47 protein-coding genes, 1 tRNA gene and 3 pseudogenes (1 of these 51 running past the window's edge) are annotated in these 57,671 nt (G+C 63.1%); 34 read left to right on the top strand and 17 right to left on the bottom strand.

Features of this window, described 5'->3' with window-relative positions; all coding sequences use genetic code 11:
• Positions 1–347, top strand: partial view of a methyltransferase family protein gene (locus tag GL300_RS15495; RefSeq protein ID WP_155040563.1) — the 3' portion only. Its footprint begins 280 nt before the window's first position; only the last 347 of its 627 coding nucleotides appear in the window; the start codon falls outside the window, past its left edge; its stop codon occupies positions 345–347.
• Positions 348–529: 182 nt separating this feature from the next.
• On the opposite strand, the gene GL300_RS15490 is transcribed toward GL300_RS15495, so the two are convergent.
• Positions 530–606 (bottom strand) — tRNA-His (locus tag GL300_RS15490).
• Positions 607–719: 113 nt separating this feature from the next.
• Here GL300_RS15490 and GL300_RS15485 point away from each other — a divergent pair.
• A complete protein-coding gene (locus GL300_RS15485) occupies positions 720–941 on the top strand; it encodes a DUF6324 family protein (RefSeq protein ID WP_155040562.1) in 222 nt (73 codons plus the stop codon).
• On the opposite strand, the gene GL300_RS15480 is transcribed toward GL300_RS15485, so the two are convergent.
• Positions 931–1,398: an MmcB family DNA repair protein gene (locus tag GL300_RS15480; protein WP_155040561.1), complete on the bottom strand. Its 468-nt coding sequence runs from the start codon at positions 1,396–1,398 to the stop codon at positions 931–933. The two genes, GL300_RS15485 and GL300_RS15480, sit on opposite strands and share 11 nt — an antisense overlap.
• Positions 1,399–1,718: 320 nt before the next feature.
• Positions 1,719–2,639, bottom strand: a complete 921-nt coding sequence (locus GL300_RS15475; protein ID WP_155040560.1) for a DUF481 domain-containing protein — start codon at positions 2,637–2,639, stop codon at positions 1,719–1,721.
• Between the two features lie 568 nt (positions 2,640–3,207).
• Between GL300_RS15475 and GL300_RS15470 the strand changes: the two genes are divergently transcribed.
• From GL300_RS15470 to GL300_RS15430, 9 genes are all read left to right on the top strand, one after another.
• Positions 3,208–3,441, top strand: coding sequence for an acylphosphatase (locus tag GL300_RS15470; protein WP_155040559.1), 234 nt, complete (start codon positions 3,208–3,210; stop codon positions 3,439–3,441).
• A 154-nt stretch (positions 3,442–3,595) separates the two neighbouring features.
• Positions 3,596–4,222, top strand: a complete 627-nt coding sequence (locus GL300_RS15465) for a Rieske (2Fe-2S) protein (protein ID WP_155040558.1) — start codon at positions 3,596–3,598, stop codon at positions 4,220–4,222.
• Positions 4,219–5,064 carry an aromatic ring-hydroxylating oxygenase subunit alpha gene (locus tag GL300_RS15460; protein WP_155040557.1) on the top strand — a complete coding sequence of 282 codons (846 nt, stop codon included), beginning with the start codon at positions 4,219–4,221 and terminating at the stop codon, positions 5,062–5,064. The genes GL300_RS15465 and GL300_RS15460 overlap by 4 nt, the downstream gene beginning before the upstream one ends.
• A complete protein-coding gene (locus GL300_RS15455; protein ID WP_155040556.1) occupies positions 5,061–5,735 on the top strand; it encodes a glutathione S-transferase family protein in 675 nt (224 codons plus the stop codon). Before GL300_RS15460 ends, GL300_RS15455 begins: the two co-directional genes overlap by 4 nt.
• Before the next feature lies 1 nt (position 5,736).
• Entirely contained in the window at positions 5,737–7,101 is a 1,365-nt protein-coding gene (locus GL300_RS15450) for an amidohydrolase (protein ID WP_155040555.1), read from the top strand.
• 15 nt (positions 7,102–7,116) lie between these two features.
• Entirely contained in the window at positions 7,117–8,217 is a 1,101-nt protein-coding gene (locus GL300_RS15445) for a BMP family ABC transporter substrate-binding protein (protein WP_155040554.1), read from the top strand.
• Positions 8,218–8,221: 4 nt separating this feature from the next.
• On the top strand, positions 8,222–9,733 hold the full coding sequence (locus GL300_RS15440) for an ABC transporter ATP-binding protein (RefSeq protein WP_155040553.1): 1,512 nt from the start codon (positions 8,222–8,224) through the stop codon (positions 9,731–9,733).
• Positions 9,733–10,818, top strand: coding sequence for an ABC transporter permease (locus GL300_RS15435; protein ID WP_155040552.1), 1,086 nt, complete (start codon positions 9,733–9,735; stop codon positions 10,816–10,818). The genes GL300_RS15440 and GL300_RS15435 overlap by 1 nt, the downstream gene beginning before the upstream one ends.
• Complete coding sequence (locus tag GL300_RS15430; RefSeq protein WP_155040551.1) at positions 10,815–11,726, top strand: ABC transporter permease; 912 nt, start codon at positions 10,815–10,817, stop codon at positions 11,724–11,726. Before GL300_RS15435 ends, GL300_RS15430 begins: the two co-directional genes overlap by 4 nt.
• Positions 11,727–11,765: 39 nt before the next feature.
• On the opposite strand, the gene GL300_RS15425 is transcribed toward GL300_RS15430, so the two are convergent.
• Positions 11,766–12,251: a hypothetical protein gene (locus tag GL300_RS15425; RefSeq protein WP_246195202.1), complete on the bottom strand. Its 486-nt coding sequence runs from the start codon at positions 12,249–12,251 to the stop codon at positions 11,766–11,768.
• Between the two features lie 715 nt (positions 12,252–12,966).
• On the opposite strand from GL300_RS15425, the gene GL300_RS15420 reads away from it, so the two are divergent.
• The 6 genes from GL300_RS15420 to GL300_RS15395 are packed head-to-tail and all read left to right on the top strand — an operon-like array spanning position 12,967 to position 19,568.
• The gene (locus GL300_RS15420) at positions 12,967–13,740 is read left to right on the top strand and encodes a DeoR/GlpR family DNA-binding transcription regulator (RefSeq protein ID WP_155040550.1); all 774 of its coding nucleotides are present in this window, start codon (positions 12,967–12,969) and stop codon (positions 13,738–13,740) included.
• Positions 13,737–15,272: a sugar ABC transporter ATP-binding protein gene (locus GL300_RS15415; RefSeq protein ID WP_155040549.1), complete on the top strand. Its 1,536-nt coding sequence runs from the start codon at positions 13,737–13,739 to the stop codon at positions 15,270–15,272. Before GL300_RS15420 ends, GL300_RS15415 begins: the two co-directional genes overlap by 4 nt.
• Positions 15,269–16,252 carry an ABC transporter permease subunit gene (locus GL300_RS15410; protein WP_155040548.1) on the top strand — a complete coding sequence of 328 codons (984 nt, stop codon included), beginning with the start codon at positions 15,269–15,271 and terminating at the stop codon, positions 16,250–16,252. The genes GL300_RS15415 and GL300_RS15410 overlap by 4 nt, the downstream gene beginning before the upstream one ends.
• Positions 16,253–16,289: 37 nt before the next feature.
• Positions 16,290–17,228: an ABC transporter substrate-binding protein gene (locus GL300_RS15405; protein ID WP_155040547.1), complete on the top strand. Its 939-nt coding sequence runs from the start codon at positions 16,290–16,292 to the stop codon at positions 17,226–17,228.
• A 60-nt stretch (positions 17,229–17,288) separates the two neighbouring features.
• Complete coding sequence (gene araD, locus GL300_RS15400; protein WP_155040546.1) at positions 17,289–17,984, top strand: L-ribulose-5-phosphate 4-epimerase AraD; 696 nt, start codon at positions 17,289–17,291, stop codon at positions 17,982–17,984.
• A 3-nt stretch (positions 17,985–17,987) separates the two neighbouring features.
• Entirely contained in the window at positions 17,988–19,568 is a 1,581-nt protein-coding gene (locus GL300_RS15395; RefSeq protein WP_155040545.1) for a ribulokinase, read from the top strand.
• Between the two features lie 22 nt (positions 19,569–19,590).
• On the opposite strand, the gene GL300_RS15390 is transcribed toward GL300_RS15395, so the two are convergent.
• The 5 genes from GL300_RS15390 to glgB all read right to left on the bottom strand — a co-directional run bounded on the left by GL300_RS15390 (position 19,591) and on the right by glgB (position 29,130).
• Complete coding sequence (locus GL300_RS15390) at positions 19,591–21,990, bottom strand: glycogen/starch/alpha-glucan phosphorylase (protein WP_155040544.1); 2,400 nt, start codon at positions 21,988–21,990, stop codon at positions 19,591–19,593.
• A 151-nt stretch (positions 21,991–22,141) separates the two neighbouring features.
• Entirely contained in the window at positions 22,142–24,229 is a 2,088-nt protein-coding gene (gene glgX, locus GL300_RS15385; RefSeq protein ID WP_155040543.1) for a glycogen debranching protein GlgX, read from the bottom strand.
• Complete coding sequence (gene glgA / locus GL300_RS15380) at positions 24,226–25,656, bottom strand: glycogen synthase GlgA (protein WP_246195201.1); 1,431 nt, start codon at positions 25,654–25,656, stop codon at positions 24,226–24,228. The genes glgX and glgA overlap by 4 nt, the downstream gene beginning before the upstream one ends.
• Entirely contained in the window at positions 25,653–26,912 is a 1,260-nt protein-coding gene (gene glgC, locus GL300_RS15375) for a glucose-1-phosphate adenylyltransferase (RefSeq protein WP_155040541.1), read from the bottom strand. Before glgC ends, glgA begins: the two co-directional genes overlap by 4 nt.
• Positions 26,913–26,943: 31 nt before the next feature.
• Positions 26,944–29,130: a 1,4-alpha-glucan branching protein GlgB gene (gene glgB, locus GL300_RS15370; RefSeq protein WP_155040540.1), complete on the bottom strand. Its 2,187-nt coding sequence runs from the start codon at positions 29,128–29,130 to the stop codon at positions 26,944–26,946.
• Between the two features lie 124 nt (positions 29,131–29,254).
• Here glgB and GL300_RS15365 point away from each other — a divergent pair, with 124 nt between their 5' ends.
• The gene (locus tag GL300_RS15365) at positions 29,255–30,850 is read left to right on the top strand and encodes an alpha-glucosidase (RefSeq protein WP_155040649.1); all 1,596 of its coding nucleotides are present in this window, start codon (positions 29,255–29,257) and stop codon (positions 30,848–30,850) included.
• A 529-nt stretch (positions 30,851–31,379) separates the two neighbouring features.
• Here the strand turns inward: GL300_RS15365 and GL300_RS15360 are convergent.
• Entirely contained in the window at positions 31,380–32,057 is a 678-nt protein-coding gene (locus GL300_RS15360; protein WP_155040539.1) for a TetR/AcrR family transcriptional regulator, read from the bottom strand.
• 156 nt (positions 32,058–32,213) lie between these two features.
• Here GL300_RS15360 and GL300_RS15355 point away from each other — a divergent pair, with 156 nt between their 5' ends.
• From GL300_RS15355 to GL300_RS15345, 3 genes are read left to right on the top strand one after another with little or no spacing between them, the layout of a single operon-like run.
• Positions 32,214–34,334 (top strand): TonB-dependent siderophore receptor, encoded by a 2,121-nt coding sequence (locus GL300_RS15355; protein WP_155040538.1) that lies wholly within the window; start codon positions 32,214–32,216, stop codon positions 34,332–34,334.
• Positions 34,328–35,413, top strand: a complete 1,086-nt coding sequence (locus GL300_RS15350) for an ABC transporter substrate-binding protein (protein WP_155040537.1) — start codon at positions 34,328–34,330, stop codon at positions 35,411–35,413. The genes GL300_RS15355 and GL300_RS15350 overlap by 7 nt, the downstream gene beginning before the upstream one ends.
• Positions 35,413–36,507, top strand: coding sequence for a siderophore-interacting protein (locus GL300_RS15345; protein WP_170297685.1), 1,095 nt, complete (start codon positions 35,413–35,415; stop codon positions 36,505–36,507). Before GL300_RS15350 ends, GL300_RS15345 begins: the two co-directional genes overlap by 1 nt.
• 543 nt (positions 36,508–37,050) lie before the next feature.
• Here the strand turns inward: GL300_RS15345 and GL300_RS15340 are convergent.
• Complete coding sequence (locus tag GL300_RS15340) at positions 37,051–38,685, bottom strand: GMC family oxidoreductase (protein ID WP_155040535.1); 1,635 nt, start codon at positions 38,683–38,685, stop codon at positions 37,051–37,053.
• A 339-nt stretch (positions 38,686–39,024) separates the two neighbouring features.
• Positions 39,025–39,216, bottom strand: a complete 192-nt coding sequence (locus GL300_RS15335; RefSeq protein WP_155040534.1) for a hypothetical protein — start codon at positions 39,214–39,216, stop codon at positions 39,025–39,027.
• Positions 39,217–39,315: 99 nt separating this feature from the next.
• Here GL300_RS15335 and GL300_RS27450 point away from each other — a divergent pair.
• Positions 39,316–39,637: pseudogene (locus GL300_RS27450) on the top strand (transposase); the annotation flags it as partial.
• A gap of 556 nt (positions 39,638–40,193) precedes the next feature.
• A pseudogene (locus GL300_RS15325) lies at positions 40,194–40,804 on the top strand (IS6 family transposase).
• Between the two features lie 138 nt (positions 40,805–40,942).
• Here the strand turns inward: GL300_RS15325 and GL300_RS26710 are convergent.
• The 3 genes and pseudogenes from GL300_RS26710 to GL300_RS15315 form a co-directional block, all read right to left on the bottom strand.
• Positions 40,943–41,302, bottom strand: a complete 360-nt coding sequence (locus GL300_RS26710; protein ID WP_246195212.1) for a glutaredoxin — start codon at positions 41,300–41,302, stop codon at positions 40,943–40,945.
• A 126-nt stretch (positions 41,303–41,428) separates the two neighbouring features.
• Positions 41,429–42,451 (bottom strand): annotated as a pseudogene (locus tag GL300_RS15320) (PLP-dependent cysteine synthase family protein); the annotation flags it as partial.
• A gap of 33 nt (positions 42,452–42,484) precedes the next feature.
• On the bottom strand, positions 42,485–43,612 hold the full coding sequence (locus tag GL300_RS15315) for an EamA family transporter (protein ID WP_155040532.1): 1,128 nt from the start codon (positions 43,610–43,612) through the stop codon (positions 42,485–42,487).
• 139 nt (positions 43,613–43,751) lie between these two features.
• Here GL300_RS15315 and GL300_RS15310 point away from each other — a divergent pair, with 139 nt between their 5' ends.
• Both GL300_RS15310 and GL300_RS15305 read left to right on the top strand, forming a co-directional pair.
• On the top strand, positions 43,752–45,503 hold the full coding sequence (locus GL300_RS15310) for a winged helix-turn-helix domain-containing protein (RefSeq protein ID WP_155040531.1): 1,752 nt from the start codon (positions 43,752–43,754) through the stop codon (positions 45,501–45,503).
• A gap of 148 nt (positions 45,504–45,651) precedes the next feature.
• Positions 45,652–45,951 carry a nickel-binding protein gene (locus GL300_RS15305; RefSeq protein ID WP_155040530.1) on the top strand — a complete coding sequence of 100 codons (300 nt, stop codon included), beginning with the start codon at positions 45,652–45,654 and terminating at the stop codon, positions 45,949–45,951.
• A gap of 67 nt (positions 45,952–46,018) precedes the next feature.
• On the opposite strand, the gene GL300_RS15300 is transcribed toward GL300_RS15305, so the two are convergent.
• Positions 46,019–46,708 (bottom strand): TetR/AcrR family transcriptional regulator, encoded by a 690-nt coding sequence (locus tag GL300_RS15300; protein WP_155040529.1) that lies wholly within the window; start codon positions 46,706–46,708, stop codon positions 46,019–46,021.
• Positions 46,709–46,839: 131 nt separating this feature from the next.
• Here GL300_RS15300 and GL300_RS15295 point away from each other — a divergent pair, with 131 nt between their 5' ends.
• Complete coding sequence (locus GL300_RS15295) at positions 46,840–47,958, top strand: HlyD family secretion protein (protein WP_155040528.1); 1,119 nt, start codon at positions 46,840–46,842, stop codon at positions 47,956–47,958.
• An 8-nt stretch (positions 47,959–47,966) separates the two neighbouring features.
• Complete coding sequence (locus GL300_RS15290; RefSeq protein WP_155040527.1) at positions 47,967–49,502, top strand: DHA2 family efflux MFS transporter permease subunit; 1,536 nt, start codon at positions 47,967–47,969, stop codon at positions 49,500–49,502.
• Positions 49,503–49,554: 52 nt separating this feature from the next.
• Here GL300_RS15290 and GL300_RS15285 read toward each other — a convergent pair whose 3' ends face one another.
• On the bottom strand, positions 49,555–50,484 hold the full coding sequence (locus GL300_RS15285; RefSeq protein WP_155040526.1) for a LysR substrate-binding domain-containing protein: 930 nt from the start codon (positions 50,482–50,484) through the stop codon (positions 49,555–49,557).
• Positions 50,485–50,656: 172 nt separating this feature from the next.
• Here GL300_RS15285 and GL300_RS15280 point away from each other — a divergent pair, with 172 nt between their 5' ends.
• The 7 genes from GL300_RS15280 to GL300_RS15250 form a co-directional block, all read left to right on the top strand.
• Positions 50,657–51,637: a Bug family tripartite tricarboxylate transporter substrate binding protein gene (locus tag GL300_RS15280; protein WP_211595114.1), complete on the top strand. Its 981-nt coding sequence runs from the start codon at positions 50,657–50,659 to the stop codon at positions 51,635–51,637.
• A gap of 59 nt (positions 51,638–51,696) precedes the next feature.
• Positions 51,697–52,143 (top strand): tripartite tricarboxylate transporter TctB family protein, encoded by a 447-nt coding sequence (locus tag GL300_RS15275; RefSeq protein WP_155040525.1) that lies wholly within the window; start codon positions 51,697–51,699, stop codon positions 52,141–52,143.
• 19 nt (positions 52,144–52,162) lie between these two features.
• Positions 52,163–53,692 (top strand): tripartite tricarboxylate transporter permease, encoded by a 1,530-nt coding sequence (locus GL300_RS15270; RefSeq protein ID WP_155040524.1) that lies wholly within the window; start codon positions 52,163–52,165, stop codon positions 53,690–53,692.
• A 53-nt stretch (positions 53,693–53,745) separates the two neighbouring features.
• Complete coding sequence (locus GL300_RS15265) at positions 53,746–55,200, top strand: NAD(P)H-dependent oxidoreductase (protein ID WP_155040523.1); 1,455 nt, start codon at positions 53,746–53,748, stop codon at positions 55,198–55,200.
• Positions 55,200–55,865, top strand: coding sequence for an aspartate/glutamate racemase family protein (locus GL300_RS15260; RefSeq protein ID WP_155040522.1), 666 nt, complete (start codon positions 55,200–55,202; stop codon positions 55,863–55,865). Before GL300_RS15265 ends, GL300_RS15260 begins: the two co-directional genes overlap by 1 nt.
• Positions 55,866–55,867: 2 nt before the next feature.
• A complete protein-coding gene (gene otnK, locus GL300_RS15255; protein WP_155040521.1) occupies positions 55,868–57,166 on the top strand; it encodes a 3-oxo-tetronate kinase in 1,299 nt (432 codons plus the stop codon).
• A 279-nt stretch (positions 57,167–57,445) separates the two neighbouring features.
• The coding region (locus tag GL300_RS15250) for a hypothetical protein (protein ID WP_155040520.1) at positions 57,446–57,671 on the top strand (226 nt) is incomplete at its 3' end.

Raw genomic sequence — 57,671 nt, 5'->3', positions numbered from 1 at the left:
TGTTCTCGACCCTTGGCGTTGTCGGCTTCGGGTTGCTTCTGCAAAGCCTGACGCTGGCGATCGGCTTTGGTGGCGCGGCGCTGCTGGTGCTGTCGCAAACCGCGCGAGCCGAGGAGCGTTTTCTGCGGGGCAAATTCGGCGAAGCCTATGCCGAGTATCAGTCGCAGGTTCCGATGATCCTGCCACGCCTGTCGGGATTCCATACCCGCCGCGAGGTCACCTTCCGCACCGATACGCTGCGCCGGAACCTGTTCGATGCGCTGGTTTTCCTTACCGCGCTGCCGCTGGCCGAGGTCATCAACTGGCTGCACAGCAACGGACATATGCTGAAGATCGCGCTGTTCTGACACCGGGCGCGACGGGACATCAGGAACAAGCATGCGGCGGGCTGAAAGGTCCGCCGCATTTGCATTTGGCGCAACGTCCGGAAGGAGGAAGCGGCGCGATGCGTCAGAATCGCAAACGGCCCGCCAGACAGCAGGCCATGGCGTCGGTCGCCGCCAAACATCAACGATTTCAAGGAGAAGGATGGTACCGCTTCCCCGGCTCGAACGGGGGACCTCTAGATCCACAATCTAGCGCTCTAACCAACTGAGCTAAAGCGGCACTGGCGCTCTACTATAACCGGATTCCGGGGGATGCAAGCCCGACTTGCCGGAAATCTTCACCCGATGTAAGGATTTTTTCATCACCACCAACAGAAGCCGGAAGGGCCGATCATGGGCATCAACAGCGAAAGCGAAATTGCGGCGAACATCCAGATCGGGCCGACCGATCGTGGCATGGTCCGCATCTATATCGAGGCTGAGGGCGTCGACCTTCCTTTGGATTTCGATCCAGAGGAAGCCGAGGAAATCGCCGAAGAACTGCTGGCCGCAGCAGAGGCCGCCCGCGACATGGCGGGGCAGGGCGGCAAGCCGGGCAAGAAGCCTAAGCGCTGAACCCCATCGGGTCGGTCATCGCCAGCAGACGCGCGGTCGAGACCCGAGCAATATCCCGCAGGATACGGCTGCGCCGGGCTCCGGCCAGCCGAACCTCGGGGGCCATGCGCAACAGTTCGGCCCCCCAACTGTCGGCGCGGATCAGGCCGCAATCCTCGGGCAGCAGATCATCGGGGAAATCGGTGTCGACCGCCCAGAAAAAGCGGTCGCAGTAATCCAGATAGCCCTGCCATTTGCGATCCCCGATGAAATCCGCCCGGCAGCTTTTGCATTCGACCACCCAGATTTCACCCTTGGGCGAGATCGAGATCACATCGACCCGCAAGCCGCCCACAGGCACAAACTCCGGCAGCGCCGCGTGACCCAGCGCCGTCAGCATCCGCGCCACGCCGCGTTGCAGCCTTTGCCCTGGTCGGGAAGTGGGCAGATCGTCAGGGATGATGGCGGGATCGGTCATGGATCAAACATGAACCAAGCGCGAACATCCTGCAAGCTTCCGCCGCCCGGCTTGCGAAGGCGCGGCCATCAGCCTATCTAGGGGGCGGCGGGTTTCTGCTCTTCGCGTGTGTGGCCTTTTTTTCCACTGGCCTATAATTTCACCGAGGGGGCTGGCTCTGACGAGGCCCTGGTTTCGTTACCTGGTCCCCACCTGGACATCCAGGCTTTCGGGGAAACCTGCGCTGCCACGGTTGCAGCGGTTCCCGCCACCCTTCCCAGACAAAAAAGGACGGCCCGAAGGCCGCCCCAGATGGTGTAGAGAGAAGGGAATTTCGGGACTTAGAACCCGTAGACCAGCGACACGCCCAGCGTGTTGTCGGTGCGGATCGCACGATCCGACACATATTCGGTCTTGTACGAGATCCGGGTCGCGAAAGCGTCCGACATCTTGAAGTTCACACCCAGTTCGTTGGTTGCGGTGTCGTTCGCGTCCGAGGTCAGGTAGTCGGTGTCGTTGGTCAGGAACACCGTTTCGTTGAAGCGGTGGTAGAAGCGCGACGACACCAGGTAGCCGACGCCGGTATCCGAGTCGGTTTCCAGAGTTTCGGCGACCGGATCGATCACGTTGACCTGCTTGGTGTAGCGAATACCGACAGCCGCCTGAACACGCCATGCGGTGGTGTCGTTATTGATGATGCGGTAGCCCGGACCGAAGCCGAAATAGGCATCCCGTTTCATCCGACCATCGAGATCTTCGAAGGAGTCACCCTCGTCAAGGCTCACCGGATCATCGGCCAGCGCATCGGTCGTCAGGCGACCAAGGGCAAAACCATAGAAGCGGTCATTGATATTGTAGAGCCCCTCATAAATGGTCGAGGTTTTTTCGGTATCGGTGGTGCCGCTATTATCCTCGCCATATTCAAGCAGGATGCCGACCGATTGCGAGAACGCGCCCGCATTGCTGGACAAACGGCCCGACAGGCTGAAATCCTGGTTCTCGGAATTGCCGGAGCGGCCGACATAGCTTAGCGCGACCGAGCCGTAGACGCCTTCCTGCCGTTCGGGGGGGCCAAAACGCTGCGCGTCAGCGGAGCGGTCGAAATCATCGCGGACGGCTTCTTCAACGTCCTTCATGCCCTCGTGAACATCCGAAATGCCGGTTGCATTGGCGCCGGTGGCGATCTCCGACTGTGCAAAGGCGGGCGAGGTAAAGGCCATGGCCATGGCGGTTGCGCCAGCGAGATAAGCAAGTGCTTTCATCGTCTCAGTCCTTTTTCTGAACCGTGTTCGTGTCCGTGGTGCCTGTTTCATTAACCACGAGCATCTCTGCTGGGACAGAATTAGACCTGAGGGAGGGTCGCATAAAGGCTTGGGCGAAATTCCGCATATCTCTCGAAAACGTGAAAATTGCGCGTCATTTCTGCATCAGCGGAAAATGGCGCGCGCGATTTCGTGATGAAACCATTTAGTTTACTAATGTATTACATGAAATATTTTTTGATTCCGGTTAATTATGATTAACAGCGATGTTCACGCTTTGTGTGTTGATTGAAACAACCGCGCGGCGAGTTCCGCAGTGATGCGTGATTAGGCATCGGGGTGGCGTTGCATAAGCGCCATGATTGTTGCGCCAGGAACACAATTTTTCATGAAAGGCAGGGGGCGATCTGGAACCGGACGCGGCCAAGTTGTGTTGCCACGGTCGATCCGGGCATTTGTGCCACCCTTCCAGCGCCCTCCGGCATGGCCAGATCGGAACTGGAACGATCCGTCTTTTGCATGATAGGGGCGGGCAGGCGTCTGCGGGCGCATCGGTTTGCGAGGGGATATGTCGTCGGAACGATTTCTGATCGAGGGTGAGCTTTCGGCTCCGGGCTTTCAGCGCTGGCTGCAAGGTCACGCTCGGCGTATCGGCATCTCGGCGCAGATTGGCCGGGCCGATGCGGATGCGGTGCTGGTCACCGTGGACGGGCCGCCCGCGCTTCTGGACGCGATGGAGATGGCCTGCCTGCTGGGACCGATCGATGTCTGGGTCGAATCCGTCACGCGCGAGGCGGCGTAACCGGGACACGCTTCGCGGGTGGTCTGCCCAATTATTGCGCAACTCGTCGCGAGGCATCACAGAATTAATGACAAACTGCGACAGTTTGTCATGGCCTTTCTTGCGTCATTGTGATGAGAGGCGCCCTGTTCAACACGCAATAAGTTAGAGTGCCATGAACTGGACCCCTGCCGCGCTATCCCAGGACATTCCCTCAGGCAGCGCCGCGCCCGGACAGCTGGGCGACAAGGACATCGTGATCTGGCGCAGCGCCTCGGGGCGCATTGCCGCCTGGTCGGATCGCTGCCCCCATCGCGGCATGCGCCTGTCGCATGGTTTCGTTCGCGGCGAATTTCTTTCCTGCATCTACCACGGCTGGCGTTACGGCGACGGTGGCCAGTGCCACCGCATCCCGGCCCATCCCGAACTCACGCCGCCTGACGCGATCAAGGTTCCGGTTTTTGCCGTGACCGAAAGCGACGGCGTCGTCTGGGTTGCCCAGAAGGATGCCGAACCCGAGGCTCCGCCGCCCGGGTTGGCCGGCTTTTCACCCTTGCGCACCCTGCGCCTGTCGGCCCGGCCCGAGACCGTTGCCGCGGCCTTTGGTGGCACGGGGCTTGACCTGCGCGGCGAACTTGGTGGCTGCGCGGTTGTCGTCCTGATCCAGCCGTTGCCGGACGATCAGTGCAACCTGCATGCCCTTGCCGCCAACGGTGCCGATACAGCGACGCTGGACCGCGTGTCCGCCGCGCTTGAAGCATTGCGCCGTCAGGCTGAAACCGCCGAGGAGATCGCAGCATGAACGGTGAAGCCATGCGCGACCAATGGTATCCCGTGGGTATTGCGGCGCAGCTGACCCCGGCAGGCCGCGACAGCCTGTTGCTGGGCGAGGCCATCCGCATCGCCTGCGACAGCGACGGTGCGGCCTTGGTCACCGACGGGGCAGGGCGTGCCCTGCCGGTCATCACCCGCTTCGGCCATGTCTGGACCACGCTGGGCCAGCCCGAGCGAGACCTGTTCACCATCCCCGAGGCCGATCAACCCGGTCGCCGTCTGGTCGATGTCGGCACGGTTCTGGTGCGCTGCTCGCCGCTGCGCGCGGTCGAGAACTTCCTGGATATCGCGCATTTCCCCTTCGTCCATACCGACATCCTTGGCTCGGAACCCCATACCGAGGTCCAGCGCTACGAGGTCGAGATCCGCGACGATGTCGATGAGGTCTGGGCCACCAAGGTCAGCTTCTATCAGCCGCAGGCCGCGAAATCGGCGCAGGGCGGGATCAATGCCGAATACATGTACCGCGTGCCCGCGCCGACCTGTTCGGTGCTGTACAAGACCTGCCCGGCGCGGCCCGAGGAATGGGATGTCATCACGCTGTTCGTCCAGCCTTTGACCGAGACCACCTGTCAGGTCTGGCCATGGATGGCGCTGTTCGACGAAGACAGCTCGATGACCGACATGATCCATTTCCAGCAGATGATCTTTGTTCAGGACCGCTCGATCCTTGAGAACCAGATCCCTGCGCTGCTGCCGCTGGATCCGGGGATGGAGATTCCGACCCGCGCCGACATGACCTCGATCGCCTATCGGCGCTGGCTGAAACGGCACGGCTATACCTACGGCGCGCAACTGGTGGCGGCATGAGACTTTACGATTATATCCTGTCGCCCTCGTGCTACCGCGTCCGGCTGATGGCGGCTTTGGCCGGGATCAAGCTGGACCTGCGCGCGGTCGATTTCCATCCCGGTGCCGAGCATCGCGGGCCGGAACTGCTGGCGCTGAACCCGGCGGGGACGATCCCGATCCTGACCGACGGCGATCTGGTGCTGACCCAGTCCACCGCCATACTGACCTATATCGCGGCGAGCCACGCCCCGGAATGGCTGGGCGACGATAGCCCGGCCATGCGGGCACAGGTGGGGCAATGGCTGGCCTTTGCGCAGCGCCTGACCGACAGCGCGGGCGCGGCCCGTCTGCATGACATGCTGCAAATGCCGGGCGACATCGTGGCGCTGCGCCGCTCTGCGACCCGCACCCTGCGCGAGCTTGAGGCCGCGATTAGCGCGGTGCGCCGTCGCGGCGGCATCTTCCTTGTCGGGGACCGTCCGACCATCGCCGATATTGCCTGCTTCCCCTATGTGGCGCTGGCGCCGGACGGAGGTCTGCCGCTGGACGCCTATCCCTCGATCCGGCTGTGGATGCGGGCGATCCGCGGGCTGCCGGGCTTTGTCGAGATGCCGGGCATCCACCGTCTGCATGAGCTGCTGCCTGAACCCGGCCCCCAGCCCGATGTGATCCGCAAGGAACGCGCCTGACATGACTGGCACCCTGCTGAAAGATTGCGCCGCCGTCGTGACCGGGGATCAGGTTCTGCGGGATGTCGACATCCTGATCAGCGGCCCCGCCATTCACGCCATTGGCAAGGATCTTTCAGCAGCCGCGCCTTTGGGCACCGAGGTGATCGATGCGCGCGGCTGGTTCGTCTATCCGGGCCTCGTCAACACGCATCACCATTTCTTCCAGTGCTTCGTGCGCAATCGCGTCGATCTGGACTGGACGCGGTTGTCGCTGATCGAATGGCTGGACAAGATCTATCCGATCTTTGCGCGGCTGACCGAAGACTGCTTCCACCACGCCTCGGTCACGGCGCTGGCGGAACTGGCCAAGCATGGCTGCACCACGGCCTTTGACCACCAATATTGCTACCCGCGCAGCGCGGGCAAACGCATCATCGATCGCCAGTTCGAGGCCGCCGAAAAGATCGGCCTGCGCTTCCATGCCGGGCGGGGCGTCAACACGCTGCCGAAATCCATGGGCTCGACCATCCCCGATGAGATGCTTGAGACGACCGATGAATATCTGGCCGATTGCGAGCGCCTGATCGCGGGTTATCACGACGGCGGGCAATTCTCGATGCGGCAGGTGGCGCTGGCCCCCTGCCAGCCGGTGAACTGCCACAAGGAAACCTTCACCGAGTCCCTGTCGCTGGCCCGCCAGCACGGCTTGATCCTGCATACCCATGCGGGCGAGGGCGAAAGCGAGGTCATCCGCGCCCGTCATGGTCTGCGCACCGTCGATTACCTTGAACAGATGGGCTTCTGCGGGCCTGACACCTTCTATGCGCATGGCTGGGAGCTGACCGAGGGTGAGTTGGCCCAGCTGGCTGCCTCGGGGACCGGCATCTCGCATTGCCCCGAGCCGGTCTATCTGGTGGGCGCCGAGGTCACGCCGATCCCGGCGATGCAGGCGCTGGGTGTACGGATCGGGCTGGGCTGCGACGGTGCGGCCTCGAATGACAATTCCAACCTGATGCACTGCCTGCATTCGGCCTATATGCTGCAATGCCTTGTCGCATCGGGTCGCAGCCATCCGGTGCCGCTGCCCGCGGATTTCCTGCGCTACGGCACCTCGGGCGGTGCTTCGCTGCTGGGGCGCGCGGATATCGGCAAACTGGCACCGGGGATGGCGGCGGATCTGTTCGCCATCGACACCCGCCGCATGGATTACGTCGGCACCCGCCACGATCCCGAAAGCCTGATCGCCCGCGTCGGCATCGGCATGCCGACCGACCTGACCATGGTCAATGGCCGGATCGTCTGGGACGGCGAAGGCTTCCCCGGCCTCGACGAGATGCAAATGGCGGCCGAAGCAGAAGCCGCCCTTGCGACCATCCAATTCTGACAAGGAGATGAACCGATGACCTCCACCCTGAACCGCCGCAACTTCCTGCGGACCACTGCCGCGATGGGCCTTGCCGCTGGCTTCGCGCCCGCCATGGCACTGGCCGAAGACGGCACGCTGGGCATCACGCTGGTCCTGCCTTCGCCGCTGGGAGATGTGGGCTGGGGCCGGGCGCTGGCCAACGGGCTGGAGCCGGTCAAGGCCGCCTATGGCGACAAGGTCAAGGTCACCATCCTTGAAAACATCATGGAAGGCCCGGATGCCGACCGCATCATGACCAAATCGGTCGCGGATGGCAGCAAGTTCCTGATCGCGGGTTCCTTCGGCTATCAGAACGGCGCGCTGCAGATCGCGCGTCGCAATGCCGATGTGAGCGTCCTGCACGCCTCGGGCTTCATGGTCGCGCCGAACTTCACCCCCTTCGCCGCGCGCAACTACGAGGGCACCTACCTGCTGGGCATGGCTGCTGCCGCACTGTCGAAATCGGGCAAGCTGGGCACGGTCTCGGCCTTTGCCATCCCGGAACTGATCACCTCGATCAACGCCTTCACGCTGGGCGCGCAGGCGATCAACCCGGCCGCTGAAGTCGCCGTGGTCTGGGTGAACTCGTGGTTCGATCCGGCCAAGGAACAGGAATCCGCCAAGGCGCTGATCGCGCAGGGCTGCGACGTCATCTTCTCGAACGCGCAGGACACGCCCTCGGTCGTAGATATCTGTGAAAAATCGGGCGCTTACGTCTGCAACCTGAACTCGTCGATGAAAGCCTACGCCGCAACGAAGTATCTGGGTTGTGCGGCAACCGACTGGTCGCCCTTCTTCCTTGAGCAGGTCAAGGCGCATTTCGAGGGCAGCTTCAAGGGCCACAACGCCTTCCTCGGCATGGCCGAGCAGGTCGAGAAGGTCTTGGACTGGAGCGCGGACATCCCCGCCGACGTCATGGAAAAGATCAAGGCACGCGAAGCCGGGATCACCTCGGGCGAGGCTCCGGTCTTTGCCGGGCCGATCGCCAAGCAGGACGGCTCCGAAGGCGTCGCTGCCGGGGCGGCCATGAAGGATGAGGAAATCGTCGCCATGGATTGGCACGTCAAGGGCGTGACCACGCCGCTGCCGAACTGATCCCATGCCCGCGCCGCTTCTGTCCCTTCGTGGACTGACCAAGACCTATGGCACCGTCCGCGCCAATCGCGGCATCGACCTCGACGTGGCCGAGGGTTCGATCCATGCGATTTTGGGCGAGAACGGCGCGGGCAAATCGACGCTGATGAAGCTGATCTACGGCGTCGAAACCCCCGATGCCGGCGAAGTAATCTGGCGGGGGCATCATGTCGCGCTGTCTTCGCCCGCCGAGGCCCGCCGTCAGGGCATCGGCATGGTTTTCCAGCATTTCTCGCTGTTCGAGACGCTGACCGTTGTCGAAAACATTTCGCTGATCGTGCCGGGCAGCAAGGCCGAGCTGACCGCGCGCATTCGCACGCTGGGGCAGGAATACGGGCTGGAGGTCGAGCCGCGCGCCCATGTCCATGCTCTGTCCGTCGGCGAACGCCAGCGGGTCGAGATCATCCGCTGCCTGATGACCGATCCGAAGCTGCTGATCCTGGATGAGCCGACTTCGGTGCTGCCGCCGCAATCGGTTCAGCGCCTGTTCCAGACCCTGACGCGGCTGCGTGATCGCGGCGTCTCGATCCTGTTCATCTCGCACAAGCTTGAGGAAATCCGCTCAATCTGCGACCGGGCGACGATCCTGCGCGATGGGCAGGTGACCGGGAATATCGATCCGCGCGAACATGACGCGCATGATCTGGCGCGGATGATGATCGGCCGCGACATGCCCGAGACGCGCCCCGCGGTTGCGCGTGAGCCGGGCGAATTGCGGCTGGAACTGGCAGGGCTGGACCATCAGCCCGACGATCCCTTTGCCCAGTCCCTGTCGGGGATCAACCTGCAGCTTCGCGCGGGTGAAATTCTGGGCATCGCCGGCGTGTCCGGCAACGGTCAGGGCGAATTGTCCCGGCTGATCTCGGGTGAGACCACCGATCCCGCCGCCTCCGACCAGATCCGCATGATGGGCCAGCCGGTCGGGCATCTGAACGCCGCCGCGCGGCGCAAGCTGGGCTTTGCATTCGTCCCCGAGGAGCGTCTGGGGCGTGGCGCGGTGCCGGAAATGTCCCTGGCCGACAACACGCTGCTGACCGCGCATCGGCAGGGGCTGGTGCGGCGCGGCATGATCAATCGTCTGCGCGAGGCCGCCTTTACCGCGCGCTGCATCGCCGATTACGACGTGCGTACCCCCGGCCCGCAGGCCGAGGCCGGGGCGCTGTCGGGCGGCAACCTGCAAAAATTCATCGTCGGCCGCGAGATCATGCTGGCGCCCAGGCTGCTTTTCGTCTCGCAGCCGACATGGGGCGTCGATATCGGCGCGGCCAGTGCCATCCGCCGCCGCCTTGTCGATCTGCGCAATGACGGCGTGGCGGTGCTGATCATCTCTGAGGAAATCGAAGAATTGTTCGAAATCTGCGACCGCATCCAGGTCATCCGCGAGGGGCGGCTTTCTGCCGCGCTGCAGGTGTCCCAGACACGCGTGGAAGACATTGGCCGCTACATGATCGGCGCCGAAGAACGGGCAGGCGTCTGATGTCCGTTCTTTCTGCCTATCGACTAGTCCGGCGCAGCAGCGCCTCGCGCAAGGTCGCGGTGCTGGCGCCTTTGGGCGCGCTGGTGGCGACCATCGTCCTGAACCTGTGCCTGTATCTGGCCATGGGCAAGGATGCGGGCGCGGTCTTCCACGCCATGCTGGTCGAGCCGCTGGTGTCGTGGTCGTCCTTCTCCGAGGTGCTGCTGAAGATGACGCCGCTGCTGCTGATCGCGCAGGGGCTGGCCATCGGGTTTCGCGCCAATGTCGTCAATATCGGGGCCGAGGGGCAGTTCATCCTTGGCGCGATCTTTGCGGCCTCGATCCCGGTCTGGTTCCCGCAGGCAACCGGAGGCTGGATATGGCCACTGATGCTGCTTCTGGGCGGGATCGGCGGCGCGCTTTGGGCGGTGGTTCCGGCCTTTTGGCGGGTGCGGCTGAACGCGTCGGAAATCCTCGTGACCCTGATGATGAGCCTGATTGCGACCCAGCTTCTGGCCTATCTGCTGGTCGGGCCGTGGAAAGACCCGATGGGCTTCAACTTCCCGCAATCGGTGATGTTCCAGATGGACGCGACCCTGCCGCTGCTGATCCCCGGCACGCGGGTCAACGTCGCGCTGGTGCTGGCGCTGGTGGTGACGCTGGCGGCATGGGTTTATATGCAGCGCAGCTTTCAGGGCTATCAACTGGTCGTCGGCGGGCTGGCACCACAAGCCAGCGCCTATGCCGGTTTTGCAGAAAGCCGCGCCGTCTGGCTGTCCCTGTTGATCGGAGGCTTTGCCGCCGGGCTGGCCGGTGCCGCCGAGGTCGCGGGCCCACTGGGGCAGCTGCAACGCTCGGTCGCCTCGGGCTATGGCTATGCGGCGATCATCGTGGCCTATCTGGGCGGGTTGAACCCGATCGGCATCCTGTTTTCCTCGCTGCTGATCGCCATCCTTTATATCGGTGGTGACAACGCCATGGTCTCGGCGGAACTGCCGGTGGCAGCGGTGCGGGTGTTCCAAGGCTCGTTGCTGGTCTGCTATCTGGCCGCGATCACGCTGGTCCGCTACCGGCTGGTGCGGGTGAAATCCGAGGTGCGGGCATGAACGCACTGACCTTCGTTCTGGCTGGGATGCTGGCCGCCGCGATGCCCTTCCTGCTGGCCGCATTGGGCGAGCTGTTGGCCGAGCGTTCGGGCGTCATGAACCTTGGTATTGAGGGGATGATGGCGGTCGGCGCGGTCATCGCCTTTCTGTCGGTGCATCATTTCGGCACGCATACCCTGGGCTTTCTGCTGGCCGGTCTTGCGGGTGCGGCGTTGTCGCTGGTCTTTGCCTGGCTGGCCCTGACGCTGCGCGCCAATCAGGTCGCGGCGGGGCTGGCGATCGGCATTCTGGGGCAGGGGCTGTCCGCGCTGTTCGGCAAAAGCTACGAAAGCCGCACCGTCGCGGGCCTGCCCAAGCTCTCGATTCCCAGCCTGTCCGAAATTCCGGTGGTCGGCGGGCTTTTCTCGCAGGATGCGGTCGTATGGCTGGGGTTGCTTGCGACCCTGACGATCTGGGCCGCGCTGCGCTTCACCAAGCTGGGGCTGGTGATCCGTGCCGTGGGCGAAAACCCCTCGGCCGCGCGCTCGCTGGGCTATCCGGTGATCGCGATCCGCTATAGCTGCGTCATGTTCGGCGGGCTGATGGCGGGCTTTGCCGGGGCCTATGCGGCGACCGTCTATACCCCGCTTTGGGCAGACGGGATGATCGCCGGGCGGGGCTGGATCGCGCTGGCGCTGGTGGTCTTTGCAACCTGGATGACTGGACGGGTATTCTTTGGCGCGGTGCTGTTCGGGGCGGTGTCGCTGGCACAACTGGCGGCGCAGGCGGGCGGGGTGAACCTGAACTCGCAACTGCTGGCGAGCCTGCCCTATATCGTCACCATCCTCGTGCTGGGCGTGATCTCGTCGAACCGACGCCTGCTGAAGGTGAACGGTGTGGCCTCGCTGGGCAAGACCTATATTCCCTAAGCAAAGGGGCGCGGCTTTGGACCGCGCCCTTTCGCGTCTTCAAGCGGCGCCGACAAGGATAATGTCGCTGTCGCGGCGCTGATTTTCGGCAAGGGCCGCGTAATCCGCGTAATCCGTCACCGCGAGCAGGCGGCAGCTGCCACCGTCCCTTGCAGCCTTGAGGTTCTGCGCGCTGGTCTTTTCCAGATCGCCCAGATTTACCGGCAGGGCCGAGGCGATGAACAGCGACTTGACCTCGAACACCTTCGTGACAAATTCGCTGTAGCCCTCAAGCGTCCAGCTGGTCGCGGCATTGTGGCCGTCGCCGTTGACGATCAACTGCATCGACCATTCGCCTCGGGCGTTGGTCGTGGCCTCGACCTTCTGGGTCACGATGCGCATGCCGTCGTCGAACACATCCGAACCGCTGAGGGTCGCGATGATCTTGCCCTGAGCGATGGGCGAAAGGGTGGCGTCGACAAGGACGCCCGAGACTGTGGCTTTGTTCGGCAAGGTCATCTCCTCGGGATGGCTGATCGGCGCCATTATCCGTCTTGAGGCCAGGCGTTGCGGGGATGGGGCTTGCAACGTGCGGGAAGATTTCCTGTTGAGCACCGGCCTCAGCCTGCTTCGTTGAACTTGTTTTTTTTGAAACGCGGGCCTTATTTATTCAGCGCGATCGCAGGCGGATATCGACCGTCGCCTGCGCCAGTTGGCAGCGCTTTCCGTCGGTCTTCTGGGCAGCGGGTGAAGGAAAGTGCAGTCCAATGTCGAATGCCAGCGACACGGGTGGCGCTACCTTTCGCCGAATGTCCGACATCAACTCGTGACCAGGCGGAAGCCGAGCGTCCTGCCGATTGTAGGCACGCATTCTCGCTTCAGTCCTGCGAGCAATCCGCGCTTCAGTCTTGTGGAGGGGATGTCGCCCAGACCTTGGGGAAAATCTGCCAAGCCTCGGACGACCCGAGGACGATCTGGGTAGATCAGCGCATTGACCTCGCCGTCTGACCTCGAACCGACACTTTCTTCTTTATATGCGTACGGACAAGGACCAGCCCGCCGATCATTAAGCGGGTACCTCTGATTTCCTTGCATCACGGCCCAAGCGCTGAATGGGATTTGCCGGACTGGTAGCTAAGACGAAAGATGTGCATGCTTCGTCATGCTGCGATGCAGTATGATCAAGATGTGATGAAGTATTTACACCAACACGGTTCTGTCTTATCGTTTTGCTGATCTAACCGGCGCGAGCGAGGGGAATTTGACCGAATTTGAGCGGCATGAAAAGATTCTCTCGCTGCTTGATGAGCGACCTTTTGCATCGGTGCGCGATCTTCAGCATCTGATTGGCGTGTCGGGGGCGACGATCCGGCGCGATGTCGAAAAGCTCAACGAAGCGGGACGTGCGCGCAAGGTCTATGGCGGCGTGGCTGCGGTTGAGCGGGGCGGTCGTGCGGCCTCATTGCCCTTTGTCGAAAACCGCGACATCGCCGTGTCGGCCAAGCGCTCGATCGCGCGCGAGGCCGAGAGGCTGGTCAAGGACGGCAGTGCGATCATCATCCATGGCGGTTCGACCTGCTTTCATTTCGGCTGTCGCATCGCCAACCGCAATGTCCGGGTCTTTACCAACTCTCTGCCGCTGGCCGCCTATCTGGGAGAGTATGGAACCTGCCAACTGACGGTAGGCGGCGGCGATCTGCACCGCGAGCCGGGTATTCTTTACGATGTCTCGGCCACGGAGCATCGTTTCTATGCCTCGCAGTTCTTTGTGGGCGCGCTGGGAATCAGCGAACATGGCATTCTTGAACAACACCCGCTGCTGGTCCGTCTGGCCGACGAGATGAGCCGCACCGCATCCGAAGTCATCCTGCTGGCGGACAGCCGCAAGTTCAGCATCCATCCGCCGACCGTTTCGCTGCCGTTCTCGCGCATTTCGCGCGTGGTCACCGATGATGGCCTGTCCGATGTCCATGCCCGCATGCTGGAGCGCGCCGGGGTCGAGGTCATCATCGCCCAGATCGAGAGGGAACAATGAGCCAGTCTCCCATTCTGGAGATGCGCAACATCTCGAAGACCTTCGGTGCCGTGCGGGCATTGAAGGATGTCAGCCTGTCGGTCCTACCCGGAGAGTTGCATGCCCTGATGGGCGAGAACGGCGCCGGGAAATCCACACTGATGAAGATCCTCTCGGGGGCCTATACTGCCGATCCGGGCGGTACCGTGATCATCGAGGGGCATTCCCGGACCGAGGCCGCTGGCAGTGTCGCGGTGATCTATCAGGAATTGTCGCTGGCCCCGAACCTGACCGTGGCCGAGAACATGTTTCTTGGTCGCGAGATCGCCAATCGCGGAATCCTGAACCGCAGCGCCACGCTGGAGCGCGCCCAACCCATTCTGGATCGCCTGGGCGTTCATTTCGACGCGCGCAGCAAGGTCGGCGACCTGTCGCTGGGCGAACGTCAGATGGTCGAGATTGCGCGCGCCCTGACGACGGATGCGCGGCTGATCGTCATGGATGAGCCGACCACCTCGCTTTCCGCACGCGAAACCGAGCGCCTGTTCGAAGTGATCGCCCGGCTGAAATCGCATGGCATCGCCATCATCTATATCAGCCACCGCATGGAGGAGGTCTATGCGCTGGCCGACCGCTGTTCGGTCCTGCGGGACGGTGTGTATATCGGGACTTTGGACCGGTCGGAGCTGTCGGCGCAGAAGCTGGTTTCGATGATGGTCGGCCGCGATCTGGACAGCTTCTACAAGAAGGGCCACATCGCCTCGCCCGATCATACGGGCACGCCGCTGCTGTCGGTGCGCGACATGTCGGATGGCGGGTTGGTCAAGGGCTGCTCCTTTGACCTGTATCGCGGCGAGGTGCTGGGCATTGCCGGGCTTGTCGGCTCGGGTCGTACCGAACTGGCGCGGCTGATCTATGGCGCGGACCCGCGCACCAGCGGGACGGTTGCGATTGACGGTCGCGACATCGACACCTCCAGCCCGCGTGCGGCGCTTGATGCCGGGGTCGCCTATCTGACCGAGGACCGCAAGAAGCTGGGTCTTTTCCTCGACATGTCCATCTCGGACAATGTCAATGTCGGCGTGATCGAAAGGGACGCGAAATCCGGCGGCAGGCTGGATTTCCGCGCCGCGGCGCGCCGCGCCAATGACGCGATCAAGGCGCTGGCCGTCAAGGCACCGACGGCCCGAATGCCGGTGGGTGGACTGTCCGGGGGCAACCAGCAAAAGGTGCTGATCGCGCGGCTGCTGGAAACCGGCCCCAAGGTGGTGATCCTGGACGAACCCACTCGTGGCGTGGACGTCGGGGCCAAATCGGAAATCTACAAGCTGATCGACGGTCTGGCGCGCAAGGGCGTCGGCGTGGTCATGATCTCAAGCGAACTCGCCGAGATCATCGGCGTCGCTGACCGGGTCTTGGTCATGCGCGAGGGGCATATTGCCGGGCAGGTGCCCGCGCAGCTTGGACAGGCGATCAGCCAGGAAGCCATCATGGAGCTTTCGACCGGCTCGGTTTCGGAACCGGCCACGGCGACGGAAGGAGCAATGCAATGACGGATACAAATTCAGCCCCTGCCTCGGCCGCGGCCAAGCAGCGCCTGCGCACCATGATGAGCATCGTCGGGATGCTGCCGGTGCTGATCCTGCTGGCAGTGGTGTTCGAACTGATGAGCGGGCGCTTCATGAGCGTCAACAACATCTCGAACGTCATGCAGCAGGCCTCGATCAATATCGTGCTCGCCTCGGGGATGACCTTCGTCATCCTGACCGGAGGCATCGACCTGTCGGTGGGCTCGATCCTTGCCACCTCGGCGATGGTGGCGGTGATCGTCTCGTTGATCCCCGGCATTGGCTGGCTGGGTATTCCAGCCGCCATGGGGGTAGGACTGGCCTGCGGTCTGGCGAACGGTATCCTGATCTCGGCACTGAACCTGCCACCATTCATCGTGACCTTAGGCTCATTGACCGCAGTCCGAGGCATCGCCCGGCTACTGGGCAATGACACGACCGTTTTCAACGCCGACCTGCCCTTTGACGTGATCGGCAATGGCAGCCTGTTCGGCATTCCGTGGCTGGCAATCATCGCCGTCGCCGTGGTGCTGCTGTCATGGTTCATTCTGAAGCGCACTGTTCTGGGCACGTGGATCTATGCCACCGGCGGCAATGCCGAGGCGGCGCGACTGACCGGGATCAAGGTGCCGCTGGTGCTGCTGTTCGTATATGGCGTCTCGGGGTTGTTCGCAGGGCTGGGCGGCGCAATGGCTGCGGCACGGCTGTACGCCGCGAACGGGCTGCAACTGGGGCAGGCCTATGAGCTGGACGCCATCGCCGCGGTCATTCTGGGTGGCACCAGCTTTGTCGGCGGCGTCGGCTCGATCTGGGGCACGCTGATCGGCGCGCTGATCATCGCCGTGCTGTCGAACGGGCTGATCCTGATCGGCGTCTCGGACATCTGGCAATACATCGTCAAGGGCCTCGTGATCATCGCGGCCGTGGCACTGGACCGCTACCGCCAGACCGGCGCGCGGACCTGATCCAATTCGAACCACGCATAAAATGGGAGGAAACCACATGCGTCTTGCTAAAACCTTGGCCTCGGCACTTGCGCTGGCGGCAGTTTCGGCGGTGCCCGTCGCCGCAAAAGACCTCAACAGCGTCGGCATCTCGGTCGGCCTGTTGGGCAACCCGTTCTTCGTCGCCACCATCAAGGGCATCGAGGACGCGGCCAAGAAGATCAATCCGAACGTGCAGGTGACCTCGGTTTCGGCCGATTACGACCTGAACAAGCAGGTCGGCCAGATCGACAGCTTCATCGCGGCGGGCGTCGACATCATCATGCTGAACGCGGTTGATGCCGCAGCCATTGCGCCCGCGGTGAAACGGGCACGGGATGCGGGCGTCGTCGTCGCGGCCTTCGACGTGTCGGCCCCCGGTTCGGACGTGACCGTGATGACCGACAACGTCATGGCCGGCACCAAGGCCTGCGACTACATCACGGAACATCTGGGCGGCAAAGGCAATGTGGTCATCGTGAACGGCCCGGCCTCGTCGTCGATCCTTGACCGGGTCAAGGGTTGCAAGGAGGCCTTTGCCAAGCATCCCGACATCAAGGTGCTGTCGGATGATCAGAACGCTCAGGGTTCGCGCGATGGCGGTCTGAATGTCGGCCAGAACCTGCTGACCCGCTTCGACAAGATCGATGGTGTCTTTGCCATCAACGATCCGACCGCGATCGGCTTTGCGCTGGCCGCGAAACAGGCAGGCCGCAGTGAGTTCATCATCACCGCGGTTGACGGTGCGCCCGATATCGAGGGCGAGCTGAAATCGGGTGATGGGCTGATCAAGGCCTCGGCCTCGCAGGACCCCTATACCATGGCGGGTCAGGCGCTGGATCTGGGCTACAAGGTGCTTCAGGGCGAAAAGCCCGAAAAGGACACCGTCCTGCTTGAGCCCGAGTTGATCACCAAGGACAATATCGGAGGCTACAAGGGCTGGACCTCGCCCCGCTAAGCCAAAAGGTCGCGCGGAGAAATCCGCGCGACCGCTTCCGGAATTTTTCAAGGCGCTCCCATGACTGACGAAACCCTTCGCGCTGCCGTTCTGCAGGCCAATCTGGACACCGTGCGATACGGGCTGGTGCTGTCGACCTTTGGCAATGCCAGTGGCATCGACCGCGAAACGGGGCGCATCCTGATCAAGCCCAGCGGCGTGCCCTATGACAGCCTGACGCCCGAGGACATGGTGCCCTGCGATCTGGACGGGCGGGCGCTGGACAACCGGCTGCGGCCTTCGTCGGATCTGGCAACGCATGCGGTGCTTTACCGCGAATTTCCGGGCATCGGGGCCGTGATCCACACCCATTCCACCTATGCCACGATCATGGCTCAGGCCCGCCGCCCGATCCCGGCCCTGGGCACGACCCATGCCGATTACTTCTACGGCACGATCCCGGTGACGCGCGACCTGACCCCCGACGAGATTTCCGAGGATTACGTCCTGAATACCGGCAAGGTCATCGTTGAGACATTCGCGGGTATCGACCCGCTGAGCATTCCCGCCGTGCTGGTCGCCGGGCATGGCCCCTTCGTCTGGGGGCGCACCCCCGATGAAGCCGTCCATAACGCCGTGATCCTCGAAGAGGTGGCGCGCACAGCTTGGCATGTCATGGCGCTGAACCCGGAACCGCAGCCGATCTCGCAGGCGCTGCTGGATCGCCATTATCTGCGCAAGCATGGTGCGCAGGCGACTTACGGACAAGGAAACTAGGCGATGATCGTTGCCGGCGTCGATTTCGGCACGCTCAGCGTGCGCGTGACCCTGATGGAAACCAAGACAGGTGCGACGCTGGCGGGCGCGACCGCGGGCTATCCGTTGAAACGAAGCGCGGCCGACCCGCTGCTGGGGGCGCAGGCCCATGCCGACCACATGACCGCCTTGGCGGCCGCCATGCGTGAGGCGATTGCCAAGGCCGGTATCGACGGCAGGCAGGTTGCCGCGCTGGCCTGCGACACGACAGGCTCAAGCGTGGTGATGGTGGACGCTGACCTGCAACCGCTGGCCGATTACTACCTGTGGTGCGATCACCGGGCCCATCACGAGGCCGCCGAGATCACCGCGCTTGGCCGGGCCGAAGGGCTTGAGGCGCTGAACTGGTGCGGTGGCACCTATTCCCATGAATGGGGCTATGCCAAGGTCCTGCATTTCCTGCGCCACAATCCGGACCTGCGGGACCGTTTCGCGACCGCGCTGGAACATTGCGACATGGTGGCGGCGACGCTTTGCGGCATCACCGATCTGCACGAACTGCCGCGCAGCATCTGCGCTGCCGGTCACAAATGGATGTATGGCGCGCGCTGGGGTGGTCTGCCGCCGCAGGATTTCCTCAGCCGCGTCGATCCGTTGTTTGACGGCATCAATGACCGACTGGCGGGCCGCCACGTGACCTCGGATGCGATTGCCGGACATTTGTCGGCGGAATGGGCCGAGAAGCTTGGCCTCAGCGCCGGCATCCCGATCCCGGTGGGCGCATTCGATGCGCATTGGGATGCGATCGGGGCAGGGGCGCGACCCGGCGATATCGTGAACGTGGTCGGGACATCGACCTGTATCATCGGAATGGGACCCGAGGGCTTTCCGCCGGTGCCGGGTCTTTGCGGCGTCGTGCCGGGCAGCGTGTTGCCCGGTTGGACCGGGATCGAGGCCGGGCAATCCGCCACCGGCGACGTGTTCGAGGCGATCGCCCGGCGCGCCGGCAGCGATGTCGCGACGCTGTGCGAAGGGCTGGAATCCGTGCCGCCGGGCGGCAGCGGGCTGATGCGGTTGAATTGGGACAATGGCGATCGCACGGTTCTGGTCCGCTCGGACCTTGGCGCGGTGACGCTGGGCTGGGACCTCAACCACACCGCCGCCGATGAAATGCATGCAGCCATCGAAGGCATGGCCATGCATGTGCGCATCGTCACCGAGCGCATCGAAAGCGGCGGGGCCCCAACCGCGCGCATCGTCAATGCAGGTGGCATTCCGCAAAAGAATGCCGTCCTGAACCAGATCTATGCGGATGTGCTCAATCGCGAGGTGCATGTGCCCGCGACCTCGCCCGTGGGCACCGGCTCCTGCATCTTTGCGGCCGTGGCGGCGGGGGCTTTCGAAAGCTTCGAGGCCGCCCAGCAGGTGCTATGCCCGCCCAGTCAAGTCTTTAGCCCCCGCCCGGAAGCCCGCCTTGGCTATGATGCGCTGTTCGCGCTGTTCCGCGAACTCTATTTCGGCTTTGGCGAGGGCAGGTCCGTTCATCTTGGCGCGGTGCTGCCGCAACTCCGCGCAAATCGTCTGGCCGGAACCGAGCGCATCTGACCGGTTTCAGACCCGCGCGGCGTCAAAGCGTGACCGCCTCGACCTTCCAGATATCGGCCATATAGCCCCGGATCGTGCGGTCGGACGAGAAGAAGCCCGATCGTGCGATGTTCAGCGCCGCCATCCGGTCCCAGTCGCGGGCATCGCGATAGGCAGCGTCGACCTTGCGCTGGCAGGCGAAGTAGCTGGCGAAATCCGACGCGACGAGGAAGGGGTCGTCATTCCATGTCCGGTCGAGCAACGAGAAGTAATGCTCGGCCCGGCCGAAGCGCCCCTCGGCGATCAGTTGCAGGGCGATCTTCATGTCTTCGCTTTTCTCGATGGCGGCGCGGGCATGGCCGGGCTTGGCCTTCTCAGCGGCGGCCTCGGCGGCGGTCAGGCCGAACAGGAAGAAGTTCTCGGGTCCGACCTGCTCGCGGATTTCGACATTGGCGCCGTCCAGCGTGCCGATGGTCAGGGCGCCATTCATGGTGAATTTCATGTTGCCGGTGCCCGAGGCCTCTTTGCCGGCGGTCGAGATCTGCTCGGACAGGTCGGCGGCGGGGATCAGATGCTCGGCCATCGAGACGTTGTAATTTGGCGGATAGGCGATCTGCAGATAGGGCGCGGTCACCGGGTCCTTGTTGATCGTCGCCGCCACGTCATTGATCAGGTGGATGATCGACTTGGCCATCCAATAGCCCGGCGCGGCCTTGCCGCCAAAGATCTTCAGGCGTGGCGTCCAGTCGCCGTTCGGGGATTCGTGGATGCGGTGCCATAGTGCGATCGCTTCAAGAGTGTTCAGAAGCTGGCGCTTGTATTCGTGCATGCGCTTGACCTGCACATCGAAAATCGCATCCGGATCGGCCTTGATCCCCAGCCCGGCCAGCAGCCCGTTCGACAGCGCTACCTTGTTCAGGCGTTTGGCGGCACGCAGGGCGTGAAGGAAGGCGGGGTCATCGGCATGGGCCTCAAGCCCTTTGAGCTGATCCAGATCGCCGGTCCAGCCCGTGCCGATGGACTGGTCGAGCAGCTTCGCCAAGGGCGGGTTCGCCATGCGCAGCCAGCGCCGTGGGGTCACGCCGTTCGTTTCATTGACGATGCGATCGGGATGCAGCTTATGCAGATCGGAAAAGACCGTGCTGCGGACAAGGTCGGTATGCAGCGCCGAAACCCCGTTCACCTTGCCCGCCATGATGAAGGCGAGTTCCCCCATCAGCACCTGATCATGTTGCAGGATGCTGACATGGGCGGGGCGGCCCGTCGTCGCGCGATGCTCGGCGTCGATCATCTCGATGATCTGCAGGTGGCGGGGCAGAACATGGCCCATGAGCCAGGTCGACCAGCGCTCCAGCGCCTCGGGCAGCAGGGTGTGGTTGGTGTAGTTCAGCGTACGCCGCGCAAGGCCAAGGGCCTCGGTGAAGCCGAAACCGTGCTCATCCATCAGGATGCGGATCAGTTCGGGGCCAGCGATGGCGGGATGAGTGTCGTTAAGCTGGATCGCCACCTTGTCGGGCAGGTGGGCCAGATCCTCGCCATGCTCGGCGACGAAGCGGCGGATGATGTCCTGCAGCGCGGCCGAGGTCAGGAAATACTCCTGTTTCAGCCGCAGCTCCTTGCCGCTTTCGGTGGTGTCGTCGGGATAAAGTACGCGCGAGAGGGTGCGGGCCAAGGCCTCGGGCTCGGCGGCGGCGGCGTAGTCGCCCGCATTGAAGCGATGCAGGTCGAACAGGTTCGTCGGCTGCGCGCCCCACAGGCGCAGGGTATTGGCCCAGTTCCCTTCCCAGCCGATGACCGGCGTATCATAGGCCCGCGCGATGACGCTTTCGCCGGGCCTCCAGACGCTTTTGCCGTCGACGGTCTCGACATGACCTTTGAAGCCGACCGTGTAGCTGTAATCGACCCGGACGAATTCCCATGGATGGGGCTGGTTCAGCCAGTCCTCGGGGGCCTCGACCTGCTGGCCGCCCTCGAAGCGCTGGCGGAACAGGCCGTGTTCGTAGCGGATGCCATAGCCAAAGGCGGGGACGCCAAGGCTGGACAAAGATTCCATGAAACAGGCTGCGAGCCGACCAAGGCCGCCATTCCCCAGCGCGGCATCCGGTTCGTCCTCAAGGATCTCGGTGCGGTCCAGACCCAGCGTGGCCAGCGCCTGATCCATCTGTGCATCAAGGCCCAGATTGATGATCGCGTCGCCCAAGATTCGGCCGATCAGAAACTCCATCGACAGGTAATAGACCCGCTTCAGCTTGCGATCGCGCGAGGCGCGGTGGCCGGCCATCCACGGCGTCACGATCAGATCGCGGATCGTGTAGCTGACCGCCAGCCGCCAGTCGAAGACCGTGGCGAATTCCGGGCCCCGGCCCTGAGTATGCGTGAGGTGATGAAGGATCTGCTCGGACAGGTCTTGCGCGGTAGGAAGCTGGGACAATTCTGGCCTCATGGCTGGAAGAGGAAGACAGATCGCGCGGGCAGCAGCCCGTATCTTGGTGGCAGCTTTCCGGGGCGTTGCCTAGCAGGGCGTGGGCCGGGGTTGGGCTGGGTCGCATATTGCCCGGATTTTGATGTGATTGCCTGCCAATGAGGCCCCTTCATCACCGCCCCGGCGCATCGGAAAGGACAAAGGCCACCACGCTGTCGGCGGCGACGGTCTCGGTGTCGCGGGCGGGTTCGTCCACCGGGCCAAAGCGACTGCTGTCAAGCTGTCTGCGCCAATTGCCGCGCTGGCTGGTATCGGGCAGGTGCACTTCGGTCTGGGGTCCGGCATTCAGGACCAGAAAGACCGCGCCGCGCAAGGCGGCATATTCTGGCGTACCCGAGGCCATGCGCATCTCGGCCGCCACAAGGCGCAACTCCGGGTCGGACCAGTCCTCGACTCGCATTGGTTGACCATCGGCGCGGCGCCAGAACAGGTCGGGAATGCCGTCCTGTTCGCGGGCATGACTGTGCAGGAACCGCTTCTGCCGCAGGATAGGATGGGCCTTGCGAAAGGCGACAACCCGCTGGCAAAACTCAAGGAAACCGGCATCGGCATCGTCCCAGTCGATCCAGCCGATCGGGTTGTCCTGACAATAGGCATTGTTGTTGCCCTGCTGGCTGTTGCCCAGCTCGTCCCCGGCAAGGATCATCGGCGTGCCCTGGGACAGCAGCAACGTCGCCATCAGGTTGCGGCGGCGGCGGGCGCGGCGCTCGGTGATGTCGGGGTCACTGCTTGGCCCCTCGACCCCGCAATTGTCGGACAGGTTGTGGTCGTGGCCGTCGCGATTGTCTTCGCCATTGGCCTCGTTGTGCTTCTGGTCGTAGCTGACCGTGTCCATCAGCGTGAAGCCATCATGGGCTGCGATGAAATTGACCGAGGCCGTCGCCGCCCGCCCGTCATGGTCAAAGCGCGCCGCCGATCCGGCGATGCGTTTGGCCAGCTTGCCGATCAGCCCCGGATCGCCGCGCCAGAAGCCGCGGATCTGGTCGCGGAAACGGTCGTTCCATTCGGCGAAGGGGGCAGGGTAATTGCCCAGCTGGTAGCCGCCCTCGCCGATGTCCCATGGCTCGGCGATCAGCTTGACGCGGTTCAGGACCGGGTCTTGCCGGACCGCGCGAAAGAAGGACCCGTCCCGGTCAAAGACCCCATGCGAGCGGCCCAGCACCGAACACAAATCAAAACGGAAGCCGTCGACATGCATGACCTGAACCCAGTAGCGCAGCGAATCCATCACCAGCCGCAGAGCGAAGGGGTTATCAAGGTCCAGCACGTTCCCCGTGCCCGCGTCATTGACGTAGAAGCGGCGATCCTCGGCCAGACGGTAATAGGCGGCATTGTCGAGCCCGCGAAACGACAGGGTCGGGCCGCGTTCGTTGCCTTCGGCGGTGTGGTTATAGACCACGTCGAGGATCACCTCGATCCCGGCCTGATGGAAGCGCGAGACCATCTGCTGGAACTCGGCAATGTCGCCGTCGCGCATGTAGCGGGGTTCAGGCGCGAAAAAGCCGTAGGACATGTAGCCCCAGTAGTTCCGCAGCCCTTTCTCGACCAGAAAGGCGTCATCGGTGAAGGCATTGACCGGCATCAGCTCGATCGCGGTGATGCCAAGGCGGGTCAGGTGGTCAAGGATCGGGTCCGAGGCCATGGCCAGAAAGGTGCCACGATCGGGAATGTCGGATCGCGCTGCCGTCAGGCCCTTCACATGGGCCTCATAAATGATGGTCTCGGTCAGGGGAAGGCGTGGGGGGAAGTCGTTGCCCCATGAATAGCTGGGATCGATCACCACCGAGCGCGGCATGAAAGGGGCGCTGTCGCGCGGATCAAAGCTAAGATCGGCACTCGGGTCGCGGGTCTTGTAGCCGAAGATCGCGTCATGCTGGATCGGACTGCCGGTCAGGCGCTTGGCATAGGGGTCGATCAGCAGTTTGTTGGGGTTGAAGCGGTGGCCCTCTCGCGGTTTGTAGGGGCCATGCACGCGATAGCCATATTGCTGCCCCGGCCGCAGCCCCGAAATATAGCCGTGCCAGACATGGCCGTCGCGCTCGGGCAGGTCCAGCCGGGTTTCGCGGCCCTTGGCGTCGAACAGGCACAGCACCACCCGCTCTCCATGCTGCGAGAACAGCGCGAAATTCACCCCGGCCCCATCGAAGGTCGCACCCAGTGGCGAGGCGTATCCGGCAGTGATCGCGTGTCCTGCGGTCATTTTCCGGCCGCCAGCCGGTGATAGAGCCGGGCGTATTCCCGCGCCGACTGGTCCCAGCCGACCGGCTGGCTCATGGCGTTACGCTGCATTCGGGCCCAGATCTTGGGCTGGGCGTAGAGGTCGCAAAGATGCGCCAGCGCGTTCCTGAGTGCCTCGACCGTGACCGGGGCGAATTGCAGACCGGTCGCCACCCCCTGCGCCATCGCGGCGGGTGATGCATTGATCACCGTATCGGCCAGCCCCCCGGTCAGCGCCACCAGCGGCAGCGTGCCGTAGCGCAGCCCGTAAAGCTGCGTCAGGCCGCAGGGTTCGAAGCGCGAGGGGACAAGGATCGCGTCGCCCCCCGCCATCATGCGATGCGACAGCCCCTCATCATAGCCGATGCGGACGGCGACATTGGCGTCCTGCCCGGCGGCATTGCGAAAGGCATTCTCAAGCTCGCGCTCACCCGAACCCAGCAGCGCCAACTGCCCACCGCGTGCGGTCAGGGCGGGCAGGGCCTCGAGCAGCAGGTCCAGCCCCTTCTGGAAGGTCATGCGCGAGACGACGATGCAAAGCGGTCCGGCGGCCTCGGGCAGGCCGAATTCGGCGCGCAGGGCGGCCTTGTTCGCCAGCTTGCCCGCGGGCTTCTCATAGGGCGTGACCAGCGGGTCCTTGGCCGGGTTCCAGACCTCATGATCGATGCCGTTCAGGATGCCGCTGAGATCGTCGCGGCGATGGCGCATCACCCCGTCCATCCCCATGCCAAACTCTGGCGTCATCAGTTCCTCGGCATAGCGCGGCGAGACGGTGGTCAGCGCATCCGCCCCGACCAGCCCGGCCTTCAGCGCCGAGATCATGCCCCAATACTCAAAGCCGTCATGGGTGAAGCGCGACGGGTCCAGCCGCAGCGCGCCCAGACGATCCGCGCCGACATTGCCGTGGAAGGCGATGTTGTGGATGGTCAGCACGGTTCGGATGCCCGGAGCATCCATGCTGCGCAGATATTCGGTCATCAAACCGGCCTGCCAATCATGGCCATGCAGGATCTGCGGGTACCAATCCCCGGCACCATGCGCCGCCACATGGGCCGCGACCCATGACAGCGCGGCAAAGCGTTCGGGATTATCGTGCCAGTCGGTGCCGTCCGGCGCGTGATAGGGGCCGCCCGCCCGGTCATAAAGATGCGGGGCGTCGATCACCAACAGGTCCAGCCCCGCAGCCATGCCCGCAAGCAGCCGTGCGGGCCCGCCGAACAGATCGTCGAAATCGATGACCGGTGCCACGTCCTCCAGCGCCGCCATGACAGCGGGATAGCCGGGCAGCAGGACGCGCATCTCGACGCCCTCAGCGGCCAGCGCGCGGGGCAGGGCACCAGTGACATCTGCCAGTCCACCGGTCTTGACCAGCGGCGCGCATTCCGAGGCGACGGACAGAACCCGCATCAAAGGCTTGCCGCCCGCTTGTCCAGCATGTCCTGCGTGATCAGCGTCACCCCGCGAGGGCTGACGCGGAACCACTTGGCGTCCTCCAGCGGGTCCTCGCCGACGACCAGCCCCTCGGGGATCACGACGCCGCGGTCGATCACCACCTTGCGCAACCGCGCCGAGCGGTGGACCGTGACATAGGGCAGCACCACCGCGTAATCCAGAACGGCATAGCTGTTCGTATGGACCTCGGTGAACAGCAGTGAGTTGCGGATCTCGGTCCCCGAGACGATGCAGCCGCCCGAGACCATCGAGGAAATCGCCACGCCGCGCCGGTCCTTTTCGTCATGGATGAACTTGGCCGGGGGCACGCTGATCGCATTGGTCCAGACCGGCCATTCCCGGTCCCACAGGTTCAGCTCGGGGACGAAATCGGTCAGGTCGATATTGGCCTGCCAGAAGGCGTCGATGGTGCCGACATCCTTCCAATAGGCGGGCGCGCCCTCGTCCCGAACGCAGGAGACATCGAAGCGATGTGCCATCGCCTTGCCCTTGGCGACAATGTCCGGGATCAGGTCATTGCCGAAATCATGGCTGGAATTCGGGTCCTCGGCATCCTTCAGCAGCAGGTCGCGCAGGAAGGCCCAGTTGAAGACATAGATCCCCATCGAGGCCAGCGCATGTTTGGGATCGCCCGGCATGGCGGGGGGATCTTTCGGCTTCTCAAGAAAGGACGTGATGCGCCCGGTTTCATCCACCGCCATGACGCCAAAGGCGCTGGCCTCGGCCAAGGGCACGGTCAGGCAGCCGATGGTCACGTCAGCGCCGCTTTGGACGTGCTGGCGCAGCATGATCTCGTAATCCATCTTGTAGATGTGGTCGCCCGCCAGAATGATGATGTGGTCGACATCGTAGCTGTCGACGATGTCGATGTTCTGGGTCACGGCGTCCGCCGTGCCGCGATACCAATGTTCGTCCGAGGTGCGTTGCGAGGCGGGCAGGATATCCAGAAACTCGTTGCGCTCGGCGCGAAAGAAGCTCCAGCCGCGATGGCAATGCCGGATCAGGCTATGGGCCTTGTATTGGGTGGCGATGGCGATCTTGCGGATGCCGGAATTGACCGCGTTCGACAGGGCGAAATCAATGATCCGGGTCTTGCCGCCGAAATAGACGGCGGGTTTCACGCGGCGGTCGGTCAATTCGTGAAGCCTGCTGCCGCGCCCACCGGCCAGCACGAAGGCCATTGCCCGGCGTGTCAGTCGCCCGTTCTCGACCATTGAACAATCCTCCCCAATTCCCTGGTAAACATCAATCGTCGGCTATCAGCACCACAACCGAAAGCGGCGGCAGGGTCACGCTGGCCGAGGCCGGTTGGCCGTCCAGCGGCTTCGCCTCGGCCGTGACACCGCCAAGGTTCCCCTGACCGCTGCCACCATAGATCGTGGCATCGGTATTGATCGCCTCGCGCCAAGCGCCTGCGTGGGGCAGGCCGATGCGGAAGCCGTGGCGCGGCACCGGCGTCATGTTGCAAAGCACCGCGACTGGCGGATGTTCCGCCCCGCCAAGACGCAAATAGGCCAGGATAGACTGCTCGGCATCGTTGCGCAGCCATTGGAAGCCCTTGGGATCGGCATCCAGCAGATGCAGTGCGGGCGTGTCGCGGTAAAGCTGGTTCAGATCGCGTACCAGACTGCTCAGGCCCGCATTCAGTGGCCGAGCGGCGGCCTGCCAATTCAACTCGGCATTATGGTTCCATTCCTCGGGCTGGCCGAATTCGCAGCCCATGAACAGCAGCTTCTTGCCGGGATGGGTCCACATGAAGCCGTAATAGGTCCGCAGGTTCGCAAATTGCTGCCATTCGTCGCCCGGCATCTTGCGCAGCATGCTGCCCTTGCCGTGAACGACCTCATCATGGCTGATCGGCAGCACGAAGTTTTCCGAGAAGGCATACATCAGCCCGAAGGTCATCTGGTCGTGATGGTATTTGCGATGGATCGGCGCGCGGGACATGTAGCGAAGGGTGTCGTTCATCCAACCCATGTTCCATTTGTAGCCAAAGCCAAGGCCGCCCGCATCGACCGGGGCCGAGACCTTAGGGAAGGATGTGCTTTCCTCGGCCACGGTCATGATGCCAGGGGCCTCGGCGTAAGCGGCGATGTTCATGTCCTGCAGGAAGGCGATGGCCTCATAATTCTCGCGCCCGCCATCCTTGTTCGGGACCCATTGGCCGGGCTTTCTGGAATAGTCGCGGTAAAGCATCGAGGCCACCGCATCCACCCGCAGCCCGTCGACGTGATATTCCTGAAGCCAATAGACGGCATTGGCGATGAGGTAGTTTTTGACCTCGGTCCGGCCGTAATTATAGATCAGCGTGTTCCAGTCCTGATGGAAGCCCTCGCGCGGATCGGCATGTTCATAAAGCGCAGTGCCGTCAAAACGGACAAGGCCATGCGCATCGGTCGGGAAATGTCCGGGCACCCAGTCCAACAGCACGCCCAGCCCGGCTTGATGCGCGGCATCGACCAGATCGCGGAATTCATGCGGCGGGCCAAAGCGGATGGTCGGCGCGTAAAGGCCGACCGGCTGATAGCCCCATGACCCGTCAAAGGGAAATTCGCTGACCGGCAGAAGCTCAAGATGGGTAAAGCCCATCTCCACCGCATAGGCGACCAATTCCTTGGCGAGTTCCTTGTAGGACAGATACCGTCCACCTTCGTCACGCTTGCGTCGCCAACTGCCCAGATGCACCTCGTAGATCGAGATCGGCGCGCCGCGGTCCTGCGCCTTTGCCCGCCGGTCCAACCAAGCCGCGTCATGCCAGCCATAGCCCGCGATATTGCGCACCATGCTGGCCTTTTCCGGCGGGTGCTGGCTGCCAAAGCCCACGGGATCAGCCTTGAGGATCAGGTCGCCCTGTGCGTCGAGGATCTCGTATTTGTAGAGGGCACCTTCGGATATGCCGGGCAGGAAGATCTCCCACACGCCACTGCCATTGCAGCGGCGCATGACGTGAAGCCTGCCGTCCCAGTTGTTGAAGTCTCCGACGACCGAGACGCGCTGGGCGTTGGGCGCCCAGACGGCGAAATGCGTGCCGGTCACATCCTCATGCGTCCTGACATGCGCGCCAAGGGCCTGCCAAAGCCTGTGATGCGTGCCTTCGCCAATAAGGTGCAGGTCGATTTCGCCCAGGATGGGGCCAAAGCGATAGGGGTCCTCGAACTCCCATTCCCGACCGGTTCCATCCTGCGCGCGCAAACGATAGCTCCCTTCGGGGATGGGTCCGGAAAAGACATCGCCCTGCAAGCGGGGCAGGTCGTGCGATCCGTCGGCACTGATGACGTGAACAGCCGCAAGGCCCGGATGAAAGACGGTCAGCCGACGCGCCTTGCCGATTCCATGTGGGCCAAGGACGCGAAATGCGTCACCGCATCGCCCCTTATGCAGGGCGGTCAGGTCGTCATCGCTTGGAGTTGTAGGCGAATTCAGCTTTCCCATTGCGATCACTGTAGCAAGGCCGAAGATTCGGGCAATCCACCCAACCATTCAGACAAGATGTTTTGCGGAACGGCCATGCCATGTTTCAGTGGCGACAAGGCGCGGGATGAAAAAGAGGGCAGAGATGACGGAATGGTGGCGCGACGCGGCGATCTATCAGATCTATCCGCGCAGTTTTCAGGATAGCGACGGGAATGGCATCGGCGATCTGCGTGGGATCACCCGACGGCTGGATCATGTCGCGGCGCTGGGCGCTGACGCGATCTGGCTCTCGCCGATTTTCACCTCGCCGATGAAGGACATGGGTTATGACGTCTCGGATTATACCGATATCGATCCGGTCTTTGGCAGCCTTGCGGATTTCGATGCGCTGATCGCGCGGGCGCATGAATTGGGGCTGAAGGTGATCATCGACCAGGTGATCAGCCATTCCAGCGATCAGCATCCTTGGTTCGTCGAAAGCCGCAAGGACCGCAGCAATCCCAAGGCCGACTGGTATGTCTGGGCCGACCCCAAGCCCGACGGGACCCCGCCGAACAACTGGCCCTCGGTCTTTGGTGGCCCGGCCTGGGAATGGGAGCCGCGGCGGCGGCAGTATTACCTGCACAATTTTCTGAACGAGCAGCCCGACCTGAACATGTGGAACCCGGACGTGCAGCAGGCGCTGCTGGACGCGATGCGCTTCTGGCTGGAACGCGGCGTGGACGGGTTCCGGCTGGATACGGTGAATTACTACTTCCACGACAAGGAGTTGCGCGACAATCCTGCGAACCGCAAGCATACCGGCCCCGACACTTATGGCTTCCAGCGCCATATCCATTCGAAAAACCAGCCCGAGAACATCGCATTTCTGCAGCGCCTGCGCGCGCTGACCGATCAATATGACGACCGCATGATGGTGGGTGAGGTGGGCGATGGCGGAAAGGCTGCAATCGACATCATGGCCGAATATACCGCCGGGGCAGGGCGGCTGCACATGTGCTACTCATTCGAGATGCTCAGCCCGGAATTCACGGCAAAGCACTTTCGCCGGGTGATCGAAGGGGTGCGCGATGGCGCGCCGGACGGGCATTCCTGCTGGAGTTTCTCGAACCACGACGTCGTGCGTCATGTCACCCGCTGGGCCGAGTACGGCGTCGGGTCATCGGAACTGGCGCGGCAAGCCATCGCGATGCTGATCTCGTTCCCCGGCACCATCTGCCTTTATCAGGGCGAGGAACTTGGCCAGACCGAGACCGAGTTGCTTTACGAGGAACTGACCGATCCGCAGGCATTGCGCTTCTGGCCCGAGATCCGGGGCAGGGACGGCTGCCGCACACCGATGGTCTGGGAAAAATCGGCGCCTAATGCTGGTTTCTCGACTTCGCGCCCCTGGCTGCCAGTCAAGCCCGAGCAGGCGGCGCTGGCGGTGGATACCCAATCCGACCCCGACAGCGTGTTGTCAGCCTATCGGGCCACCTTGGCGTTTCGCAGGTCGCAACCGGCGCTGCGCTGGGGCGAGATCGAATTCATTCGCACCCGCGAACCACTTCTGGCCTTTCGCCGCAGGTTCGAAGGGCAGGAGGTGACCTGCGTTTTCAACCTGTCGAGGATGCCAGCGCAGTTTGTCGCGAGCGAGGGCTCGCGCCTTCTTGGACCATCCCGCGCCACATTGGACAAGGAGCGGTTGAAGCTGCCCGGAAATGGTTTCGCCTGGCTTGAATCAGGGGAGGACTTGTAGCGCTCGGGTTATCGTATCGGCATAGAGCATCGGAAGCGAAAGCATTCCCTGGGTGAAACCTGTTTGCTCAAGCGGGCATACATTTCACACCGGCCAGTTTCGTATCCGCGGTGCGTAACTGTCTCCCGACAATGCGGCGCCGGATGTGCCACGAACAACCGGGAGAGTATGAATGTCATTGGAGCGTCTCTGACTGCTTCAAGGCACCGCCACTGTTCTGGCAACACTCTTCCTGCCCAGCCTTTGCGGGGTGCGCGGCCCAGATCGCGCCGGTCTTCGATCTCTCCGGTGGGCTGGCGATCTATGTTCAGCCGATCGATGCCCGCCCTGACCTTGCAGTCGATGAGTTCAACTAGAAGGGCGGGCTGTTGGGGCAGCAGATCGAGGTCAGACCCGCAATCGAGCATCCAGCTTTACACCCAATACCGCTCTTAGGCTGCGACGGCTTTGCAGGCAGTAGTTGAAATCACCCCCGGAAACTGTCCAAGGATCGGGGCGTAGCTCACTTTGTGCTTCTTCCACTCGTTCGTTAGGCACGAGAGCCTGGCGCAACAGGGGTTGGTTGCCATCCAGGGGCTTTTGACGCCGCCCCATTTACGAACAAGTGCCATGCGCGCTCAAACCAGATCGTTCGGTTCTCGTCCGTGGACAGTGTCGTCCCTCCCATGAGGGCTTCGTTGCTGGGTCCCAGCACGACGGCCGCGATCAACTGCCGCGCCATGAATTCCGGATCGGGTGCACAGAGTTCGCCTGCCTCATGTGCCTTTGACACCGCATCGGCAAGCAAGGGCGTGAACCGATCATCGCCGACAAGAGGCCGGGCGCGCATTGCCTCGATCAAGGCCTCGCGCTGCAGCGCCAGCAACTCCTCGTCCAGATTGGCATCCAGAAACCAGCGTGCCAGATGCTTGACGCGCGCGAGCGGCGCTGCGGGGCTCGCGGCATCGGCTTCGTTGAACCAGGCCAGGGCGCGCTGGCGCGCCTTGTCGGCGATACAGGCAAACAGCGCCTCCTTGGTGGGGTAGCGGCGATAGAGCGTGTCCTTGCCGATGCCGCAGGCGTCGATCACCTGCTCCATCGTGGTGGCTGCGAAGCCTTTGGTGACGAACAGGTCCCGCGCGGCAGTCTCGATCTCGGAGGCGATGCGTTCGGAATCCTCTTTGGTCGGCCTTCCGCTGCGGGTGGTGCGCCGAGTCGTGGTCGTCATGTCTGTCCGAACTTTCTCTAGGTCGCCGGTATTATGGGCAAAATTTCCGGATCTCTTCAACCGCTGGGGATTGTTAAGTAAATTAATCAGAAAATATCTGGACGTAAAAGTCCCGTTATTGCTAAAGCGGCGCCAAGCGAATTTTGGAGATCCCGCATGAAACGCAAGGCCGCAGCATTGAGCACCGCAATGGGCATCGTGGCTTCGGCCGCAGCTGCACAGGTGGTGGAGCTTGACACCATCGTGCTCGAAGCCGACGTGGCGGAGACCGCAAGCTCATACGCCCTGCCTGAAATGCGTTCAGCGACAAAGACCGATACGCCAGTGGTCGAGACTCCGCAGGCCCTGACGGTGGTGACGCGCAAGCAGTTCGACGACCAGAATACCCAAACGGTGGGTCAGGCGTTGCGCTATACATCGGGCGTGCTGTCGGAAATCGACGCCTCGACACGTTATGACAGCGTCTTCCTGCGCGGCTTTGGCGGTTTTGGTACCTCGTCGCAATTCGTGGGCTTTCTTGATGGATTGCGTCTGCCGCGGGGCCAGGGATTTGCACAATCCGCGATCGATCCATTTCTGCTTGACCGAGTGGATGTGCTGAAGGGCCCCTCGGCGCTGCTCTATGGCCAGTCGGGTCCGGGCGGGCTGGTGAACATGGTAAGTCGCAGCCCCGATGGCAGCACCGGAGGCGAGGCTCGTCTGGAATTCGGCAACCATGACCGCGTTCAGGCAGGTTTCGCCCAGCAAGGCGTGCTGGATGAAGAAGGGACCCTGCAATACAGTGTCTCGGCCATGGGTCGGGTTGCGGGATCGCGCTACGATCATGTCGACGAAGACCGTTTCGCAATCGCGCCCAACCTTGTCTGGACGCCCAGCGATCAGACACGCTTGACCGTCGGTTCCTATTGGCAAAAAGACCCGGAAGGCGGTTATTTCAACTCGATCTATCCGACCCAATTGGCCCCGGAATTCGCGGGCGATCTGGACCGAGATCTGAATGTAGGCGACCCGAACTTCGACTCATTCGAGCGCGAGCAATGGGGCGTCTATGCCGGGATCGAGCATCTGATTTCGCCCTCGCTGACCTTGCGTTCGAAACTGCGTTTCAGCGGCGTCGATGCGGATATGCAGGGCATCCAGATGGCTGCGCCGATTTCCCCCGAGGGTGTTCTGACCCGTCTCGCCGTCCGTTCACATGAGGAAGTGCGCGGCTTTGCCTGGGACAGCAATCTGGAATACGGGCTTCGGACCGGGGCCGCCGAGCATCGCCTGCTGGCCGGGGTCGATTTGCAATGGAACGAAAGCGACTGGCAATACGAATACACGCTTGCGCCGCCGCTTGACGTGACCAACCCGGTCTATGCGGGCGTGTCGGGTCCGTTCTTCCCGCTGACCGACAGCAAGCAGACCGTCCGCCAGAACGGGGTATACCTCTCGGACCAGATCACCATGGGCCGCCTGCATGCCGTTCTGGGCGCGCGCTACGACTGGATCGAGACGGAAAGCGAGAACCGCCTTGCCAGAGCCACGACCAAGCAGGACAGCGAGGCTGCTTCGTATCGCGCGGCGCTGCTTTACCATTTCGACAATGGGGCCGCCCCCTATCTCAGCTATGCGACCTCGTTTGAGCCGGTGATCGGCGTCGATGCAGCGGGCCAACCCTTTGAGCCGGCCCGCGCCAAGCAATGGGAGTTGGGCCTGAAATACCAGCCTCAGGACGTCGAGGCGCTGTTTACCGTCGCCGCCTTCGACATCCGGCAGGAAAACGTGCTGACCCCAGGCGAGATGCCGGGCTTCTCGCAGCAGACCGGCGAGATCCGCTCGCGCGGGCTGGAGTTCGAGGCGCGTGGTCAGGTGACGCCGCAGCTTGAGGTCATTGCCGCCTATACGCTGCTCGATACCGAAATCGCCCGCACGACCGTTCCCGGGGTCGAGGGCAACCGCCCGCAGGCCGTGCCCGAGCATTTCGGCTCGATCTGGCTCAATTACGCCTTTGCTGGCGCGATGGAAGGGTTTGAGCTGGGCGGCGGCGTCCGCATGGTTGGTTCCAGCTATGGCGACGATGCCAATGAGCTGAAATCCGATGGCTACACGCTGGTCGACCTTGCCATGCGGCAAGATATTGGCGCGACGAACCCCGCTTTGGAAGGGCTAGAGGCCACGCTGAACGTGCGCAACCTGCTGGATGAGACCTATTACTCCAGCTGCAGCTACAACTTCTATTGCCAATACGGAGAGGGCCGCACGATCACCGCGGGTCTGCGCAAGACATGGTGACGCGGCGCACGGTTCTGGGGCTGGGGACGGCGCTTGTCGCGGCCCCTCGTTTTGTCTGGGCCGGGGGCATTCTGGCGACGGATGTGCTTGGCAATGCCATCTCGCTGCCAAAAGCGCCCGAGCGGATCATCCTGCTTGACGCGACGGACCTGCTGACCATGGCGGCGCTGCTGCCCGATCCGGGCGCGCGCGTCGTGGGCATGGCCAGCGCCGCGCGGCTGGATCTGGGCCCGCTGACCCCGAAATTCGTGGGCCAAATCCCCGAGGTGGGGCAGCTGTCGCCGGATACGGTCTCGGTCGAGGGGATCATCGGGCTGAAACCCGATCTGGTGGTCGCCAGCGCCTATATGCTGCCGCCCGAGGGATCGCTGCTGGTCCAGCACCTGCAAGCGGCGGGCATCCCGGTCGCCTGGACCAGCGGGCATGACGGTGCATTGCCCGCAGCCGAACAGCTGACCCGTGCCATGAGCTTCTGGGGCGCGGTCCTGCAACGACAGGATCGGGCGGCGGAACTGACCCGGTTCGGCCTGTCGCGTCTGGATGCGGTCCGGGCTTGCGCGCAGGGCGCTGACCGGCCGCGAGTCTATATGGAGATCATGTCCACCTTTGACGATTGCTGCTGGTCTGCCGGGCGGGCCTTTTGGGGCGATCTGATCGGCATGGCCGGGGGTGACCTGATCGCCAGCTCCGACGGTTGGAGCGCGAAGCTATCGACCGAAGGATTGCTTGCCCAGCAACCGCAGGTCTATGTCGCCACCGGGGCAGGCTTCGCGCCGGATATGCAGCCGGGCATCGGGCCGGGGCTGGACCCCGCAAAGGGCCGCGAAGGATTGCTCAGGGCGGCCATGCGCCCGGCCATTGCCGGATCGGCGGTGCTGCTCGACGGGCGCGTCCACGGCATCTGGTCCGGGCTGATCACCTCGCCGCTGCTGGTCCCGGTTCTGGCCGAATGCCTGGGCAAATGGCTGCAGCCGGGCAGCTGTGCCGCGCTGGACCCGGAAAAGACGCTGGCTGCGCTGAACGCCTATCTGACCCATCCGTTGCCGGGGCCGCTCTGGCTCTCACTCGGAGACGACTGATGCAGGCCCATGCCAGGATCGCTTTCCCAGCCGCCGAAGACTATTTTCAGATCATCCTCGACGCGCTCGACGCCCATATGCTGCCCACCCGCCGCATCGGCCCGCATGAGGCCGTGGCTGGCACACAGGACGAAATCCACCTGTGCATTCAGGACGGCCGTTTGGACGTGGACATCCGCTCGGATGACCCGGCTCAGCTCAATTCGATGCGTTACTCGGTCACCAGCCTAATCGATTTCAACGCGCGCGAGGCGGCTTTGGCCATCGTATGGCAGGGCGACAGGGCAGGAGACACGCTGCCCGCCGAATTGCAGGTGCTGCATGTCGTTGGGACCGAGACCCTTGGCCCCAATTTCCGCCGCATCTGGTTCACGGGTGCGGACCTTGCCCGCTACAACACGGTCGCGCAGCTGCATTGCCGGCTTCTTTTCAAGCGGGGACGCGGGGTACCCGAAGCATGGCCGATGATGACGGATGCGGGTCGCATCCGGTGGCCCGAGGGTCGCGCCCTGCTGGATACCCGCCTGTTCACCATCCGCCATGTCGATCTGGCAGGGGCGAGGCTGGCGGTGGATTTCCACCTTGGCAGCCATGCTGGCCCCGCGACCGACTGGGCACGCGGGGCTCAGCCCGGCGATGGCGTGGGCTTCATCGGCCCGGCCGCGCAGGGCTTGGTCGAGGCCGAGTTCCACGTCTTTGCGGGCGATGAAACCGGCCTGCCGGGCATCGCCAGATGCCTCGCCGCACTTGGGCACGAGACAAAGGGAGTCGCCCTGATCGAAATCGACGGCCCGCAGGATGAGCAGATCATCTGCGCACCGCGGGGCTGTGATATCCGCTGGCTCCATCGACAAGGCGCTCCTGCGGGCACGACCCGCCTGCTTGTCGATGCCTTCGACAATATAGACTGGCCGCAGGATCTTGCCCGGGCGGCCTTCTGGTGCGGTGCCGAACGAGATGCATTCGTGGAATTGTCGCGCGTAGCCCGCGCGCTGGGGTTGCCCCGTGACAGGATCACCGGCTACGCCCATTGGCGTCGCGGCATGAGCGAGCCGGAAATCGCCGCTGCGGGAAGCAGCGCCATCCGCGAATGAGGCCCTGAGCAAGCTGGCCAGCACCTCCCCACGCTTTTCCCTTGGTAAAGATAAAGGTCACATCACGTGCGCTGCACTCACCGGCAGCTTTCAGACTGCATCCAGACGCGCCCGCTATAAATGCGAAGATCCCCCGCCACCGGCAGCGATCCGCCCGGCTGGATCGTGCCCACCAGTTTTTCACTGCCCTCCGCCTGAGTGACCGGTCCACGCATCGCAGCTGATCTGACCTCATTTGCGGCGCTGGTCGAGGCGGTCAGGGGAAGCGCAGGCGATTTCAGCGGCCGTCCCGCAGGGTTCATGCCGGGACTGACTGACCTGCCGCCCCTCGCGCCGGATCTATGGCTTCGGTCCATGAACAGGCCCTGGCCCTGTAGGGTCCAGCGGGTGAGAGATTGTGCTGGCCGCTACGCTGACGCCAAGATTTTTTGCCTGAGCATCACAGGATGAACGGCAGCAAGGACCGTCACGCTGCAGACCCAGAATGTCCACCCGGTCACCCGGGCCTGTCAAAGCAGAGGGCCCCGAAGGGCCGCCCGAAGATTACGCCTGATGATCAGTCAGGATCATGTCGGCGGCCTTTTCGGCCACCATGATCGTCGGTGCGTTGGTATTCCCCGCCATGACGAAGGGGAAAATCGACGCATCCGCGACGCGCAACCCTTCGATCCCGCGCACACGCAGCTTCGGATCGACCACTGCCGCCTCGTCCACACCCATTTTGCAGGTGCCGTTCTGGTGGTGATAGGACATCACCGCCGAGCGGGCGTAATCCGCAAGCTGCTCGTCGCTTTGTACCTCCGCACCGGGATAGATCTCGCGCCCGCGCCATTCGTCCAAAGCCGATTGCTTCGCGATCTCGCGCATCTGCTTGATCGAGCGGACCAGGATATCGACGTCATATTGTGTCTGCAGCACCTGCGGATCTATCTGCATGACGTCATCCGGATCGGCCGAGGTCAGGCGGATCGCACCGCGCGAGGTCGGACGCACCCCCGATGCCATCAGGCTGAACCCGTTCATCGTCGGCTTCTCTTGTTCGGGCGCGTAATAGGGCACGAAGAAGAACAGCGGCTGCATGTCGATGCCCGGCAGTTCCGGATCTGACTTGGCGAAAAGATGCGCGTGCAAAGGCGTGATCGTCAGATCCGTGGGCGCGGGCAGTTCCTTGGCACCCTCATAGATCACCGGGCAAAGCGTGTGGTCATGCAGGTTCTTGCCGACGCCCGGAAGGTCCAGCTTCACCGGAACACCGATTTTCTCAAGCTCCTCCTTGGCACCGATTCCGGACAGCATCAGGATGCGCGGGCTTTCGACTGCTCCGCCCGAGACCACAACCTCGCGCGCGGCCGCGACGGTATGCAGCTTGCCGTCTTGCATGTAGGTTACGCCGGTCGCGCGATTGCCCTCGATCTCGACGCGGTGGACGCGAGCATTGGTGACCAGCGTCAGGTTCGGACGCTCCATCGCCGGGCGCAGGAAGGCCACCGCGGTCGAGGCGCGCTTACCGTCCCTGGTGTTCAGATCGACATAGGCGACGCCGTCCTGTGCCCGGCCGTTGGTATCGTCGTTATAGGGGTGGCCAGCCTGGATGGCGGCCTCGACGATGGCCTTGGTGACCGGATGCGGTTCGTAATCCGCGGTCACATGCAAAGGTCCTCCCACGCCGTGGAACTCATCCTCGCCGCGCGAGAAATCCTCGGATTTCCGGAAATAGGGCAGGACCGATGCATAATCCCAACCCTCGCAGCCGAATTCATTGGCCCACTGATCGTAGTCCGAGGCATTGCCACGAACATAAATCATGCCGTTCAGCGAGGAGGAGCCGCCCAGTGTCTTGCCACGTGGCCAGTAAAGCACGCGGTCATGGGCATGCTGCTGAGGCACGGTGCCATAGCCCCAGTCGTATTCGGTTCCCCAAAGCTCGATCAGGCGCATCGGCGTCGAAATCATCTCGCTGCTGTCGGGTCCACCCGCCTCGATCAGCAGGACCGAAGCACCATTCGCCGACAGTCGGTTCGCCAACACACACCCTGCCGAGCCCGCGCCGCAGATAACATAGTCGTAGGATTTTTCCGTCGCATCGGCGGGGTTCACGCTAGCGCCCCACAATCCGCCGCCAAGGCTGAGAACGCCCGACGCCACGGCAGTGCGCCCAATGAAGCTGCGCCGGCTCATCCCTTTTTCTGTGCTGTCCCTCGTCATCCGTTCCTCCTGCGATTGACACTCTGCGGCCTGTCGCAGGATGGGACGGGGTCAGGTCTCGAGTCTTGGTTCAGCGCGCCAACTGGATTGGCCATGCGCGCCAGTCTGAGCGTGGGGTCACCCCTGCTTTCAAAGAGCCGAAAAAACAGTCGAAGCGACGCCAGCTTTGCGAAGTCCTGGCGGAAGACAGCAAGTGCTTCTGGCTAATCCGGGCGCGGCATGCGTTTTTCCCTGCTCCGGTACCGAGATGCATGTCACGGACATACGTGTCACGGTGATGCGGGTCCTGTCGCTAACGACCAGCACCGCTCATCACGCTGCCATGATCGAACCTGTCGGCGCGGTCACGTGATATGGCGCAGTCGGCATCGCGCTCGCCGATGCTGGCGAGCGCCGACGATCTGCGAGGTAGACCACTAGGCGTTGCATTTCCTCGCGCAGCCTCAGGTGGCGGTCGGCATGGCATTCGCCGCGAAAACCCAACTTGTCGGTGATCAAGGTCATGGCGGATGGCGGTCCTGCATGAGAGTGCGCGGCATTCTGTCTATCGCTGATTGGGTCCATGCTTCTTGAGGGGGGCAAGGGCGATGACAGAACGAACCGCTGGACGAGTCACTGAAGGGCTGCAAGCGACCTGAGTATCTGCTGAGCGACAGGCTTATGAAGTAGCAGAAGGTCTAGCTGATGGAACAAATGCTGGGTGCCGAATTGACGGCGCATCTGGGCTATGAGGCCGGCGCGGGTCGCCCCCTGAACAGACCGACCGGAGGAATGGTGTTGCCACGAAGCGGGTGAAGTGCCGCTTTCAGTGCTTCGCGACCAGGACGGCAGTTCCGAGCCGGAATTGGTTGTGAAGGGTCAGACCCGGATCGACGGTCTCTACGACAAGATCATCGGTCTTTACGCTGCAGGGCTGTCGGTGCGCGTCAGGTGGCGGAACCGCGCCTGAGCCGTTCATCAGCGTGATCGGTGGTTTGCTACCGTCCCAGATCAACGACGTGGCCGATCGGCGACGGATCTCCCAGAGGGCTGGTTCGTCTCGCGAACAAACCCTCCGCTCGCAGCATATCCCAGTGATATGCTGCTTCCTTCCATGCGGGGTTTTGGTGCAGAGCTCAGGTTGGACATTCGACGAAATTTCCTGCCTCGATTCCCGGACTTGATGCCTCAATCGGCGCGCCGCTGGGCGAACTGAACAGCTGTTTCAGCGGCGAAGTATCCTGACAATCTGGCCATGGCCTTCATGGGCACGTTCGAGGCAAGGCTACAGATTCAGTGCCACGGTCGAAGCGCTGTATTGCTGCTCGCACGGCGTCCGTGGTCGTGTCGCTTCGCGACGGACTTGTCCCATATGGCTTCCATTCATTCGAAAGGATTGCACCATCAAACTGTGGGACAACACCTAGCTTGCCGAGCCTTCGGGGGCAGCGAGACCGGCAATGCCAAATTTTTGCGATCTTTCGTCCGATTAGAGCACGGACATGGTGATGCGATCGACATTACCACTCCTGAAAGGCTTCGGTTTTCCTCGTCAGATCATCACCTATGTCGTCTGGCTGTATCACCGCTTTGGGCTAAGCGCTGCCGATGTCGAGGACCTGCTTGCGGAGGTGATGTGACGGTCAGCCGGGAAACCATTCGCCAATGGGTAAACTGCTTCGGCCGCCATTTTGCTGCCTGCATCAGGCGCGGCGGAAATACTGGCTGTGGCGGGCAGCGGATGTGTGCTTGATATCCTTATCTAGCCACAGCGCGCAAAGCGCTTTCTGACAAGGCTGATCACCCGGTTCTGCGAGCCACGTGTCATCATGACGGATCAATTGCGCAGCTACCTCAAACCGGTTCGTGACATTGTGTCAGGTACGGATCATCGCACGCGCAAGGGCATGAACAACCGGATCGAGGGATCGTACAGGCCAACCCGAAGGCCCGAGAAAATCATGGGGCGGTTCAACTTACCCAGGCAGGCCCAAAGGTTTTTGGCAGCCCACGACCAGATCAATACTGTCTTTCGCCCGCTGCCTCGTACCGTCATGCCAGAGCCGATGCTTTCGACCTCTGGAGCGGCTATGCGGTCGAAATGAGCGCCTAACAAAGCACCCGGCTCAATCATGCCCAAAAGCTTGCCAATCCCTCTTCTCGACGTCGTTCATCTGGGGAATTCGGGCGCGCCGCAGACCAGCGCGGCACGTAGGGTCGGCCTTCTCATCGCAGCCTGCCCGCGCCCGGATCAAACTCCATCGCTTGTCAGTTGCGCCGTCGGCCTTGCCGCTTGCCATTTTGGCAGGTAGCCGAGCGCGTTCAGCGCCTTGGGGTCCGTGGGCTGGATGCCCGCCTTGGCCAGAAGCGGCAACAGATCACCGCGATCATGCTGGGCCAGCAGGTCGGTTGCGCCGCCGATATGGGTTCCGCCGATAAAGACTTGCGGGATTGTCGGTTGCCCGGTCCGATAGTGCAGGGCCCGCCGAATTTCGGACGCGCTGGCCTGCATCTCGACCGAGTCGAGATCGACCGAACGATAGGCCACGCCAAGATCCTGCAGGAAGCGTCGGACCGACCACGAAAACTCGCACCATTCCAGCGCGAACATCACCACGGGCTGATCGCGCGAGGTGATCGCGGCCTCGACGAAGTCGCGCGCCTGCGTCGAGGGGTGCGGGATCGGCTGTGCGGCGGTTGCGGGCCGCGCGGCGGGCGCGCCGAAACGGCACAGCGACGTCGATTCCGAAATCGCCCGTTCATCCTTGTCCATCTCCTGTCCGATCTGCTCGAAAAGCGGGGTGGAGAGGTAGCGTTCTCCGGTATCGGGGACCATGAACAGGATCCGGCTGCCCGGCTGCGCCGTCCGGGCCACGACCAATGCCGCGGCAAGCGTCGCCCCGGCCGAGATGCCGCAAAAGATCCCCTCTTGCCGCGCCAGTTCGCGCGCAAGCCGGATCGCCTCGGCCCCCGAGACAGGTTGGACCGCATCGACCCATCCGGCCGCCATCGCGTCGCGGGTCAGGTCAGGGATGAAATCCGGCGACCAGCCTTGCATCGGATGGGGGCGGAAATGCGGATGGCTCTCGGGCCTGCCATCCGCGCGAAAGGGCTGGGCCAGCCCGCTGGCCAGCATCGGGGCGTTTTCGGGCTCGGCCAGAATGATCCGTGTCGCTGGACTTTCCGCCCGCAGCACCTTGGCCACACCTTTCAGCGTGCCGCCGGTGCCGGACCCGGTGACGAAATAATCCGGTCCGTTTCCGCCGAAATCCCGTAAAATCTCTCGGGCGGTGGTGCGGCTATGGGTCTGGGCATTGGCCTCATTGTCGAATTGCCGGGTCCAGAACCAGCCATGCGTGGCGGCCAGCTCGCGCGCCTTGTCGACCATGCCCGAGCCCTTTTCCGAGGCCGGCGTCAGCACCACTTTTGCGCCCAGAAAGCGCATCAACCGGCGCCGCTCGACCGAGAAGTTTTCGGCCATGACCACGACCAGCGGATAGCCCTTGCGGGCGCAGACCATGGCAAGGCCGATGCCGGTATTGCCGCTGGTCGCCTCGATCACGGTCTGGCCGGGGCGAAGGGCGCCGGTCCGCTCGGCCTCATTGATGATGCCCAAGGCCATCCGGTCCTTGACCGAACCGAGGGGGTTGAAGGCCTCAAGCTTGGCATAGATTTCGACGCCCTCGGGGGCCAGCCGCGCAAGGCGCACGACCGGCGTGTTGCCGATGGTGTCAAGAATGGATGCATGTAACCCGGTCATGTCCTGTTCCTTTCGTTCAGATGTTCGCTGGGATCAGCGTTTGTGGAAACCGCTTCCGATAAGTTCCGAGCGGTGCAGGCCGATATCCTTCAGCCCCGTATCCGAGAGCCGCGAAAGGGCGCGGCGGGTCGCTGCGATCTGATGGCGGTGTCGCCAGCCTGCCCATACCCGCGCCAGAAGACCGAAGCCGGGTAGGGACATCTTGGCAGACGCGCCACCCGCAACCACCGCCCCGACCGAGAGCAGGGCCGCGCCGCCCGCCTGCCAAAGGCCCGGGACCTCATGCAGGACCAGCGCGGCGATGAGGACCGAAAGGCCGGGCACAAGCGCCGCAAAGACCGAGGCCCGCGCCGCGCCCAGCAGGTGGACAGCGCGGCTGAAGCAGTAAAGCGCCGCGATCGCGGAAAGCAGGGATTGATAAACGGCCTGCAACATCAGGTCGGATGGCGCGGCGGCCAGCAGGGTTCCGGGGCCGCGCAGGATCATCCAGCCCGGCAGATACAGCAGCAGCGAGGCCAGACAGACCACCGCCGCCGCGACCATCGCTGGCAGGCCCGAGCGGCGCATTGCCACGGCATAGCCCGACCACATCATGGCCCCAAGGATGAAAAGCCCCAGCCCCGCGCGTCCATGCGGGCCACCTATGCTTTGCAAGGCGATACAGGCGACGCCGGTCAGAATGCAGCCTAGCCCCGCGACTTGCCCGCGTGTCATCCGTTCGCCCAGCAGGGGCACGGCCAGCGCCGTGGTGAACAGCGGCATCAGCCCGACGGTGACCGCGCCTCCGGTTCCGGCCGAGGCCAGCCTGACCCCCGTCGCCGCCACCAGCGCATAGGGCGCACCAGCCCCGACCGCCATGAAGAACAGGTTCGCGGTGCCCGCCTTGCGGATCGTCAGGCGCATGCGCCAAGCCAGCGGCAGCAGCAGCACCCCCGAGATGCCAAAGCGCAGCGCGGCAAGATCCGGCGCGGGCAGGCCGCCGCTTGCGCCGATGCGGGTGACGGTCCACCACCCGCTCCAGATCACGGCGGCGCCAAGGCCCCAAAGCCAGCCTTCAGGCCGCGACCTGCGGCACGCCGCTGGCGGGACGGGTTCGGGAACCGGGACGGCAACCGCCATGCCGGGGATGGTGGGAAATGATGGTCGAACATGACGGGTCATCGGGATATCCTGTCGCTGTGCAACGCGGCCCTGCCGCAATGCCCAAGGACCTACATCCGGGCCTCGCCCAGCGTCCTTATCAGCGCCTTATCTTTGGCGTATCATCGCCGCATGGGTCCGCCCGCCCGGGACAATCGCCATGATCCACCGTTTCGGCGCCTTCGAACTGGACGAGGATGCGCGCAGCCTGCACCTGAATGGGGCCGACCAGAAGGTGCAGCCCCTTGTCTTCGACCTGCTCGCACATCTGTTGCGCAATGCGGGCCGGGTCGTACCCAAGGATGAGCTGATGGACGCGCTGTGGCCCGATGTCATCGTCACCGAGGCATCCTTGCAGCGCTTGGTCAGTCTGGCGCGTCGCGCGCTTGAACCGGGCGGCATGGGCGACGCGATCCGCAGCTTCGTGCGCCATGGCTACCGTTTCGCGCTGGATCGGCCCGGGCTGGGGCACCTGGATGCGATGACGGACCCTGTCCCGGACAACCGCATCGAGGCCGCAGACCTCGCCCGCCTGCACGACTGGGCCGGATTGGTGCAACGGTTCGAGGCGCTGGACGGGCATGGCGGTTTGGGCGGGGCGGATCTTGATCTTTGGGCCTTTGCGGTGGAATGCCGGGGGCGTCCCTTCGAGGCGATCCCGGTGTTGATCCGCGGGGTTGCCGCGCATCTGGCCGAGGACCGCCCCGAGCTTGCCGCCCGAGCGGCGGTGACCATTGCGAAGCTGGAACTTGAGCGCAGCGCCCCCGCCGCCGCCGCAGGCTGGCTGGATCGCGCCGAGGCGCTGGCGGGCAGCCATCAGCATCCGCGTCTGGCCGCCTATCTGCTGTGGATGCGCTCGCGCCTTGCGACCTTTTCGGGTCGCGCGGATGAGGCCTTGTCGCTGTCGATGCGCGCCAGCGAAGCCGCCCGCATCTGTGGCGATGCCGGGCTGATCGCGCTGACCCTGACCTATGAGGGCTTTTACAACATCGCGCTTGGCGATACCGCGCAAGGGATCGACCAGCAGAACCATGCCGCCGCCATCGCGCTGTCCAGTCAGGTCGATCCCGTGACCGGCAGCCTTGTCTATTGCAATATCTTATGGAGCTGCCGGACCTTCTCGGATTGGGCGCGGGCGCGGCAATGGAGCATTGGCTTTGAGACTTGGTGCGCCGCAAGCTTTGCCGAGGTGCCCGGCTCATGTGATTTGCACCGCGCCGAGATCCTTGGCACGCAGCGCCGCCTGCCCGAGGCCTTGCAGGCGATCGAGACGGCAATCCCGAAGCTGTCCGACGAAGAGGCCTTCTCGATCGGGGAAGGTTATCGCGTGCGCGGCGATCTGCGCGCGATGATGGGCGATCTGGACGGGGCGCGGGCCGATTTCGCCGCCGCCTATGCCAGCGGCTGGGATGCCGAGCCGGGCAATGCCTTCTTGCTGGCCGAAACCGGTCAACACGAGTCCGCATTGGCCGCGCTGGACCGCACGCTGTCGGGCGCGAGCTGGTATCACCTGCAACGGCGCGGCATGCTGCTGGCGCATAAGGCGCGGATCGCGGCGCTTGCTGGTCGCGGTGATGTGGCGCGTGCCGCACTGGATGAGTTGCAATCCCAGCCGGGCCGCTGGAGCCAGCCCGCCGCGCATGCGCTGATGAACGAGGCCCGCTATTGGCTGGACCCCGAAGACCCCGAGGCCGCGCGTTTCCTGATGCTGGCGCGTCAGCTTTGGACCGGCGCCGGGATCGAGTATCACGCGGCGCGGGTGCGGCTTGACCTTGCGCGGCTGTATCTGCGCGCGGGCGACGAGATGGCAGCGCGGGCTGAAATCTCGGCCTGTCTGCGCAGCGCCGAGCGCATCGGCTCACCCCGGTTGCAACTCGAAGCCGGGGCGCTGGCGGCACCAGTCCCGAACTGATCCCTGCGGGTGGGCGGCGCAGCATCGGCCAAGGATCAGCCGGCGATAAGGATCAGCGGCGGCCCTCGCTGATATTCTGGTCTCTCGCGTCAATGGCGCGGTTGAACCGCAATGGCCGGATATACCGGCCCGACAAGGGAATAGTCACATGCAGCTATACGTCATCCGCCGCCCCAGTGCTTGGGCCTCTCTTGCGGATCTGGAAATGGCCGGGGCAAAATCGGCCCGGATCGGCAATGATGAGATGTCCGATCAACTGCGCTGGATCCGCAGCTATGTGGTTCACGAACCCGACGGGCGCATCGGCACCTTCTGCATCTATGAGGCGATGAACGGTGAGGCGATCCGCGAACATGCCCGCCGCGTCGGCATGCCGGGCGAGGAATTCTATCCGGTGGCCACCACCGTGATCGTCCGTCCCGACCCCGCCGAGGCCGTCCCGGCCTGAGAACAATGCGTCTAACCATTATCTGCTTTCCATGCGGGGGGTCACTTTCCCGCGTGGCAAGGCTCCGTCACCCTGACCGGTAGGAATTCAGAAGCAGGGTGGTCTGGCGTCTGACCACCGATTTCAGCGCCTCGTTCCGCGCGGAGGTGATCTCGGTCCAGCCCAGCATGTCCTCGACATGATCGCGGGCAAGATGAACGATCATCAGCTGGCCATTGACCGTGGTCGAGACGATCTTGCTATCCTCCGGAGAAAGGCCACCGGCAATCCGTGCAACCACGGCGGCGCAGCAATCCTGAATCCGGCGGCCGGTGGCCTGCTGACCCGAAGGCGTGCTTTTCTGCCAGTTCGTCAGGGCGCGGTGCTGGGCCACGAACAGCGCGCGGCTGCCAGCGTCGGGCATGGCGAACAGGAAATCTGCAAGTCTTTCCAAGATCCGGCAATAGCCGTCGATCAGCCTGTCGCTATCCGCCTTGTCCGCCAGCAGGGTTTCAACCTCGGCAATGACCGGGCCGACCGCTTCCCAGGCGGACATGTGCAGATTGTCGACACAGGCTTGGTAAAGCCCTTCCTTGTTCTCGAAATAATACTGGATCGAGGGGGCAGGCACGCCTGCTGTACCGGCAATCTCACGGGTCGAGACGCCCGCAAAGCCCTTCTCTCCAAAAAGGGTAATCGCGGTCTCGATGATCTTTGCCCGCGTTTCCTCGCCACGGGCATAGCCGCTCTCGGCGTTGCGTCTTCTTAAACTGGTCATCGACACCTCCTTGCAGGGCGAAGGGTAGCACGGGCTGGGAAATTATTCCAATCGGAAAACTTTTGCCAATTGACAGAAATGTTCCAATTGGAATAATTTAGCCATTCCCGTCAATGTCAGGCCAGCCGCAGATGAACGCAAACCTATCCCCGCAATCCATCACTGCGGCCCAGATGGCGATTCCGCAGAAACGTAGCCGGGTGCGGCAAGTTCTAGCCGTGCTGCTGGTCATTGCCGTGATCATCGGCGGGTTCTTCTTCTATGATTGGTACGCGAACGGGCGCTTCATCGAGCGCACCGACAATGCCTATCTGCGAGCTGACAAGGTTTCGATGGCGCCGGTGGTCTCGGGCAAGATCGACCAGATCTATGTCGCGGACAACCAAGAGGTGGTTGCAGGCCAGCCTTTGCTGAAGATCGACCCGCGCCGCTACGAATTCGCAATGCGCGAGGCTAGGGCCACCGTCGATGGCCGCAAGGCCGAGCTGGTGAAAAGTCAGGCCGATCTTGCAAGTCAGGCCTCGGTCATTGCGCAGGCGCAGGCCGATCTGGAAAGCGCTGCCGAGGATGCCAAGCTGGCCCAAAAGGATTTCGACCGGATGTCGCCATTGGCGGCCCGTGGGGTCGAAAGCCAGCAAAAGGTCGAGCGGGCACGGACCTCGCTGGATCAGGCCGGGTCCATCACCCATCTGAAGCAGGCCGTATTGGACGAGGCCCGCCAGCAGACCACGGCCCTGAAGGCGCAGGTCGAGAAAGCTCAGGCGGACCTAGCCGCTGCCCGGGAAAGCCTTGGGCGGGCCAAGATAGACCTTGAGGACACGGTCCTGCGCGCCGCCATCTCGGGACGGCTGGGCGACCGCTCGGCGCAACTTGGCCAGTTCGTCCAGCCGGGGACGCCGCTGCTGACCATCGTGCCGACCGACGACATCTATCTGGTCGCCAATTTCAAGGAAACGCAGATCGCGGATATGCGCGCGGGGCAGCCCGTCAGCATCGACATCGACGCCTATCCCGATCTGAAGCTGACCGGGATCGTCGACAGTTTCGCCCCCGGAACCGGGGCGCAATTCGCCCTGCTACCGCCCGAGAATGCCACCGGCAATTTCACCAAGATCGTCCAGCGCGTTCCCGTCCGCATCAGGCTTGAGCCCGGCCCGACCGGTCTGCCACCGCTGTTGCCGGGCCTGTCGATAGAAGTCTCGGTCGATACCGGCGCGACCGAGTATATGAAGCTGGCATCAGGACAATGACCGGGCAGATGACCGCCCCGACCGGGCCCGGTCCCGAAACGGCGGGCCTGACCGATTGGATCGCTGTCGTCGCTGGCGCGGTCGGCGCGCTGATGGCGACGCTGGATATCTCGATCACGAACACCGCCTTGCCGCAGATCCAAGGCGCGATCGGGGCCAGCGGCACCGAGGGCACGTGGATCGGCACCGGCTATCTGGTCGCCGAAGTGATCATGATCCCGCTGACGGCATGGTTCACCCGCCTGCTTGGGTTGCGGACGCTGCTGCTGGTGACCACCACGGCCTTCGTGCTGTTCTCGATCTTCTGCGGTTTATCCGGCAGCCTGCTTGCCATGATCATCGGGCGCATCGGGCAGGGCTTTTTCGGCGGCGCCCTGATCCCTACGGCGCAGGTCATCGTCCGCACCCGATTACCCGCGCGCCAGATGCCGGTCGGGATGAGCATTTTCGGCATCATCGTCCTGATCGGCCCCATTCTTGGGCCGGTGCTTGGCGGCTATCTGGCCGAAGAGGTCAGCTGGCGCTGGTGCTTCTTCCTGAACCTGCCGGTCGGCATCGCGCTGGCCGTACTGCTGCTGGTCGGCCTTCCCCGGCAAAGGGCCAATCTGGGCCTTTTGGCGAAGGCGGATTGGTGGGGCATTCTTGGCATGACGCTGGCCTTCAGCTGCCTGACCGTCGTTTTTGAAGAGGGCCAGCGCGACGGCTGGTTTGAATCCCCGACCATCCTTGGCCTGACGCTGGCCTCGCTGCTGGGTTTCGCCATTCTTCTGCTGTCGCAAAGGACCAGCGCCGATCCGGTCATCAAGCTGTCCCTGCTTGGGAACCGCGCATTCTCCAGCGCCGCGCTGATTGCGATGGCGGTCGGTGCGGCGTCCTATGGCGCGACCTTCATCCTGCCGCAGTTTCTCAGCACCATCGCCGGGTATAATCCGCGGCAGGCTGGGGCAGTCATGGCGCTTTCGGCGGTTCCGGTATTCCTGCTCGTGCCCATTTTGCCCCGCGTCATCGGCCGCTTCGATGCGAGGGTCATGGTCGCGCTGGGTCTGGTCTGCTACGCGGCAAGCTGCTTTGTCGATATCGGGCTTAGTCCCGACAGCGCCGGGTCGGATTTCACCGTCTCGCAATTGCTGCGCGGGGTCGGCCAAATTCTGGCCTCGATGCCGCTTAATCAGGTGTCCATGGCCGCCATCGGGCGCGAGAATGCCGCTGACGGGGCGGGCATTTACAGCATGGCGCGCAATCTGGGCGGCTCCATGGGCCTGGCTTTAAGCGGCGTCGTCATTGACCAGCGCAGCGCGGTTCATTCGGATGCCATTCGCGAGACGCTGACCGCGAATTCGCTGGCCGGACAGGCGCGGCTGGCCGCGGACGGGGTAAGCCAAGGCATCGACGCGGCCACCGCAAAGCTGCGCGCCATCGCCCAGCTGTCCAGCCTGATCGAGCGGCAGGCGCTGGTCATGACCTATAGCGATTGCTTCTGGCTGATGGGGGTCATGATCCTTGCGATGACGCCCGTGGTCTTGCTGCTTCGCCGTCCGAAATAGGTGTGATTTCTGTTGGCTAAGCCGTGGGCCATATCGCCGGAGTGGCCGTTTCTTATTCCAGACCTTCCGCGACGAATCCGGTCGTCGAGCGGACATCGTCCACAATCTTGTCGGCAAGGTTTTGGGCGGCGGGCGACAGGCGCTGATTTCGCAGCGTGATCAGCGCCATGCTGCGGGTGATGGTCGGCTCGGTGATATCAAGGATCACTGTCGCCTTGAGATTGGCCTTGGCAAGCCGGGTGGCGGGCTGGACGGCGACCCCCAGACCAGCCTCGGCCATCGCCATGATAGTCTCGGCCTGAATGAACTGATAGCGCGTCGGCAGGTCCAGCCCCTTGGCGCGCATGGCCGCGTCCAGCATTCTGCGCACTGCCGTCGCCTGAGTTTGCACGAGCATCGGCAGCTGTGAAAGCTCGGCCAAGGTGATGCTGTCGCGCGGCCCGTCAAGGAAGTGATGCGGCACCAAGGCCTGCAACGGCTCGACCATGATCGTGGTGAAATCGAAGGCCTCGTCCTGATCCTCGGGGCCGACGGCGAAATCGACTTCTTTCTGCCGTAGCGCCTCATACAGGTCTTTCGACGTCAGTTCCCTGACGGTGACGGCAATGCCGGGATAGGTCCGAACGAATTCGGTCAGCACCGGGGGCAGGTGGATCGAGGCCATATGCGACGAACAGGCCAAGGACAGCTGGCCGCGCTTGGCATCGTTTTCCTCGCGAATGCGGCGCAGGCCAAGATGGATCTCGTAGAACGCCTTTCTGGTGCTGTCGCGCAGATGCGCCCCTTCGGACGTCAGCTTCACGCTGCGCGTCGTGCGTTCGAACAGGGCGACGCCAAGCTGGGCCTCGATCTGCATGATCTGTGCGCTGACCGCCGAATGCGAACGGTGCAGCTTCTCGGCGGCGGAACGGAAACTGCCTTCCTCGGCCACCACCAGAAACGTCTGCAACACCTTCATGTTGATATTGCCGATGATGTCCACGGGGCCCCCATTCTATTGGTTTGCAAACCAGACCAATCGTGATGATTTTGTGGTTTGTTCTGCCAGAAGGCAATCGCTAGGCTTCATCTTGTCGCGGGTGTCCGCGAATTGTCATTCGGTCGAATGTGCTGGGAGGAGAAACCGGCGGGGGCGTTCGACCCGGGAGGAAAACATGGGTTCGAACATGAGGGGCGTGACCCGTCGCGCATTCGCGATCGGTTGCGCAGCACTTCTGACGGCATCGCAATTTGCGATCACCGCCGCGCAGGCATCCGACTATCCGGCCAAGGACATCCAATATGTCGTGACCGCCGGCGTTGGCGGCGGCAGCGACATTCTGGCGCGCACGCTGGCCAAGGTCATTCAGGAAAAGCAGCTTATCCCGGTGAACATTCTGGTCGAGAACCGCACCGGCGGGTCGGGTGCGGTCGGCTACAGCTACATCAACGCGCAAGAGGGGAATTCCTATACGCTGGGCGGCGTCGGCGTCAGCTTCTTCACCACGCCATTGCTGGGTAAGATGCCGATTAACTACAAGAATTTCACGCCGCTCGCGGCCATTGCACGCTCGCCCTATATCCTTGCGGTGGCCAATACCTCGCCGATCAAGACCATCGACGACCTGAAGGCCGCCAAGGGGCTGAAGATCGGCACCGCAGGTGCCGTCTCTGACCCGGCAATCCTTGCGCATATCACCAACAAGCAGCTCGGCACCGATATCAAGGTGGTGCCCTATGATGGCGAGGGCGAGGTCATTGCCGCGATCCTTGGTGGGCATCTTGATCTGCTTTACGGCAATCCGAACGAGATCCTTGAGCAGGTCAAGGCGGGCACACTTCGACCGCTGGCGGTGACCTCGCCCGAGCGGATGACCTCGCTTGCCGAAGTGCCGACCTTCAAGGAACTGGGCTATGACATCGTCCACACGCAGCTGCGCGGCATCATCATGCCCTCGGGCGTGCCCGCCGAAACCGTCGCCTATTGGGAAGGCATCTTGAAGACCGTCGCCGAAAGCCCGGAATGGCAGGCCCAATATGTCGACCGCTTCAACGAAACCCCGCTTTATCTGAACAGCGCCGAATTCGGAGCCGCGATGGTCGAGACCAGCGCCCGCTATGAAAGCGTCATGCGCGACCTTGGACTGGCCAAGTAGGCCGGACAGGATCGAAGCGGCCGGCCAGCTTGGCCGGTCGTCACCGCAGGGAGGATAACATGGTCAAAATTCGCCACGCCGACATTGCCGTTTCGGCGCTGCTCATCCTGTTTGGCGCCTATGTCGCCTATCAGGGCATGGGCTACGGCTATATCGAGGAAGGCAACCCATCCGCGGGCTTCTTTCCCTTCTGGATCGGGCTTGGCATTCTGATCTTCTCGGGCGCAAATCTGTTCAACGCAGTCCGGCGCTTGGAGCTGATCGAAACCATCGGCAAGGCCGAGATCGTCCGGGTTGTGCTTTGCACCGTCGCGATGATCGCCTTTGTCTGGCTGTCTGGCCTTATCGGCATGATCGCTGCCGGGTTTTTGCTGATGCTTGCCATTGGCGCGATCTTTGGCCCGCGAAATTCAAGGTTCTACAGCATTCTGGCCGTCGTCTCGGCGGTGATGACCGCAATCCTCTACGTCGTTTTCGGCAGCCTGCTTGCCGTCCCCCTGCTTTAAGCGCGGAAGGTAGATCATCATGTTCGAGGCTTGGGGACTTCTTTTCAACGGGCTGGCGGCCGCATCCGAGCCCTCCATCCTGCTGGCCATCTTCATCGGCTCAGTCATCGGCCTGTTCATCGGCGCGCTGCCGGGGCTTGGGCCGACTGCCGGCGTGGCGATCCTGTTGCCGGTCGCCGTCGGATTTGACGGGACGGCTGCCATCGCGGCACTTGGTGCGGTCTATTACGGCGCGCAATATGGCGGCGCGGTGACCGCGATCCTGCTGGGTATTCCGGGCGATGCCTCGGCGACGATGACCGTGATCGACGGCTACCAGCTTGCGAAGCAAGGCAAGGCGGGACCGGCACTTGGCATCAGCATTGCCGCATCCTTCGTGGGTGGCCTGATCGGGCTGCTGCTGCTGACGGCCTTCGCCACGACCATTGCACGCGCCGCGATTGCCTTCGGCCCGATCGAGATGACCGCGCTGATGATCTTTTCGCTGTCGCTGGTCAGCGTGCTTGGCGGAAGGGACCCGCTCAAAGCCGGTGTTTCGCTGTTTGGCGGGCTTTGGATCGGGACGATCGGCCTTGATCCGATCATGGGCGTGCCCCGTTTCGAATTCGGCAGCATTTACCTGTTCGATGGCATCGAGTTCTCGATCCTTGCCGTCGGGTTGTTCGGTCTGGCCGAGATGTATGCCACAGCCCCCGTATCGGAGGATGAGACAAATCGTGCCCGCTTCCGGTTCCGCGAGCTTTTGCCGAATGTGCGCGAGACCCTGCGCTGCTGGCGCGAGCTAATCTCGGGCTCGCTCATCGGCTTCTTTGTCGGCGTGCTTCCGGGTGCGGGCGCAACGGCGGCGACGATGATTTCCTATGCCTTCGCCAAGCGCTTCGCCAAACACCCCGAGCGTTTCGGCAAGGGCGCGATGGAGGGCGTGGCAGCGCCCGAGGCCGCCAATAACAGCGCCTCTTACGGCAATATGATCCCGATGTTTGCCCTGGGCATTCCGGGCTCGGGGACGACTGCGGTACTGATGGGGGGCTTGCTGATGATCGGGCTGCAGCCGGGCCCGATGCTGTTCCAGACCCAGTCTACATTTGTCTGGACGATCTTTGGCAGCTTCTACATCGGCAATCTGGCGTTGGTCGCCATCACCATTCTGCTGACGCCGATCCTTGCCACCGCCGCCTTCGTGAAACCGGGATTCCTGTTCCCTGCGGTGATGGCCATCGTGATGTTCGGCATCTATTCGATCGACAATTCGATGTTCCAGGTCCTGCTGGCCATCGGTTTCGGGGTCGTCGGCTACATCATGATGAAGCTGGATTATCCGCCGGTGCCGCTGGTGCTTGGCATGATCCTTGGTCCCATCCTTGAACGCGGCATCCGCCGCACATTGATCGGCTCCGACGGCGATGTCGGCGTGTTTTTCCAAAGCCCGATTGCGCTGGTCATCTTCGCGCTTACGGCCGCCTTGATCATCCTGCCGTGGTGGATGAACCGGCGCGCACGGCACGCGCCTGCCGACCACCCTGAACTGACGCCGAAGGTCGGTCCCTGACCGTCCTTCGCTGCCCGATCCCCCCATCTGAAACCAGAGCGGAGACCGATGCCATGGTCTATCACCACCTTTATTCGAAATTCGCCAAAAAGGACCATGTCCGTGCGGGCGTCATCGGTGCGGGCAATTACGGCACCGCGATCGTCACCCAAGACCCCCATACGCCGCGCCTGTCCGTTGTCGTGGTTGCGGATCTGTCGCTTGATGCGGCCAAGGGCGCCTATCTGAAGGCCGGGTTCGATCCGTCCACGCTGGTCTATGCCGACAGCGTTGAGATCGCCCAAAGCGCCATCGATGATGGCAAACGGGTCTATACCGACAAGCCGTTGCTGGTGGCGGACCTGCCCTCGGTCGATATCGTCTGCGAAAGCACCGGCATCCCCGAGGCAAGCGTGGTCTATGCGCTGCGGGCGATCAAGAACGGCAAGCATGTCGCGATGATCACCAAGGATTGCGACGTGACGGTCGGGCCGATGCTGAAGAAATTGGCGAAGGAAGCGGGCGTCGTCTACACCCCGGTTGACGGCGATCAGCACGGTCTGCTGATCCAGCTTTACGAATGGGCGAAATCCGTCGGTCTGTCGGTGATCAGCGGCGGCAAGGCGACGGATGGCGAGTTCATCTATGACGAGGCGACCGGCGAGGCCCGCATCATCACCGACAAGCCGATCCATGCGCCCTATCAGGCCTCGATCATCATCGCGCCCGAGGATCGCGAATTCCTGCAGATGATCCCTCAGGGGCGGACGGCGGAATATGTCGCGCAGCGCGCCAGAATATTGGCCAAACTGCCGCAGCCCGGCTCATATGATCTTTGCGAAATGACGATCGCCGCCAATTACACCGGGCTGGAACCGGCGGTGGATACGCTTGTTCATGCGCCGCTGCGCGTTACGGAAATTCCGGTCGCCTATTGCGAGCAGGCGCATGGAGGAGTTTTCGACCGGGCGGGCAAGATCGACCTTGCGACCTGTCTGCGTGCGCCTGCCGAGTCCGGTCTTGGCGGCGGCGTCTTTCTGGTGGTGCGCTGCGACAATGCCTATTCGAACCATGTGCTGACCACCAAGGGGCAGATCGCCAATTACGACGATACCGCTGCCGTCATTTACCGGCCCTATCATCTGTGCGGCGTCGAGACATCAAGCTCGATCCTGATGGCCGGTCTGCTTGGCATCGATACCGGTTCGGACGACTATCTGCCGCGCTACGATCTGGTGAAGGTGGCCGCGCGCGACATCAAGGCGGGCGAGGTCTTTGGCAATGACCACAGTCCGCAGCTGACCGCCCGCATCGTCCCGGCAATTCCGGTCGCAATGGGCAATGCGGCCTGCGCGCATCTGCTGGTCGGCAACCGCGCCATCAGGGACATCCCGGCAGGCACGCTGATCACCTATGAAATGGTCGAGGAACCAGAAGGCTCGCCTCTTTGGGCGCTAAGGCGTCAGCAGGATCGGACCTTCCTGACATCCGCAGCAATGTCCCCGACCGACCCGTTGGAGACCGCCTGATGCCCGCCCCGCGCATCGTCCTTTTTCACGCGACACCTGTTGCCATGGAGCCGGTGAACCAGGCGATGTCGCGGCACTGGCCCGAGGCCGAGGCGGTGAATTTGCTGGACGACGCATTGAGCATCGATCGCGCCAAAGAGGGGGCCGACCTGTCCGAGGGGCTGATTGACCGCTTCGTCGATTTCGGTCGCTATGCGCACCGGATCGGTGCGGATGGCATCTTGGTGACCTGCTCGGCCTTCGGTCCGGCGATTGATCGCATGGCCAAGGCGCTGCCGATCCCGGTGCTGAAACCTAATGAGGCGATGTTTCGTGCGGCCATTGCGGCGGGGGGCAACATCGGGATGCTCGCGACCTTCGCACCGGCGGTTCCGACGATGACGAATGAATTCGAGGCCTTCGTCGCGCAGACCGGCAGCAAGGCGATGCTCGACACGATTGTCGTCAGCGACGCCAATGACCTTCTGAAAAAGGGCAATGCCACAAGCCACAACCGGCTGATCGCCGCGCGCGCGCCGGAACTGGGTCAGCACGATGCGATCATGCTGGCGCATTTCTCGACCTCGCGCGCGGCCGAGGCGGTGCGGGCGGTCGTGAATATACCGGTGCTTTCTGCCCCCGACGCGGCGGTGACCCGCATGCGCGGGTTGGTGACAGGGGACTGACCATGCTGCTGGGGGTCATTGCGGACGATTTCACCGGAGCGGGCGACATCGCCAATACTCTGGCCAAGGGGATGCCCGACGTGACGGGTCAGGCTGGGGGGCTGGTCGTGGCGCAATATATGGGCGTGCCGGACAGGCAGGCCGATCCGGCAATCGAGGCCGGTGTGGTGTCCCTCAAGACCCGGTCGATCCCTGTCGATCAGGCAGTGGCGCAGTCTCTGGTGGCGCTTAAATGGTTGCAGGCCCAAGGCTGTCGGCAGATTGTCTTCAAATATTGCTCGACCTTCGATTCAACGCCAGAAGGCAATATCGGCCCGGTTGCCGAGGCGCTGGCCGATGCGCTTGGCGTGGCTGGCGTCATTGCCTGTCCGGCGTTTCCGACGCTTGGCCGCAGCGTGCATCAAGGCCATCTTTTCGTGCACGACCGCCCTTTGAACGAATCCGGCATGCAGAACCATCCGCTGACGCCCATGCGCGACGCCGATATTCGCCGCTGGCTTGGCCGTCAGTCAAAGGCCCCGGTCGGGCTGGTGCCTGCCGCTGTCGTGCGCGCCGGTTCCGAGGCTGTCGCCACGGCCCTGCGCGCGGCGGCGGCAAAGGGTGAAACGCTTGCCATCGCCGATGCGTCCACCGACGAAGATCTGGTCACGTTGGGTCGGGCGGCGGCCTGGGCCCCTTTGATCACCGGCGGCTCGGGTATCGCCATCGGTCTGCCCGCGAACTTCATCCGGGCCGGGCTAGCGGCAGGGACCGCGACCCGCTTCGAAGGCGTGACCGGTCCCGAGGCCATTCTCGCCGGCTCCTGCTCGGGTGCCACCCGCGACCAGATCGAGGTTCATCGGCGCGACCATCCGGCTCTCGCCATTTCGGTCGACGATGTGATGAATGGCATCACGACGAGCCATGATCTGATCGGTTTCTTTCGCCAGAATGTCGGCAAGCAGCCCTTGGCCTTTTCCTCTGGCAATCCCCATGAGGTCGCCGCTACCCAGACGCGATATGGCCGGGAAGCCGTCGCGGGCAGGTTGGACGAGCTGTTTGCCGACACGGCCCGGCAGCTCGTTGACGGCGGAGTCAGGCGCCTTGTCGTCGCCGGTGGCGAAACCTCTGGTGCCGTGGCCCAAGCGCTCGACCTTGGCGATCTGCGCATCGGTCCCGAGATAGATTCCGGCGTGCCGATCCTGATCAGCCAGAAACGTGGCATCGCACTGGCATTGAAGTCCGGGAATTTCGGCAGGACCAGCTTCTTCGCCCATGCGCTAGATGCACTTAGCGGCAGCGCATTCGATCGCAGACAATGACTACCGCGATCCAAGCGAGAGCATGGCCCAGAAGCGGATGCATTTCGGACGCTTGCGATATGAACGCCGCTTGGCTCATACCAACGCAGGTGGCCTCACGATTCGGCTCATTCTCCTCATGTCGACCAATTCCTGCCTCGGCTTCGACGACGCTCAACACAGCTCCAAGAAGGTCTTCTCTCACCTCGCCCTCTACCGGGATAGTAATGTCCATCCTTGATGGAGGGTTTAGGTTGGCAGGGAAGCGTGCCCCAAAATATCCTCACCAAAGTGCACGCAGTGAAACTGCTGCTGCCCCGCCAACCAATTTGGGAACGCCGGGAACTGGAGTTTCCGGGCTTCTGCTCTGCCCCCTCGAAACTGGACCGTTTGAAGCTGGAGTTTTCGGCTAACCTTCCCCGGCTGGGACAGGAACTGAAAACGATGAAGGCATCGAAGTTCACGGAAGCGCAGAAGGCGTTCATTCTGAAGCAGGGCGAGGAAGGCACATCAGTTGCCGAGATTT

Origin of the sequence: Paracoccus litorisediminis, from assembly GCF_009711205.1 — a bacterium.
In the GTDB taxonomy this organism is placed as follows: Bacteria; Pseudomonadota; Alphaproteobacteria; order Rhodobacterales; family Rhodobacteraceae; genus Paracoccus; species Paracoccus litorisediminis.
The sequence above is the reverse complement of the archived record's forward strand: the minus strand, read 5'-3'. Positions and strand labels throughout refer to the sequence as shown.

Excerpts from the sequence above, each read along its gene's own strand:
- GL300_RS15485 (WP_155040562.1), top strand. The coding sequence starts at position 720 with ATGGGCATCAACAGCGAAAGCGAAATTGCGGCGAACATCCAGATCGGG.
- GL300_RS15480 (WP_155040561.1), bottom strand. The coding sequence starts at position 1,398 with ATGACCGATCCCGCCATCATCCCTGACGATCTGCCCACTTCCCGACCA.
- GL300_RS15475 (WP_155040560.1), bottom strand. The coding sequence starts at position 2,639 with ATGAAAGCACTTGCTTATCTCGCTGGCGCAACCGCCATGGCCATGGCC.
- GL300_RS15470 (WP_155040559.1), top strand. The coding sequence starts at position 3,208 with ATGTCGTCGGAACGATTTCTGATCGAGGGTGAGCTTTCGGCTCCGGGC.
- GL300_RS15465 (WP_155040558.1), top strand. The coding sequence starts at position 3,596 with ATGAACTGGACCCCTGCCGCGCTATCCCAGGACATTCCCTCAGGCAGC.
- GL300_RS15460 (WP_155040557.1), top strand. The coding sequence starts at position 4,219 with ATGAACGGTGAAGCCATGCGCGACCAATGGTATCCCGTGGGTATTGCG.
- GL300_RS15455 (WP_155040556.1), top strand. The coding sequence starts at position 5,061 with ATGAGACTTTACGATTATATCCTGTCGCCCTCGTGCTACCGCGTCCGG.
- GL300_RS15450 (WP_155040555.1), top strand. The coding sequence starts at position 5,737 with ATGACTGGCACCCTGCTGAAAGATTGCGCCGCCGTCGTGACCGGGGAT.
- GL300_RS15445 (WP_155040554.1), top strand. The coding sequence starts at position 7,117 with ATGACCTCCACCCTGAACCGCCGCAACTTCCTGCGGACCACTGCCGCG.
- GL300_RS15440 (WP_155040553.1), top strand. The coding sequence starts at position 8,222 with ATGCCCGCGCCGCTTCTGTCCCTTCGTGGACTGACCAAGACCTATGGC.
- GL300_RS15435 (WP_155040552.1), top strand. The coding sequence starts at position 9,733 with ATGTCCGTTCTTTCTGCCTATCGACTAGTCCGGCGCAGCAGCGCCTCG.
- GL300_RS15430 (WP_155040551.1), top strand. The coding sequence starts at position 10,815 with ATGAACGCACTGACCTTCGTTCTGGCTGGGATGCTGGCCGCCGCGATG.
- GL300_RS15425 (WP_246195202.1), bottom strand. The coding sequence starts at position 12,251 with ATGGCGCCGATCAGCCATCCCGAGGAGATGACCTTGCCGAACAAAGCC.
- GL300_RS15415 (WP_155040549.1), top strand. The coding sequence starts at position 13,737 with ATGAGCCAGTCTCCCATTCTGGAGATGCGCAACATCTCGAAGACCTTC.
- GL300_RS15410 (WP_155040548.1), top strand. The coding sequence starts at position 15,269 with ATGACGGATACAAATTCAGCCCCTGCCTCGGCCGCGGCCAAGCAGCGC.
- GL300_RS15405 (WP_155040547.1), top strand. The coding sequence starts at position 16,290 with ATGCGTCTTGCTAAAACCTTGGCCTCGGCACTTGCGCTGGCGGCAGTT.
- araD (WP_155040546.1), top strand. The coding sequence starts at position 17,289 with ATGACTGACGAAACCCTTCGCGCTGCCGTTCTGCAGGCCAATCTGGAC.
- GL300_RS15395 (WP_155040545.1), top strand. The coding sequence starts at position 17,988 with ATGATCGTTGCCGGCGTCGATTTCGGCACGCTCAGCGTGCGCGTGACC.
- GL300_RS15390 (WP_155040544.1), bottom strand. The coding sequence starts at position 21,990 with ATGAGGCCAGAATTGTCCCAGCTTCCTACCGCGCAAGACCTGTCCGAG.
- glgX (WP_155040543.1), bottom strand. The coding sequence starts at position 24,229 with ATGACCGCAGGACACGCGATCACTGCCGGATACGCCTCGCCACTGGGT.
- glgC (WP_155040541.1), bottom strand. The coding sequence starts at position 26,912 with ATGGTCGAGAACGGGCGACTGACACGCCGGGCAATGGCCTTCGTGCTG.
- glgB (WP_155040540.1), bottom strand. The coding sequence starts at position 29,130 with ATGGGAAAGCTGAATTCGCCTACAACTCCAAGCGATGACGACCTGACC.
- GL300_RS15365 (WP_155040649.1), top strand. The coding sequence starts at position 29,255 with ATGACGGAATGGTGGCGCGACGCGGCGATCTATCAGATCTATCCGCGC.
- GL300_RS15360 (WP_155040539.1), bottom strand. The coding sequence starts at position 32,057 with ATGACGACCACGACTCGGCGCACCACCCGCAGCGGAAGGCCGACCAAA.
- GL300_RS15355 (WP_155040538.1), top strand. The coding sequence starts at position 32,214 with ATGAAACGCAAGGCCGCAGCATTGAGCACCGCAATGGGCATCGTGGCT.
- GL300_RS15350 (WP_155040537.1), top strand. The coding sequence starts at position 34,328 with ATGGTGACGCGGCGCACGGTTCTGGGGCTGGGGACGGCGCTTGTCGCG.
- GL300_RS15345 (WP_170297685.1), top strand. The coding sequence starts at position 35,413 with ATGCAGGCCCATGCCAGGATCGCTTTCCCAGCCGCCGAAGACTATTTT.
- GL300_RS15340 (WP_155040535.1), bottom strand. The coding sequence starts at position 38,685 with ATGAGCCGGCGCAGCTTCATTGGGCGCACTGCCGTGGCGTCGGGCGTT.
- GL300_RS15335 (WP_155040534.1), bottom strand. The coding sequence starts at position 39,216 with ATGACCTTGATCACCGACAAGTTGGGTTTTCGCGGCGAATGCCATGCC.
- GL300_RS26710 (WP_246195212.1), bottom strand. The coding sequence starts at position 41,302 with ATGTTCGCGCTGGAATGGTGCGAGTTTTCGTGGTCGGTCCGACGCTTC.
- GL300_RS15315 (WP_155040532.1), bottom strand. The coding sequence starts at position 43,612 with ATGACCCGTCATGTTCGACCATCATTTCCCACCATCCCCGGCATGGCG.
- GL300_RS15310 (WP_155040531.1), top strand. The coding sequence starts at position 43,752 with ATGATCCACCGTTTCGGCGCCTTCGAACTGGACGAGGATGCGCGCAGC.
- GL300_RS15305 (WP_155040530.1), top strand. The coding sequence starts at position 45,652 with ATGCAGCTATACGTCATCCGCCGCCCCAGTGCTTGGGCCTCTCTTGCG.
- GL300_RS15300 (WP_155040529.1), bottom strand. The coding sequence starts at position 46,708 with ATGACCAGTTTAAGAAGACGCAACGCCGAGAGCGGCTATGCCCGTGGC.
- GL300_RS15295 (WP_155040528.1), top strand. The coding sequence starts at position 46,840 with ATGAACGCAAACCTATCCCCGCAATCCATCACTGCGGCCCAGATGGCG.
- GL300_RS15290 (WP_155040527.1), top strand. The coding sequence starts at position 47,967 with ATGACCGCCCCGACCGGGCCCGGTCCCGAAACGGCGGGCCTGACCGAT.
- GL300_RS15280 (WP_211595114.1), top strand. The coding sequence starts at position 50,657 with ATGGGTTCGAACATGAGGGGCGTGACCCGTCGCGCATTCGCGATCGGT.
- GL300_RS15275 (WP_155040525.1), top strand. The coding sequence starts at position 51,697 with ATGGTCAAAATTCGCCACGCCGACATTGCCGTTTCGGCGCTGCTCATC.
- GL300_RS15270 (WP_155040524.1), top strand. The coding sequence starts at position 52,163 with ATGTTCGAGGCTTGGGGACTTCTTTTCAACGGGCTGGCGGCCGCATCC.
- GL300_RS15265 (WP_155040523.1), top strand. The coding sequence starts at position 53,746 with ATGGTCTATCACCACCTTTATTCGAAATTCGCCAAAAAGGACCATGTC.
- GL300_RS15260 (WP_155040522.1), top strand. The coding sequence starts at position 55,200 with ATGCCCGCCCCGCGCATCGTCCTTTTTCACGCGACACCTGTTGCCATG.
- otnK (WP_155040521.1), top strand. The coding sequence starts at position 55,868 with ATGCTGCTGGGGGTCATTGCGGACGATTTCACCGGAGCGGGCGACATC.